The following is a 54891-nucleotide window of genomic DNA, read 5'->3' as shown; positions in this document are numbered from 1 at the left end:
GCCGTCGTTCCACTGCATGGCGACTTCGACGCCGATGTTGGTGCCCGGGATGCCACCGTAGGTTTCTGCCGGACGCTCGCCATTCGCGTGGAAGGCATTCGGGTGCAGCACCTTCTTGTTGGCATTGATGAAGTCGACAAAACCCTTGACACCACCGGCACCGGAAAAGTCGTCTTCCTTGTTGCTGCGCTCGTCCTTGAGACGAATGCGCACACCGTTGTTCAGGAAACTCAGTTCGCGCAGGCGCTTGGCAAGAATGTCGTAATGGAACTCATGGTTCTGCTGGAAGATGTCGAGGTCAGGCAGGAAGTGCACCTCGGTCCCGCGCTTCTCGGTGGCGTCGACCACCTTCATGGGCGAGACGTCCACACCACCCACTTGTTCGATGATGCGGTTTTGTACCGCGCCACGTGCAAATTCCAGCTGGTGGACCTTGCCTTCGCGACGCACGGTCAGGCGCAGCCATTTGGACAGCGCATTGACGCAGGACACACCCACGCCGTGCAGACCGCCCGAGACCTTGTAGCTGTTCTGGTTGAACTTGCCGCCGGCATGTAGCTCCGTCAGCGCGATCTCCGAGGCACTGCGCTTGGGCTCGTGCTTGTCGTCCATCTTGACGCCGGTCGGGATGCCACGCCCGTTGTCAACCACGCTGATCGAATTGTCCAGGTGGATGGTGACGACGATGTCATCGCAATGGCCAGCCAATGCCTCGTCGATGGAGTTGTCGACCACCTCGAACACCAGGTGGTGCAAGCCGGTACCGTCGGACGTATCACCGATGTACATGCCCGGGCGTTTGCGTACCGCCTCCAGGCCTTCCAGAATCTGGATCGACGATTCGCCATAACCTTCTGATGCACCGACTTGATGGGCATCGATACGGGGCTGGGCGCTGAAATTCTCTACAGCGCTAGGCTTGTTTTCTTCGGTCATGGCTTACTTCTCAACACTATTCAAACACTTGAATGAACAGACCCGCCATGAACCAGACGTTCATCGCGGGTCATGATCTTGCGCTTCCGTCAGATCCGCATGGGCATCACAACGTACTTGAAGCTATGGTTGTCGGGAATCGTGATCAGGGCGGAGCTGTTCGAGTCCGAGAGTTCAACCTTGACCATATCCTGTTCCATGTTCGTCAGAACATCGATCAGGTAGGTCACATTGAAGCCGATCTCGATGCTGTCGCCGCTGTAGTCGATGTCCAGCTCGTCCACCGCTTCTTCCTGCTCGGCATTGTTGGATGCCACACGCAGGGTGCCGGGGTCGATGTTCAGGCGTACACCCTTGAACTTGTCGCTGGTCAGGATGGCGGTGCGCTGCAGGCTCGCCAGCAGGGGCTGACGGCCCAGGACGATGGCGTTCTTGTGGTTCTTCGGAATCACACGGTTGTAATCCGGGAACTTGCCTTCGACGAGCTTGGTCACGAACTCCATGCCACCAAAGCTGAACTTGGCCTGGTTGCTGGCGAACTGCATCTCGATCGCACCCTCGGTATCACTCAACAGACGCTGCATTTCCAGCACCGTCTTGCGCGGCAGGATGACTTCCTGCTTGGGCACTTCCACATCCAGCGTCGCCGAAGCAAAGGCCAGGCGGTGACCATCGGTTGCCACCAGGCTCAGTTGCTTGCCTTCTGCCACGAAGAGGATGCCGTTGAGGTAGTAGCGGATGTCATGCACAGCCATCGAAAACGAGACCTGGCTCAGCAGCTCCTTGAGCGTCTTCTGCGGCACGCTGAAAACCGGACCGAAATTGGCGGCTTCCTGCACCAGCGGAAAATCCTCGGCGGGCAGGGTCTGCAAGGTGAACTTGCTCTTGCCCCCCTTGAGGATGAGCTTGTTCTGGCTCGATTCCAGCGACACGGTCTGGTCAGCCGGCATGGTGCGCAGGATGTCGATCAACTTGCGCGCACCCACCGTGGTCGTGAAATTGCCGGCATCTCCATCAAGCTCAGCCGTGGTCCGGATCTGGATTTCCAGATCGCTGGTCGTGAACTGCAAGGCGCTGCCGGTCTTGCGAATCATCACGTTGGCCAGGATAGGCAGGGTATGGCGACGTTCCACGATGCCCGAAACGGACTGGAAAACGGAGAGTACTTTGTCTTGTGTTGCCTTCAGGACGATCATGTCAACCTCTTCTTTGATTTCTTTAATTCAAATTAGTAGTAGTAGATAGAGCAGGCTGCCTTCTGTGGATAGCATCATTTTCCCTTTTTTTATCAACGACTTGCCTGTCGTCCAACCATGTGTGTAGTCGTCGAGTTTGATCCGGTGCGAGACTGCATAACTTGGCAGAACGGCTTTCCCCTGTGGATAACTCATGACTTGTGCCAGAACTATCCCCAGGGTTTCAGGTCGCTTTTTTGATGGGTGATGCCTCCTTCTATCCCTTGAGGGTCTGTTCAAGTACGTGCAATTGCTGGTTCAGTTCAGTCAGTTGCTGGCGTTCACCGGATATCTTGCGGACCGCATGCAGTACGGTGGTGTGATCGCGACCACCAAACAGCTCGCCGATCTCGGGCAGGCTCTTCTGTGTCAGTTCCTTGGCCAGGTACATGGCAATCTGGCGTGGGCGGGCAATGCTGGCCGGCCGTTTCTTGGAATACATGTCGGCGACCTTGATCTTGTAGTAGTCGGCCACCGTCTTCTGGATGTTTTCCACGGAAATCTGCCGGTTCTGGATGGACAGCAGGTCGCGCAGGGCCTCACGGGCCAGCTGGATGGAGATTTCCTTCTGGTTGAAGCGTGAATAGGCCAGGATCTTGCGCAGGGCACCTTCGAGTTCACGCACGTTGGAGCGCACGTTCTTGGCCACGAAGAAGGCCACTTCCTCGGGCATCTCGGTGCCTTCGCTCAGCGACTTGTTGATCAGGATCGCTACGCGCATTTCCAGTTCCGGCGGTTCAATGGCCACAGTCAGGCCGGAATCGAAGCGGGAGACCAGACGTTCGTGGATGTCCAGCAAGCCCTTGGGATAGGTGTCACTGGTCATCACGATATGGGATTTCTTGGCCAGCAAGGCCTCGAAGGCGTTGAAGAACTCCTCCTGTGTACGGTCCTTGTTGGCAAAGAACTGCACATCGTCGATCAGCAGCAGGTCGAGGGAGTGGTACTTGTCCTTGAACTCGTCAAAAGTCTTGCGCTGGTAGGCCTTAACCACATCGGAAACGAATTGTTCCGCATGGATGTACAGAACTTTGGCGTTGGGGCGCTCGGCCAGCAAGCGGTTACCCACAGCATGCATCAGGTGGGTCTTGCCCAGGCCGACACCACCGTAGATGAACAGGGGGTTGTAAAGCTGCCCCGGTGAACTGGCCACGTGCATGGCGGCAGCGCGGGCCATGCGGTTGGCCGTGCCTTCCACCAAGGTATCGAAAGTCAGGGCGGTGTTGAGACGGGTCCGATTCGCCGGGTTGATGCGCTCCAGTCCGGCGGCATAGGACTCTTCCGCAGGCAAGGCCTCGGCTTCGACAACCACTTCCTTCGCCCTGGTGTTGTTTTCCCTGGGGGTGAGTGCCAACTCAAGATGCATGGGCTGGCCATAGACCTTTTCCAGCAGCGCAGCGATCCGGCTACTGTATTGGGCACGGATCCAGTCCAGTTTGAAGCGATTGACGACAAAAAGGGTGACGCGGGAGAAATCTTCAGCGACCTGTGCCGTCAGGGGCTTGATCCAGGTGTTGAATTGCTGTTCGGGGAGTTCCTGGGCCAGTTGGTCGACGCAAGTCTGCCACAAGCTGTGCCCGGCTTCCTGGCCCAGGCTCACGGCCTGACTATTGAGTTGTCCCTCGCTCATGCGTGCTAATTATTGTGGATATATAGGCCGTATGGTGCGCTGGATTGTAAATTATCAAGAATTTATCCACAAGGGGCGAGGGGCCCGCCAGGCCCTCAAGTGCTGCACGCACTTGGAAAGCCAAGGCATTGCCAGCATTGGAAATTTTTGCGATAATCTATGGTTTTCCCGAAGCCTGTGATGTGTCCGGAAAGCGCCGCAAGGTGCAAACCAAGGCCACTGAAGTGCGAACGGGACATTTCATGGGCTGTGCCGCCAGCGATGGACGGTGCGGTTGCATGGCAGAAAAACTCCACGCTTATCACTAGGATTTCGAGATGAAACGTACTTACCAGCCCTCCAAGATCCGCCGTGCGCGTACCCATGGTTTCCTGGTCCGCATGAAGACCCGTGGTGGCCGTGCCGTGATCAACGCGCGTCGTGCCAAGGGCCGCAAGCGCCTGGCTGTCTAAGCCGGACCGCTCTGCCAGAGCCCTGTACCGGTTTTGCGCAGTGCACTTCAGCGCACCATGCAGGCGCGGCGGCTGAAGACCCGGGAACAGTTTCAGGCCGTACTGGCATGTGCACCCTTTGCCCGGACGGAACATTTTGTCATGCATCGCATGGTCCTGGAGGTCCCAGGCACGCAAGTCGTGCCCCAGACCTCTTTTGCCGTTGATAGCCTCTGGATCGGTGCCATGGTTCCAAAGCGCTGGGCACGTCGTGCCGTGACGCGCAACCTGATCAAGCGACAGGTCTACAGCATCGCAGCGCAGCACAAGGCGGCGCTGCCCGCGGCCGCCTATCTGGTGCGCCTGCGCAGCACCTACGACCGCACGCAGTTCATCAGCGCAAGGTCCGAAGCGCTGCAGGCCGCTGTCCGTGGCGAAATCGAACAACTGTTCAGCAAGGCCCAGCAGCCTGCAAAGGCTGCCGCATGATCCGCCATCTGCTCATCGGACTGGTCAAGGGTTACCGTTTCTTTCTGAGCCCTTGGCTGGGTTCGGCCTGCCGTTTCGAGCCGACGTGCTCGCTCTATGCGCTGGACGCCTTGCGCCAGCATGGTGCCATGGCAGGCAGCTACCTCACCGTGGGTCGATTGCTACGCTGCCATCCCTGGTGCGCCGGCGGGCACGATCCCGTACCTTCGCAAAAACCCCGCCTCTTCACCGGCCTGCTTTCCACCCCTTCTGAAAAGAACATTTCATGAACGATATTCGCCGCACCATCCTGTGGGTGATTTTTGGTTTTTCCCTGGTCCTGCTGTGGGACCAGTGGCAGATCCACAATGGCCGACCCGCAACCTTCTTCCCGTCGCCGACGGCGAAGACGGCGGCTGCCCCGGCAGCGGCGGCCTCAACGCCGGCAGCCGTTCCCGTGGCCGCGCCCGTGCTGCCCGTAGGCAATAGCAGTGACCGCATCGCCAAAACCGAAGCGCAGGCGCCCGTCGCGCGCGAACGCGTGGTGGTGAGCTCCGACGTGCTGACGCTGACCTTCGATACCGAAGGCGGTTCGCTGGTTCGTTCCGAGTTCCTGAAACATCGCGACCAGAAAAATCCCGAACGCCATGTCGTGCTGTTCGATGAAAGCAAGGATCGTGTGTACCTGTCCCAGTCCGGATTGATTGCCGGCGCTGCCGGCGGCAGTCTGCCGACGCACAAGACGCCCATGAAGCTGGTGTCCGGCGAACGGGAGCTCAAGGACGGTGTGGACGAACTGCTGCTGAAGTTCGAGTCGGCCGAAATCGGCGGCGTCAAGCTCGTCAAGACGTACACGCTCAAGCGCGGCAGTTATGCCCTGGACGTGAAGCACGAAGTACAGAACATGGGCACGACGCCGCTGACGCCCCAGCTCTATCTGCAGCTGGTGCGTGATGGCAACAAGCTGGCCGGCGAGTCGTCCTTCTATTCGACTTTCACTGGTCCGGCCATCTATACCGAGGCGAAGAAATACCAGAAGGTCGAGTTCAGCGATATCGAGAAGAACAAGGCCGAGTTCGAGAAGCAGTCCTCCAACGGCTACGTGGCCATGGTCCAGCACTATTTCGCCAGCGCCTGGCTGCTCGGCGACGGTGTGCCGCGGGAAATCTTCGCCCGCAAAGTCGACAGCAACCTGTATGCCGTTGGCATGATCGCCCCGCTGGAGACGATCGAACCGGCGACGAGCCGCACCGTGGAGGCGCGCCTGTTCGTCGGCCCGCAGGAAGAAAAGAGGCTCGAAGCCATCGCCCCCGGCCTGGAGCTGGTCAAGGACTACGGCTGGCTGACCATCCTGGCCAAGCCGCTGTATTGGCTGCTCGACAAGCTTGAGCATCTGATCGGCAACTGGGGCTGGTCCATCGTGGCCCTGGTGGTGTTGCTGAAGATTGCTTTCTACTGGCTCAATGCCAAGGCCTACGCCAGCATGGCCAAGATGAAGTCCATCACACCGCGCATCACCGAGCTGCGCGAGCGACTGAAGGACAAGCCGCAACAGATGCAGCAGGAGATGATGCGTGTCTACCGCGAGGAGAAGGTCAACCCCATGGGCGGCTGCCTGCCCATCATGATCCAGATTCCGGTGTTCATTGCCCTCTATTGGGTGCTGCTGTCCAGCGTCGAGATGCGCAACGCACCCTGGATCCTGTGGATCAAGGACCTTTCGGCCGAGGACCCCTATTACATTCTGCCCCTGCTCATGACGGCCACCACCATGCTGCAGACGGCGCTGAACCCGGCGCCGCCGGACCCCCTGCAGGCCAAGATGATGTGGTTCATGCCGCTGATCTTCAGCGTGATGTTCTTCTTCTTCCCGTCCGGCCTGGTGCTGTACTGGCTGACCAACAATATCCTCTCGATCGCGCAGCAGTGGGTGATCAACACTCGCATGGGCGTTCCGCCGCAGTTCAATTTGCCGAAATTCAAGTAAGCAGACGCACAGGGGCCGCGCAAGCGGCCCTTTCACTTTCAGGCCCCCACGCGACAAAATAGCGCACCATGCTGGCACGCCAACAGGAACCCATCGTCGCCATCGCCACGGCCCCCGGACGGGGTGCCGTGGGTATCGTGCGCGTGAGTGGTCGCAGGCTAGGGGACTTCGTCACGGCCTTGTGCGGCCGCGCGCTGCAGGCGCGTCATGCCACCTACCTGCCCCTGCGGGATGCGGCCGGCGAAGTACTGGACCACGGCCTGGCCATTCATTTCCCGGCGCCGCATTCCTACACCGGCGAAGACGTGCTGGAACTGCAGGTCCATGGTGGACAGGTGGTGCTGCAACTACTGCTGGCACGCTGCCTGCAGGTGAGCCTGCAGCTGGATGAGCGGACCGGCCAGGCCTGTCTGCCAGGTTTGCGTTTTGCGCAACCCGGTGAATTCACCGAACGCGCCTTCCTCAACGACAAGATCGACCTGACCCAGGCCGAGGCCATCGCCGACCTGATCGACGCGAGTACCGAGGCCGCCGCGCGCAGCGCCAGTCGCTCGCTCGATGGCGCCTTTTCACGTGAGATCGGGGTGCTGCGCGAAGCGCTGATCCAGCTGCGCATGCTGGTCGAAGCCACGCTCGATTTCCCGGAAGAAGAGATCGACTTCCTGGAAAAGGCCGATGCCCGGGGGCAGCTGGAGCGCCTGCAGGACCGGCTCGCCACCGTGCTTGAGCACGCCCGCCAGGGCAGCCTGCTGCGCGAAGGCATCAAGGTGGTGATTGCCGGCCAGCCTAATGCGGGCAAGAGCTCGCTGCTCAATGCACTGGCCGGGGCCGAACTGGCCATCGTGACGGCCATCCCCGGCACCACGCGCGACAAGGTGCAGCAGACCATCCAGATCGAAGGCGTGCCCCTGCACGTGATCGACACCGCAGGGCTGCGCGAGAGCAGCGACGAGGTGGAGCGCATCGGGATCGCCCGTGCCTGGGCCGAGATCGAAGCGGCCGATGCCGTGCTTTTCCTGCATGACCTCACGCGCCAGGCCTTGTCCGACTATCGCCAGGCGGATGAGGACATTGGCCGTACGTTGCAGCAGCGTCTGCCGACACGTGTGCCGGTGCTGGATGTCTGGAACAAGGCCGACGCCGCGGCAGCGCCGGCCCAAGGCCTGAGCCTTTCGGCCAAGACGGGTGCCGGCCTGGAGACCTTGCGTCGTCGCCTGCTCGAAACCGTGGGCTGGCAGTCGGCACCCGAGGGTGTCTACATTGCACGCGAACGCCATGTACATGCCTTGCGGCAGGTGCAGGCGCATCTTGAAACAGCTGCGGCACACCTGGCGGCGCAGGCCCACGCACTGGACTTGCTGGCCGAGGAATTGCGCCTGGCACAGAACGCGCTCAACGAGATCACGGGGGAGTTCACCTCAGATGACCTGCTGGGTGTCATCTTTTCCCGATTCTGTATCGGCAAGTGACGGGCCGGGAGATCTTGCGCGCCCGCTGCATTCCCGTTGTCAAGGCGGCGAAATGGGCGTAACGTGCAATCCAGCAGGCAGCATCGAGAGGCTGGCCCGGGAAACAATTTCTTACGCTGGGCGGTCAAGCACGCTGCGCCATTTAGGAAGAAAATGCAGGTTGCAGGCAGTTTGTCTGCCCCCTGTTGTGCAAGTAGCGCCATCGGAATGAAAAATGGGACGACTGGACAACTTCTTCTCGAAAAAATCCACGGCCAAGCCAGCACCTGAGCAGGATGCGGGCCCAACCAACCTGCCGCCGGACGACGAACAGGCCCTAGACCGCAAGACCCAGAGGCTGGAGCGCCGCGAGTTGCTCTATGCCGTGGTGCGCGAGTCCATGGCGCGTGTGGGCATGCTGTCCTCGAGCTACAAATACAAGGTGCTGTCCCTCGATTCACGTGGCAGCCAGTACCTGATCATGATGGACCTGCCCCAGGCGATGGCCCAGCACATCGGCCAGCTGGCGGAAATCGAGGAGATCGTCACCCAGAACGCCCGCTCGCGCCACAAGATCGATGTGACCGCGGTCTACTGGCGTATCAACGAGCTGTCCAAGACCTCGACAGCCGTCCTGCGTAAGCCGCGCCCGGAAATCGAGTTGGGCGCTATCGCGCCTGCGGCCAGTGAAGCGTCGCAAGCGCCGCTGGTGCCCGGAGATCGTAGGCGTCGCTTCGAACCCATCCGCCCCGACGAAGTCAATGCCTTCAAGCAGGCGCTGGCGACGGGCAACAAGCCCAAGCCTAGCGCTAGCGGTGCGCCCAGGCCCTTGCCAGCGGATTTTGCCCCGACCGAGTTTCCCCAGACCGAATTTGAGGAAACCCGCATGGATGAAGAAGCCGAGCGACTGCCATTGAGCCGCACCCAGTACGGCGATCTGATCTAGGGCACAGCTTGCGCCACCGGGGCCGCTTCAGGTCCCGGCGAAGTCAAGCAGCGTGAAGAGGTGCAAGCCGGCCTCGCGCAGTCGCGCCGATCCACCAAGCTCCGGCAGGTCGACGATGGCGGCTCCCTCCATCACCTGGGCGCCCAACTTTTCCAGCAGCTTCTTGCCGGCCATCATGGTGCCCCCGGTGGCGATCAGGTCATCGACCAGCAGCACCCGGTCGCCCGGCTTGACGGCATCGGTGTGCAGCTCCACCGTGGCACTGCCGTACTCCAGCTCGTAGGTTTCCTCCACGGTCGTGAAGGGCAGCTTGCCTTTCTTGCGGATCGGCACGAAACCCACCGCGAGCTCATAGGCGATCACCGAGCCCAGGATGAAGCCGCGCGCATCGAGCCCGGCCACCACGTCTGGGCGCATGCCAGGATCCATGTAACGGTGGACGAAAGCGTCAACCATGACGCGGAATACCTTGGGGTTCTGCAGCAGCGGCGTGATGTCGCGAAACTGCACACCTGGTGAGGGCCAGTTCGGCACGGTGCGGATATGGCGTCTCAGATATTCGTTGATGTAGTGGTCCTGCATGGTGGGTCCGATGCGTTGCGGGTCAGGCTGGCGGTGGTCATCCGCGCAGCAGTTTTTCTTCGGCCAGCGCCAGGGCTTCGGCCTGGCCGGAAAGCACCAGCGTATCTCCGTCCTCCAGCGCCAGACCGGCATCGGGTGAGAGGCTTTTGCCGTTGCGGCGGCGCAGGCTGAGTATGCGGGTGTCGGCCAGGCGCGGCAAGAGTGCACCGAGGGACTGGCCCAGGGCATGGGCGCCTGCGGGCAGGGTCAGGCTGTGCAGACGCTCCTGAGCGCCATCGTCGTCCGGGTTGTCGTCAGCTCCGTGGAAATACCCGCGCAGCAGGTTGTAACGGGCGTCGCGCTGGTCCTGCACCAGACGGATCACCCGGCGCATGGGCACGCCCACCAGGGCGAGGGCGTGGCTGGCCAGCATCAGCGAGCCCTCGATCGACTCCGGCACCACTTCCGTGGCTCCCGCGGCCCGCAGCCGGTCCAGCGCAAAGTCGTCCTGGGTGCGCACGATCACCGGGACGTGTGGGGCATGGGCACGCACATTGGCCAGCACCTTGAGGGCGCCCGGAACATCCAGGTAGGTGATGACGACCGCGCTGGCGCGGCCCAGGCCGGCGGCCATCAGGGCTTGCAGGCGGGCCGCGTCACCGTAGGCGACGCTGTTACCCGCCGCCGTCGCCTGTCGCACCCGATCAGGGTCCAGGTCCAGCGCCATATAGGGAATCTTCTCGCCTTCGAGCATGCGCGCCAGGTTCTGGCCGCAGCGCCCATAGCCGCAGATGATGACGTGGCCGCTGGTGCCGATGGCTTGGCGCGCGATGCTGGTCATCTGCAGCGACTGCTGCAGCCATTCGCTGGCGACCAGCCGCAAGACCAGCCGGTTGCTGTACATGATGATGAAGGGCGTGGCCAGCATGGACAGCACCATGGAGGCCAGGATGGGGTTGAGCGTGGTGGCCTCGATCAGGCCTTGTTCATGTGTCAGCGTGAGCAGCACGAAGCCGAACTCACCGGCTTGTGTCAGGTACAGACCGGTGCGCAGGGCCACGCCCATGGGGGCACCCAGGGCGCGCGTGAGGGCCGTGATCAGCACCAGCTTGAGCAGCAGGGAAGAGGCCATGAGCATCAGCACCAGCGGCCAGCGCTGCCAGACAATGCTCCAGTCCAGCATCATGCCGATGGTGATGAAGAACAGGCCGAGCAGCACATCGTGAAAGGGGCGGATGTCGGTCTCCACCTGGTGCTTGAATTCGGTCTCCGAAATCAGCATGCCGGCGACAAAAGCGCCCAATGCCAGGCTCAGGCCGGCGAGCTCGGTCAGCCAGGCCAGGCCCAAAGTGATCAACAGCAGATTGAGCATGAAAAGCTCGTTGCTCTTGTGGCGTGCCACCTGGGTGAGCCAGCGGCGCATCAGGCGCTGACCACCCAGCAGCAGCAGCGACAACAGCACCACGGCCTTGAGCAGGGCCAGGCCCAGCGAGCCCAGCAGTTCGTGCGCCGGGCTGCCCAGCGCCGGGATCAGCACCAGCAGTGGCACCACCGCGAGGTCCTGGAACAGCAGGATGCCCATGACGCGCTTGCCGTGTTCGGACTCCAGTTCCAGCCGGTCGGCCATGAGCTTGACCACGATGGCCGTGCTGCTCATGGCCATGACACCCGACAGCGCCAGCGCAGCTTGCCAGCTGATGGACCACTGATCCGGCAGCAACAGGGTCAGCCCATAGGCACCTGCCATGGTCAACAGCATGGTGAACAGCACCTGCAGCAAGCCCAGGCCGAAGACATGGCGGCGCATGGCGCGCAGGCGCGGCAGGTTGAATTCGAGCCCGATGGCGAACATCAGGAACACGACGCCGAATTCGGCAAGGTGGCGCACACCCGACGAGTTCTGCGCCAGCGCCAGCGCATTGGGCCCGATCAGCACACCCACGACCAGATAACCGAGCATGGGCGGGAGTTTGAGACTGCGAAAAACGACGACGCCCAGCACCGCTGCCAGCAGGTAGATCAAGGTCAATTCAAGCCCGGTCATACCCGGATACTAGCAAGACGACAGGCCCCGATAGAATCGATGCATGAGCGACAGCAAGCAGGAACCAGCGCCCCTGGATGCAGGCCGGGTCATCCGCCTTGCGCATGAGACCCTCGAGATCGAAGCCGCGGCCGTGTTGGGCCTGCGTCAGCACATTGGCGAGTCTTTCACCCAGGCCGTGGCCCTGATGTTGAAGGTGCCGGGACGGGTGGTCGTGATGGGCATGGGCAAGAGCGGGCACATCGGCCGCAAGATGGCTGCCACCCTGGCCTCCACCGGTACACCGGCCATGTTCGTCCATCCGGCCGAGGCCAGCCATGGCGACCTGGGCATGATCACGGCAGCCGATCTGCTGCTTGCGATTTCCAACAGCGGCGAGTCCGAAGAGCTGACCGCCATCCTGCCGGTACTCAAGCGCCAAGGCGTGCCCTTGATCGCCATGACCGGCAATCCCGCGTCCACCCTGGGCCTGCATGCCGATCTGGTGCTCGACACGGCCGTCGAGAAGGAAGCCTGCCCCTTGAACCTGGCGCCAACGGCCAGCACCACGGCCCAGCTCGCCCTGGGGGATGCCCTGGCGGTGGCCCTGCTGGATGCCCGCGGCTTCAAGGCCGAGGACTTTGCCCGCTCCCACCCCGGCGGCTCGCTGGGGCGCAAGCTGCTCACCCATGTGAGCGACGTGATGCGTCAGGGCGAGGCGGTTCCGAAGGTCAGCCCGGAAGCCGGATTCAGCGCCATCATGCGCGAGATGAGTGCCAAGGGGCTTGGAGCCACGGCCATCGTCGACGCGCAGGATCGCGTGCTCGGCATCTTCACCGACGGTGACTTGCGGCGCCTGCTGGAAAAAGGTATGGACATGCGTACGGGCACTGCGCAGCAGTTCATGCATCCCAACCCGGTCACCATCGGGCACGACGCATTGGCCGTGGAGGCTGCCGAGATGATGGAGCAACGGCGTATCACCAGCGTGCTGGTGGTGGACGGCGAAGGGCGGCTGTGCGGGGCATTGAACAGCAACGATCTGATGCGCTCGAAAGTCATATGAATCCCGTGCGCCCTGCACTGAGTTTTCCACCAGAACTGCTGCTGCGCGCACAGGGCATCCGGGTGGCATTTTTCGATGTCGATGGCGTCCTGACCGACGGCGGCCTCTACATCGGCGAGACGGGTGAAAGTCTCAAACGGTTCAACACCCTGGATGGCCACGGCCTCAAGCTCCTGCAGCGCGCCGGCATCACGCCGGCGGTGATCACCGGCCGTGACAGCGCAGCCCTGCGTGTGCGCCTGCAGGCGCTGGGCATCCGTCATGTGCACTACGGCACCGAGGACAAGCGGCCGGCGGCCGAGCTGACGCTGCAGGCCCTGGGCCTGGACTGGTCGCGGGCGGCAGCCATCGGCGACGACTGGCCGGACCTGCCCGTCATGCAGCGTTGTGCCTTCGCTTGTGCGCCGGCCAATGCGCATGCCGAGGCGTTGGCACGCGCCCACCATGTGACGAAGGCTGCGGGCGGCGCCGGCGCCGCCCGCGAGTTCTGCGATCTGTTGCTGGTGGCCAGCGGCCGTTACGTCGACCTGTTGCAGGAGTTCCTGCCGTGATCCGGGTCCTGCGTCTGGCTTGGGATCGCCTGTCGATCTACCTGCCGCTCATGCTCATGGGCCTGCTGGCGCTGGGGACCTACTGGTTGGTGCGCAGCACGCCCATGCTGGAGCCCGGGGCGGCGGAACAGCCGCAGCGCAGGGACCCGGATTACCTGATGGAGCGTTTCTCGATCAAGACCTTCGACAACGAAGGGCGCCTCAAGAGCGAGGTCTACGGTGAACAGGCCCGGCACTATCCGCACACCGACCTGCTGGAAATCGACCAGGTGCGTATCCGCAGTTTCAACAGCCGCGGTCACCTGACGGTGGCCACGGCCAAACGCGCACTGGCCAACAACGATGCCAGCGAGGTTCAGCTCATGGGAGATGCCCAGGTCGTGCGCGAAGCCACCGTGGACCGCAGCGGTGCCACGCTACCGCGCGTGAGCTTCAACGGCGAGTTCCTGCATGCTTTCCTGGAAGACGAACGCATCAAGTCGCACAAGCCGGTGGCACTGATGCGAGGCAACGACCGCATCACCGCCGAGAGCATGGACTACAGCAACTTCGACCAGGTCGTCGAACTGCGGGGTCGCGTGCGCGGCACGCTGCAGCCGCCGCAGGACCGCTGAGCTGCGCCGGGCGTATGCGCAAGCTGGTCTTCATCACGGGCGCGTCCAGTGGCATCGGCCAGGCCCTGGCCCTGTGCTGCTACCAGGCCGGTTATGACCTCGCCCTGGTGGCCCGCCGTGCGCACGAGATGCAGCAATGGGCCGACACGCACCAGCTCGTAGCGCAGCGTTATCGTCTGTACGTCGCCGATGTGGCGGACATCCAGAGCATCGTCGCCGCAGGACAGGCTTGCCTGACGCAGCAGGGCCTGCCCGACGTGGTGCTGGCCAATGCCGGCATCAGCATCGGCATGGACACGGCCGAACGCGAAGACCTCGCAGTCATGGCGCGTACCTTTGCGGTCAACAACACGGGCCTGGCGGCGACTTTCCATCCCTTCGTCGAGCCGATGCGCCAGCGTGGCACCGGGCGCCTGGTGGGCATCGCCAGCGTGGCCGGTATCCGCGGCCTGCCCGGTCATGGCGCTTACTGCGCCAGCAAGGCCGCCGTGATCAGCTATTGCGAGAGCTTGCGCGGTGAGTTGCGCAGCAGTGGTGTACGCGTGGTCACGCTGAGTCCTGGTTATATCGACACCCCGCTGACGCGCGAGAACCGCTACGCCATGCCTTTTCTGATGTCAGCGCCCGCCTTTGCTGAGCGCGCCTTGCGCGCGATCGAGGCCGGGGTGAGCTACCGCGTCATTCCCTGGCAGATGGGCCTGGCGGCGCGCTTGCTGCGCCTGTTACCCAATGCCCTGTTTGACCGCCTGCTGGCTGGTCGGCCGCGCAAGCATCGCGCGCCACCTCCGTGACGGGACCGGGCTGGTCCGCGGTGGCTGACAAACGCTGAAGCCGACCACCCAAAAACGGAAAAGGCCCCAGACGGGGCCTTTTGTTTGCAAAGCAGGCAGGCTCAATACCCGCGACGACCGCCGCCGCCACCGCCTCGTGGGTTGCCATAGGGGCTGCGGAAACCGCCCTCGCCACCGCCACCGCCTTCACCACCACCATACCCACCGCCGCCTTCGCGACGACCGCCGCCGCCGCCTCCGTAGCCACCACCACCGCCTCCGTAACCCCCTGTGCGCGGGGGGCGCGGCTCCATGGGACGGGCTTCGTTGACCACGATGCTGCGGCCGCCCAGGGGCTGGCCGTTCATGCCGTTGATGGCCGCTTGTGCTTCGGCATCGCTGCCCATTTCGACGAAGCCGAAACCCTTGGAACGGCCGGTGTCACGCTCCATCATGACCTTGGCGCTGGTGACGGCGCCGAACTGACTGAAGGCCTGTTCCAGGTCGTTGTCGCGGATGGAATAGGCAAGATTGCCCACGTAGAGTTTGTTGCCCATGCTGGGACTCCTGAGTCAAAGCTAAAACAAGCGATGGGGTCCCAGAAACGCAATCCATTCGTGTCGATGATGCGAATTCAGCAGATCACCGCAATCCTGTGACAGGCCTCCCAGCCGCCACTTTTTAATTATTGACACAGAAATCCGGTTCCGACAAGGTGCTCCAGCCTAGTAATAACCATGAAAAAAGGGCCCGAAGGCCCTTTTTGGTCCGTGTGGAACAGGATCAGTAGCTGCTACGGCCACCGCCGTAACCACCGCCACCACCCTCACGACGACCACCGCCGCCGCCGTAACCGCCGCCACCGCCGTAGCCGCCGCCGCCGCCGCCGTAACCACCTCCGCCACCACCACCGCTACGGGGCGGGCGGGCTTCCATCGGACGGGCTTCGTTGACCACCAGGGCGCGGCCGCCCTGTTGCTGGCCGTGCAGGGCGGCAATGGCGGCTTGTGCTTCAGCATCGCTGCCCATTTCGACGAAACCGAAACCCTTGGAACGACCAGTGTCGCGCTCCATCATGACCTTGGCGCTGCTGACGTTACCGAAAGCGGAAAAAGCGCGTTGCAGGTCTTCGTCACGGAAGGAATAAGGCAGGTTGCCTACGTAAAGTTTGTTGCCCATGAAGGGACTCCTCAAAAAGACTCAGGTAAGGCGATGGAGTCAGATAGCCGCGAGCAACAAAGCACTGAAGACTTGAAGAAGACGCAAAACCGACGAATCACCGCAATTTAGTACCACCGATTTACAGAAGTACGGGCTCATTATGCGTTATCCCGCTGAAATATCCAGCCATCGGATACCCGTAGGCCCAGTATCTGTAAGAAAGAGGGGCCTGGAAACGACAAAACCTGTCTTATCCGGAGCAAAATCATGTACAGGATTGCAAACCTCGCCCTGGTCGGGCTGTTGACACTGTCTGCCGTGCCCGGGGCCCAGGCGCAAACGCAGCCGCAGGCGGCCCGGGCCCTTGCGCCAGCCACAATGGCCCAGCCCAGGGTGATCGGCCAGACCTTCGAGGGCCGGCCTTTTGACCTGGCCGGGCTGCGGGGCAAGGTTGTCCTGGTGGTGTTCTGGTCCACCACCTGTGCCGTATGCCGCGACAAGATGGGCGAACTGCGCGCCAATTACGAAGGCTGGCGCGGCCAGCCCTTCGAGATGGTCCTGGTCAACCAGGACCGGCGCTTGCAGGACGTGCAGGCTTACGAGCAGATCCTTGCCCTGACGGTACCGCGCGCGCAACGTTTCCCACAACTCTGGAGCGGCCAGCCGGGGTATGTCGACAGTTTCGGCGCGCAAGCCATGTTGCCGGCCACCTACATCATCAACAAGAGCGGAACGGTGGAAAAAGCCTACGCGGGGCGCATTCCGCCCGAGGCCTGGGATGACATCGCTGATCTGCTGTAAGAAAAGCGGCCCGGTCCCCGACTCAATCTGTAGCCGGGCGATGGTCGCGCGGCCTTATTCACCAGGAGTATTTCCATGAACCAACGTGCCCTCGTTGCCGCCGCTGCGGCCACCCTCCTCTCCACCCTGTTCGTGGCCACACCGGCCATGGCCCAGAGCAAGGAAAAATGCTACGGCATCGCCAAGGCCGGGCAGAACGACTGCGCCAGCCTCGCGGGCACGCATTCCTGTGCCGGCCAGGCCAAGCTGGACAACGACAAGGGCTCCTGGAAGTACGTGACCAAGGGCACCTGCAAGCAGATGATGGGCATGACCGCCGACGAAGCCAAGATGGCCGCCGGCAAGAAGGGCTGATCCGGCCATGACGGTGCGCCAGCCCGTGTCTACGGCTCCCGGTCTGTGCGAAGCCGCCGGCGTGGGCATAGGCTGGCGGCATCCGCACTACGGCGACTTGCTGGAAACCCTGCCATCCCTGGCCTTTCTCGAGGTCCATTCGGAGAACTTCTTTGGTGCCGGTGGCGCTGCACTGGCCGTGCTGGAGCAGGGACGTGCCCATTACCCGATCAGCTTGCATGGGGTCGGGCTGGGGCTGGGTTCGGTGGCTGGCGTGGATCCGCAGCATCTGGAACAGCTGGCGTCGCTGGTGGCGCGCATCGACCCCTGCCTCGTCAGCGACCACGCCTGTTTTACGCACGGCGTGCTGCCGGGCCAGGCCACACCGGTCCACACCGGCGACCTGCTGCCCCTGCCATTCAGCCGCGCCGCGCTCGATGTGCTGTGTCGCAACGTGCAGGTCGTGCAGGACCGCCTGCGCCGGCCGCTGCTGGTGGAAAACCTTTCCGCCTATGTCCAGTGCCCGGGCAACGAGATGATCGAAGTCGAGTTCCTGCACGAACTGGCACGCCGCAGCGGTTGCCGTCTGCTGCTCGACATCAACAACCTGTATGTGAATGCGCGCAATGCCGCCTTGCGCGGCGAGTTGCCGGACCCGCAAGCCGCCGTGCGCCACACCCTGGACGTGCTGGACCCGACGCTGATCGGAGAGATCCACCTGGCCGGTCACACCGAGGCACGTGACGGCGGCGTGCATCTGGTCATCGACGATCACGGCCAGCGGGTCTGCGACGAAGTCTGGGCGCTGTATGCCTACGCCCGCGAACAGCTGGGGGACATCCCGACCTTGATAGAGTGGGATACCGGGCTGCCGCCGCTGGCCGTCCTGCTGGACGAGGCAGCGCGCGCGGCGGCAATGGTCGACCGGGTGGTGCAAACCGCATGAGTGTTCAGACCGTACTCGCAGACACGACGCTCGCGCGTTGGCAGCAGTCCCTGCTGGCCGCCCTGTGGGCGCCGACGCACGACGAAGCCCTGGACCAGCTGGCCACACCAGGCGCGGCGCACCGCCCCGTCATGTGGCGCGGCATCGCGGCCTATCGCAGCCATGCTGCTGCCCAGGCCGTGCGCTCGCTGGGCGCGGCTTATCCCGTGGTGGAGCAGTTGGTCGGGCCAGAAAATTTCGAGGCGCTATCGCGCCTGTTATGGCGTGAGCGACCGCCACAGCGCGGTGATCTGGCGCAATGGGGCGCGGCCCTGGCGGCACAGATCGAGGCGCTGCCCGAGCTGATAGCGGATCTGCCTTTTCTGGCCGACGTGGCGCGGGTTGAATGGGCCCTGCACAGCATGGGCACGCTGGGCGACGCGCAGGCAGAACCCGCCAGCTTCACGCTGCTGGCGCACGAGGATCCCGCAAACCTGTGGCTCGATCTGGCCCCCGGTACGGCCTGCTTCAGCAGTGTCTGGCCGGTGGTGACGCTGATCGAGGCGCCCGGCAGCGCGCCGCCCCGGCACGCCCACGGCGGCGAAGACGCGCGGGTCTGGCGCTGCGGCTGGCGGCCCAGGCTGTGCGAGGCGCAACCGGGCGAGTCGGCGTTCCTGCGGACCGTGCAAGAAGGAAAGAGTCTGGGCAAGGCGCTGGCCTGTGCGCCAGGCTTCGATTTTGGTACCTGGCTGGCGCCGGCTGTCCATGAGGGGCTGTTGTTGCGCGTCGTGCCGAACCGGGCGGGGCAGGCCTGAGCGCTGCTGAAAAAACACAAGGAGAGTCACACCATGTCAACAACCGACACCCATGGGCGGCCGCTGCCGCTGCGCCTGTGGGCCCGGCTGAGCCAGGGCTTGCAAGCCCTGCAGCCGGCCGCGGCCCTGCTGGCGCGCCTGTACGTGGCGCAAGTCTTCTTCCTGTCCGGTCTGACCAAGCTGCGCGACTGGGAGATCACGGTGGCCCTGTTCACCGACGAGTACCAGGTGCCCCTGCTGTCGCCCGCCCTGGCCGCCTGGCTGGGCACGGCAGGTGAGCTGCTGCTGCCGCTGATCCTCGTGCTCGGTCTGGGTGCCCGCTTCGCAGCCCTGGGCCTGAGTGTGGTGAATGCCGTGGCCGTCATCAGCCTGGCCGAGATCGCACCGGCCGCGCTGCAGCAGCACATTCTTTGGGCTGTGCTGCTGGCAGGGCTGGCCATCTACGGCCCCGGGCGCTGGACGCTGGAGCAGCGGGCCTGGCCCTGGTTATTGCAACGCATGGGCCGGGGGGCGGGGCTTACCAGTTGACGTCGCGGTCCGGTGTCGCGCCGATCTTGTGGATGCTCAGGTCGGCGCCGTCAAACTCCTCCTCCTGGCTCAGGCGCAGGCCCATGGCAAGCTTGAGCGCACCGTAGACCACGAAGCCACCCATCAGCGCCCACAGCACACCCAGGCCGGTGCCGATCAGCTGGGCCGTGAGGGTGACGCCACCCAGGCCGCCCAAGGCCTTGCTGCCGAAGATGCCGGCGGCGATGCCACCCCAGGTGCCGCACAGCCCATGCAGGGGCCACACGCCCAGCACGTCGTCGATCTTCCACTTGTTCTGAGTGAGCGTGAACATGGAAACGAAGATGGCGCCGGCCACGCCGCCCACCACCAGTGCGCCCAGCGGGTGCATCAGGTCGGAACCCGCGCAGACCGCCACCAGGCCGGCCAGGGGGCCGTTGTGTACGAAACCCGGGTCGTTTCTGCCCACCAGCAAGGCCGCCAGCGTGCCGCCGGCCATGGCCATGAGCGAGTTCACGGCGACCAGGCCCGAGATCTTGTCCAGGGTCTGGGCGCTCATGACGTTGAAGCCGAACCAGCCGACCACCAGTATCCAGGCGCCCAGGGCCAGGAAAGGAATGCTCGAAGGCGGGTGGGCCGAGATGCCGCCATCCTTGCGGTAGCGGTTGTAGCGTGCACCCAGCAGCAGCACGGCCGGCAGGGCGATCCAGCCGCCCACGGCATGCACCACGATGCTGCCCGCGAAGTCATGGAACTCCTCGCCCGTCGCGGCCTTGATCCAGGCCTGGATGCCGAAGTGCTGGTTCCAGGCGATGCCTTCGAAGAAGGGATAGACCAAGCCGACGATGATGGCCGTGGCGATGAGCTGGGGCCAGAACTTGGCACGTTCGGCAATGCCGCCCGAGATGATGGCCGGAATGGCGGCGGCAAAGGTCAAGAGGAAAAAGAACTTCACGAGTTCGTAGCCGTTCTTGGCGACCAGCTGGTCGGCCCCGACCAGGAAGCCCGTGCCGTAGGCTACGCCATAACCGACGAGGAAATAGACCACGGTGGAGACCGAGAAGTCCACCAGGATCTTGATCAGCGCATTGACCTGGTTCTTGCGCCTGACGGTGCCTAGTTCCAGGAAGGCAAAGCCGGCGTGCATGGCCAGGACCATGATGGCGCCGAGCAGGATGAACAGGGCATCAGCGCCCTGTTTTAGTGCGTCCATTTTGAGATCTCCGAATAAATGCTTCTGTCTGGTGCAAAAACCAGAATTTTTAAGAAATGCACCAATGACAAGCAAAATCCAGGCCAAACTGCGCCAAGCGGGTGCAGTGAACGCACCAAGCCGGGATGGCACGAGCCACAAACCGGGTCGGTAGAATCCGTCGATGGAAGCTTTTCTGATTTCGACCGGCCTGGTCGCGCTGGCCGAAATGGGCGACAAGACGCAGCTTCTGGCCCTCATCCTGGCGGTCCGCTTTCGCAAACCCTGGCCCATCGTGGCCGGCATCCTGGTCGCCACCGTGGTCAACCATGCCTTGGCGGGCGCCGTCGGGGCCTGGGTCACCACGGTGCTGGGCCCGGTCTGGCTACGCTGGATTCTGGGCCTGTCCTTCCTGGCCATGGCCGCCTGGATGCTGATCCCCGACAAGTTCGACGACGATGACGACGCGTCCCAGGCGCCGCGCTGGGGTGTGTTCGGCACCACCGTGATCGCTTTCTTCCTGGCCGAGATGGGCGACAAGACGCAGATCGCCACCGTGATGCTGGCCGCGCAATACCAGGCCTGGGCCTGGGTGGTCGCTGGCACCACGCTGGGCATGATGCTGGCCAACGCCCCGGTGGTCTGGCTGGGCGAGCGCATGACGCGCCGTATTCCGATCCGCCTGGTGCACCTGGTCTCGGCAGGGATCTTCGTGGTGCTGGGCCTGGCGGTGCTGTTCGGCTGGGGCGCTTAGGGCCTGTGCGCCCTAACCCGGCTTGCGCCGGTAGATCACGTGATAGGCCAGGCCCACCAGCACACTGCCGCCGACCAGATTGCCCGCGATCACCGGCAGCAGATTGCCCAGCATGCCATTCCAGGTGACCGGTGGTGTGGCGCCCAGCGGGCCGAAGTGTTGCAGGAGCATGGCCAGCGGCATCAGGTACATATTGGCGATGCTGTGCTCGAAGCCGGCCGCGACAAAGGCCATGATGGGTGGCACCACGGCCACCGCCTTGTCCACCACGCTGCGCCCGGCCATGGCCATCCACACGGCCATGCAGACCAGCACATTGCACAGCACGCCGCGAAAGAAGGCCTGCAGCGGCGACAGGTCCTGCTTGGCCAGCGCGATCTTCACGACCTGCTGGCCGATGGCACCGCCGTTCAGATCCGTGTGGCCGCTGGCAAACACCAGCACCGCCAGGCCGGCCGCGCCGATAAAGTTGGCTGCGCACACCAGCACCCAGTTGCGCAATACCTCGGCACTGCGGATGCGGCCATCGGCCCAGGCCATGGCCAGCAGGTTGTTCCCGGTGAAGAGCTCGGCGCCCGCCACGACGACCAGCAACAGGCCCAGCGAGAACACCAGGCCGCCTCCGATGGCTGTCGCGGCAAAACCGAGGGTGGCATCGGACTTCACCAGCACGAAAAGCATGGCTCCCAGGCCGATGAAGGCACCGGCCAGCACACCCAGCATCAGCAGGGGCAATGTGGCCAACCTGGCTTTGGTCACGCCGACCGATTCGATGCGCTGGGCGATTTCGCTCGGGGCGTAGGCGTCGGATCCGTACAGCTCGGACATGGGTTACTCCGGTATCGGGTGGTGAAGACTTGGACTTATACTAATCCTCAGCGCCGATTTGAACCCGATTGCGGGCGCCGGAACCCTGGAGTTCCGAAGTTCAGCTAAACAGGCAAGGTGTTTCCGCCATCTGAGACCCGGCCCAGCTGAACGCTATGCCGGGTTTTGTTATTTAAGCCACCGATGTTGATTGCCCAGCCCCAGTCGATGACCTTCGATGCCACCCTGCCCCTGCAGAGCGGCGCGAGCATCCGCGGCTACACCCTGGCCTACGAAACCTACGGCAGGCTCAACGCCGACAAGTCCAACGCCGTGCTGATTTGCCATGCGCTCAACGCCTCGCACCACGTGGCCGGCGTCTACGAAGGCCAGCCCAAGAGCGAGGGCTGGTGGGACAACATGATCGGTCCCGGCAAGCCGGTGGACACGGACCAATTCTTTGTCATCGGCGTCAACAACCTCGGCTCCTGTTTCGGCTCCACCGGCCCCATGCACGTCAACCCGGACACGGGCAAGGTCTATGGCGCCGACTTCCCGGTGGTGACGGTGGAAGACTGGGTCAACGCCCAGGCCCGCCTGCTCGATGTGATGGGCATCCAGACCCTGGCGGCTGTCATGGGCGGTAGCCTGGGCGGCATGCAGGCCTTGAGCTGGACACTGCAGTACCCCGGGCGTGTGCGCCATGCCGTCGTGGTGGCCAGCGCGCCCAACCTCAACGCCGAGAACATCGCCTTCAACGAAGTGGCGCGCCGCGCCATCGTGACCGACCCGGATTTCCATGGCGGCCATTTCTACGAACAAGGCGTGATCCCCAAGCGCGGCCTGCGCATCGCGCGCATGATCGGCCACATCACCTACCTGAGCGACGACGTCATGAACGAGAAGTTCGGGCGCGAACTGCGCAGTGCCGTGGCGGGCACTGTGCGCGAGGCTTACCAGTACAGCACGCAGGACATCGAATTCCAGATCGAGAGCTATCTGCGTTACCAGGGCGACAAGTTCAGCGAGTACTTCGACGCCAACACCTACCTGCTGATCACGCGAGCGCTGGACTACTTCGATCCGGCACGACGGCACGACGGTGACCTGACCCGTGCGCTGGCGGCGGCGCGTTGCAAGTTCCTGCTGGTGAGTTTCAGCACCGACTGGCGTTTCTCGCCCAAACGCAGCCGCGAGATCGTCAAGGCCCTGCTCGACAACCGGCGCGAACTCAGCTACGCCGAGATCGACGCCCCGCACGGGCACGACGCCTTCTTGCTGGACGACGCGCGCTACATGAAGCTGGTGCGTTCCTATTTCCAGGGCATCGAAAGGGAGCTCATGTCATGAGCGATCGACTGACCCTGGAAACCATCGCCAGCCTGGTGCCGCAGGGTGCCCGCGTGCTGGACCTGGGCTGCGGCGACGGCGCCCTGCTGGCCCATCTGCAGGCCACGCGCGGCTGCAGCGGCTACGGCATCGAAATCGCCGACGACAACGTGCTGGCCTGTGTGCAGCGCGGCGTCAACGTCATCCAGCTCAACCTGGATGAAGGTCTGGCCCTGTTCGAAGACCAGAGCTTCGACGTGGTGTTGCAGATCGACACCTTGCAGCATCTGCGCAATGCCGAGACCGTGTTGCGCGAGACCGCGCGCGTAGGCCGCATGGGCATCGTGGCCTTCCCCAATTTCGCGCACTGGCCGAATCGTCTCAGCGTGCTGGGCGGACGCATGCCGGTGACGCGCCGCCTGCCCTACCAGTGGTACGACACGCCCAATATCCGCGTCGGCACGCATGCCGACCTGGAAGTGCTGGCCCAACGCAACGGTTTGCAGATCCTGGACAGCTTCGGCCTGCACAACGGTCGCCTGCTACGCTTCTTGCCCAATCTGCTGGCCAGCACGGCCGTGCTGAAGTTTTCGCGTTGAACCCCGCTGGGAACCGACCATGACCACCCCCCCGGCGCTGAGCGCCAAGGACCACGCGGCCAAGGCCCGTGCCCTGCTTTCACAAGCCACGGAGGTGTTTGACGCCGCGGCTGTGCAGGCGGCGCTGGTCCGGATGGCTGGCCAGATCAATGCCCGTTTTGAGCAGGAAGGTGCCCCCGCTTTCCCCTTGGTGCTGGGTGTGATGGGCGGCGCCGTGGTGTTTGCGGGCCAGCTCCTGACCCGCCTGAGTTTCCCCCTGGAGTTCGACTACATCCACGTCACCCGCTATGGCGCCAAGGACCATGGCGGACGCATCGAGTGGAAGGTGGAGCCGCGCGCCGATGTGCGCGGGCGCACGGTGATCGTGCTCGACGACATCCTGGACGAGGGCGAAACCCTGGCCCATGTGCAGGAACGCCTGCTGGCGATGGGGGCGACCGAGGTGCTGCTGGCGGTGTTTGCCGACAAGGCCATCGGCAAACCCAAACCGGCCCGGCCGGACTATGTGGGACTCGTGGTGCCGAACAAGTTCCTGGTGGGTTACGGCATGGACGCCTACGGCTATTGGCGGAATCTACCCGGCATCTGGGCGCTCGATATCTAGCCGTCCTGCCCGCGGGGTTTGTACCTCAGCCGCCCACCGCGCTGCCGTAGCCCATGGTCCGCGGCAGCCAGAGCACGATCTCGGGGAACAGGGTCATGGCCACCAGCAGCCCGAGCAACATCACCAGGAAGAGCCAGCCTTCGCGCATCATCTCGCCGATCGGGATGCCGGTCAGGGCCTTGGTGACGAAGAGCAGCATGCCAAAGGGCGGATGGATCAGACCGATCATCATGTTGAGCACCACCAGCACGCCGAAGTGGACCAGGTCCACGCCCAGCATTTTGGCCGCGGGCAGCAGCATGGGCACGAAGACCAGCAGCAGGACGGAGACGTCGAGGAAACAGCCCAGCACCAGGAACAGCGCGTTCACCATGAACAGGAATTGCAGACGGCTCAGCTGCAGGCCGTCGACCCAGGCGGCCATGGCCTGGGGCACCCCTTCGGCCGTGAACGCATAGTTCAGCATGAAGGAGCCGGCCAGGATGATGGTGATCACGGCGCTCGAACGCGTGGACTCCAGCACCACGCCCCAGAACGAGCGCCAGCTCAGCGCGCGGAGGACCACCGCCGCCAGGACCAGCGCATGCAGGGCCGCGACGGCTGCGGCCTCGGTGGGCGTGAAGGCCCCGGAGTAGATGCCACCGAGCAGGACGATGGGCATGGACAGCGGCAAGGCCCCGCGAAACAGGATGCCCGGCCACTCCTTGAGCGGCACCGGGGCCTCGCGCGGCATATTGCGTTGGCGGGCGATGTAGTGCACCACACCCATCATGAGTAGCGTCATGCAGACCCCGGGCACGACGCCACCCAGAAACAGCGCGCCGACCGAGGCGCCCGACACCAGGGCATAGATCACCATGGGGATGGAGGGCGGGATGATGGGTCCCAGGGTGGCGCTGGCCACCACCACGGCCCCGGCAAAACCACGGCTGTACTCGGGTTTCCTGAGCATCTGCTTGATCGTGACCAGGCCGGGACCGGCGGCGTCGGCGATGGCGCTGCCGCTCATGCCCGAAAAAATCACGCTGACGAGGATGTCCACCTGCGCCAGGCCGCCGCGCATGCGGCCGACCAGGATGCGACAGAAGTCGAAGATGCGTTCGCTGACCGTGCCCGCGTTCATGATGTTGGCGGCAAAGACGAAGAGCGGTACCGCCAGCAGCACATAGCTGTTGTACAGGCCGTTGCTGACCTGCTCGGCTACCAGGCCCAGGTCCTGGCCCTTGACCAGCAGGTAGGCCACCCCGGCCATCAGCATGGAGAAGCCGATGGGCATGCGCAGCAGCATGCCGGCCAGCACTACGCCCACCAGGGTCCACAGAGCCAGGCTCATGATCTGTGCTCCAGGTCCTCGAGATCCTGACCCCGGCAGGACTGCCAGAGGCCATGGAGGCTGCGCCACACCAGGGCCAGCAGCAGCAGCACGAAGGGCAGGAAAACCCATTCAAAGGACAGGCCCAGCACGGGCGTATCTTCACGCCCCATGAAATGCACATAGTCCCAGCTGGCCGGGATGGCCACTGCCGCCAGGCCGCCGATCATCAGATGACCAGCGAAACGCATCGCGCGGCGCAGGCGCCGGCTGGCACGGTTCCACAGCAGGTCGAACACCACGTGCTCGCGCTCGCGCACCATGAAGGCCGAGGCCCAAAGGATGACCCACAGGTACAACACCACTGCCAGCTCGTCGGTCCAGGGTAGTGGCCGGTTGAAGCCGAAGCGGGCTGTGATCTGCACGAGGAATACCACGAACAGCCCCAGGAACATCAAACCGCCCAGCGTCTGGGCGGCTTTGCGCAGCAGGCCCATGGATCAGCGGGTGGCGTTGATGCGGTCGAGCAGGCCGGCCGGCCAGACCTTGGCGTAGTCGGAGCGGGCGTAGGTCTCCTGGACCGATTTGCGGAAGGCCTCGACATCAGGCGTGCTGATCTGCAAGCCCTGCTGCCGGAAGAAGTCCACCAGCTGGCCTTCTTCCTTGATCCGGTTCTCGTTGTTGAACTTCGCTGCTGCCTGCGCAGCGGCCGTCACGTTCTGCTTCTGCAACGGCGTCAGGGCGTTCCAGCTTTTGTTGGAGATGGTGATGAAGAGACTGTCGACCAGGTGTTGGGTCAGCACCAGCTGTTTGGTCACCTCGTAGAACTTGGCGGCGCGTGCCGTGGGCAGCGGGTTGTCCTGGCCGTCGATGGTGCCGGTCTTCAGGCCCAGGTAGACCTCACCGAAGGCCAGCGGCGTGGCGGTGGCGCCCAGCGCGTCGCCCAGGAACAGCCACTCCTTGGTACCGGGCATGCGCAGCTTCACGCCCTTGAGATCGGCCGGTGTGCGCACAGGGCGCACCTCGCGCAGATTGAGCTGGCGCGTGCCGAGGTAGACCGTGGAGAGCACGGTCACGTCCATCTTGTCGGAGACGGCCTTGAACAGCTCGTTGCCGATGGGGCCGTTGAAGACCTTCTGCTGATGCTGGGGATCGCGGATCACATAGCCCGCGGTGAAGATCGAGAAGGCCGGCACCAGCTTGGCGAAGTCAAAGGCCGAGATCGAGGCCAGCTCCAGGTTGCCGCGCGCCATGGCGGCCGGCTCGGTGCCCTGCTTGAACAGCGAGGCGTTGAGGTTGATCTGCACGTCGAACTGCTGGGGCGCGGATTTCTCCAGCGCGTCCTTGAACACGGCCCACATTTTTGCGTGCCAGTCGTCGGGCACGGCCGGGCTGGAAATCCGCAGGGGAATCTTGGCCTGGGCCAGGGCCGGCTGGGCCAGGCCGCAAAAAGCCGTGGCGCAGGCGAGCAGCAGGCCACGGCGCAGGTGCGAGGCTGTAGTCAAGGGAGTCTCCTGATAGTCGGTCGGATGTCGAGAGTGTAAGCAGGCCGGGCGCGACAGAGGGCCGGGGATGAATATACTGGCAGCGGCCCAGCATTTCGAAAAGGATGCGCATGAACACCCGTGCCCCACTCACCGTGCTCGATACCGCCCAGGCGCTGGACGAGATCAGCCGCGCCTGGGACGGCGACATCGTGCGTCAGCTCAGCGACTACATCGCCATTCCGGCCAAGTCGCCCATGTTCGACCCCTTATGGGCCCAGCACGGTTTTATCGACACCGTGGTGCGCAACGCCGCTGCCTGGGTCGAGGCGCAGAAGGTCGAAGGCCTGAAGCTGGAAGTCATCCGCCTGGAAGGCCGTACGCCCGTGCTGTTCTTTGAGGTACCGGCCAGCCGCGGCGAGCGCGAGGCCCCGGTGTCGTCACAGACGGTGCTCATGTATGGCCATCTGGACAAACAACCCGAGTTCAGCGGCTGGCGCAACGATCTGGGGCCCTGGACACCCCAATACCTAGACGGCAAGCTCTACGGCCGAGGCGGCGCCGACGACGGTTACGCTGTCTACGCCAGCATTGCGGCCATCGCTGCACTGAAGAGCCAGAAGCTCGCGCATCCGCGCATCGTCGGCCTGATCGAGACCTGCGAGGAAAGTGGCTCCTATGACCTCTTGCCTTATGTGGACGCCCTGCGCACACGCCTGGGTGACGTGGGCCTGGTCGTCTGCCTGGACTCCGGCGCCGGCAACTACGAGCAGCTCTGGCTGACCACCAGCCTGCGCGGCATGGCCAGCGGCGTGCTCAAGGTGGAAATCCTGACCGAAGGCGTGCACTCGGGCGACGCCAGCGGTGTCGTGCCCTCAAGCTTTCGCATCCTGCGCCAGGTGCTGGACCGGCTGGAGGACAGCAAGACCGGCCGCCTGCTCCCCGCAAGTTTCCATTGCGAAGTGCCCCTGGAGCGCATGGACCAGGCCCGTGCCACGGCCGCCATCCTGGGCGAGGAACTCTACAAACGTTTCCCCTGGGTGCATTACGACTGCGAGGGCGACAGCCGCGTGGCCCTGCCCATGACCACCGATCCCTTGCAGGCCCTGCTCAACCGCACCTGGGTGCCGACGCTCAGCGTGACCGGCGCCGAAGGCCTGCCGGACCTGCAGAACGCCGGCAATGTGCTGCGCCCCCACACCGCCTTCAAGCTCTCGCTGCGCCTGCCGCCCCTGGTGGAGGCGGCTTCGGCGGTGCAGGAGCTCAAGGCCCTGCTGGAAGACAATGCGCCCTACCAGGCGCGTGTGACCTTCGAGGGCCTGAGCTCGGCCACCGGCTGGAACGCGCCGGCGACGGCGCCCTGGTTCGCGCGGGCGCTGGACGAGGCTTCGCGCAACTTCTACGGCGCACCCTGCGGTTACATCGGCCAGGGTGGCACCATCCCGCTCATGAACATGCTGTCGCGCGGTTTTCCGAAGGCCCAGATGATGGTCTGCGGCGTGCTCGGCCCGAAAAGCAACGCCCACGGCCCCAACGAATTCCTCCACGTGCCCTATGCCCGCAAGCTGACGGCGGCAGTGGCGCAGGTCATTTCCCAAATGGCCTGAGGACGACCCATGCCGGAATCCACCCTGACCACCTTTGTCGCAGTGGATGGCGACAACCTCGCCATCCAGGACTGGCCCCTCGACCCCTCCGCACCGCTACGCGGCGTGGTGCTGCTCGTGCATGGCCTGGGCGAGCATGCCGGGCGTTACGACGAACTGGCACAGCGGCTCAACAGCTGGGGTTTCGCCGTGCGTGGTTATGACCAGTACGGCCATGGCGAGTCCGGGGGCGTGCGCGGGGGCCTGCCCTCGGACAAGCGCCTGGTGGAAGACCTGGCGGACGTGCTGAGCAGTACGCGCAAGCGCATGGATGCGGGCACGCCGCTGATACTGCTGGGGCATAGCATGGGCGGCTTGGTCGCGGCCCGCCTGGTGGCCCTGGGCCTGGCACAAGTCGATGGCCTGGTGCTGTCCTCGCCGGCTTTTGACCCCGGGCTCAACGCTTTCCAGCGGCTCCTGCTGGCCGTGCTGCCGGCCATTGCGCCGAATCTGCGCGTCCGCAATGGCCTTGATCCGAAATGGATCTCGCATGATCCGGAGGTGGTGCAGGCCTATCAGCATGACAAGCTGATCCACGACCGCATTTCCGGGCGTCTGGCGCGTTTCATCGCCGATGGCGGCGCGGCGACGCTGAGAGCAGCACCGCAATGGCAGGTGCCCACGCTGCTGCTTTATGCGGGAACGGACAAGCTGGTCAGCCCGCGCGGCAGCGCGGCCTTTGCCCAGGCCGCGCCGGCCCGCGTGGTGACGGCCCACTGCTTTGAGGGCCTGTACCACGAGATCTTCAATGAGCTGGAGCGCGAGCCGGTCTATGCCCGCTTGCAGCAGTGGCTGGACCGCTGGTTCTGAAGTCGCTCAGGCCGGTGGGGCCGCCTGGCGGCGCAGCGCCAGCCACAGCAGTGCCAGGCCGGTCAACGCGACCGGCACCAGCGAACCGATGTTGAGCCACTGCCAGCCCTGCGTGGTGACCAGTGCGCCGGAGGCAAACGAGGTCAGGGCCATGACGGCGAACACGCAGAAGTTGATGGCGGCCTGGGCGCGGTCCTTTTCCTGGGGGCGGTAAGCCTGCAGCGCCAGCGTGGTGCTGCCCGTGAACAGGAAGTTCCAGCCCACACCGAGCAGGAACAGCGCGATCAGGAACTGGTGCAGGTCCACGCCTGTGAGCGCGATCCCGATGCAAAGGAAGTTGAGCAGCACGCCCACGCCCATGATGGCCAATGTGCCGAAGCGCTTGATCAGATGGCCGGTGAAAAACCCCGGGGCGAACATGCCGATCACGTGCCATTCCAGCACCAGGGCCATGTCGTCGAAGGGATAACCGCAGACCTGCATGGCCAGCGGGGTGGCCGCCATGAGCAGGTTCATCACGCCATAGCCCAGCGCCGCACCGACGATGGCCACCAAAAACAGAGGCTGGCGTACGATCTCCCAGATCGGCCGGCCGCTGGACGCGCCAGGCGCCGCGCGCGGCATGGCCGGAAACCGCACCAAGGTCATGAGGCCCATGCCGAGTACGGCGACGAACGCCAGCGCCAGATAGGCCCCGGCAAAAGGCGTGGCCAGCAGGCCCTTGGTGTGCTTGGCCAGGTTCGGGCCGACGATGGCACCGATCAGGCCGCCGGCCAGCACAAGCGATACCGCTTTTTCACGGTAGTCAGGGGCCGCCAGCTCGGCGGCGGCAAAGCGGTAGAGCTGGCCGTTGGCGCTGTAATAACCGGCCACCACGGTGGCCGCGACCAGCAGCCAGAAGTTGTGGGTCCAGGCGGCATAGGCGCACAGCAAGGCCGACAGCAACGCCACCCCCAGGCCGATCTGGAAGGAGACCTGGCGGCCGTAGCGCGCCTGGGAGCGCGCCACCAGACCCGTGCTCAGGGCGCCACCGACCACATAACCCATGACCGGCAGCGTGGCCATCCAGCCCAGCGGGGCCAGGCTCAGCCCGACCAGGCCATTGATGGCGATGAAGACGACGTTGTTGGTGAGGAACAGGCCTTGGCAGATGGCCAGCAGCAGCAGAGGGCGATTCATGTGCCCAGTGTAAGGGCGGCGAGGGCTGCCAGCGGGGCGGTTTCGGCGCGCAGCGTGCGGGCCCCCAGGCTGACCGGCACAAAACCCTGGCTGCGTGCGGCCTGTTCTTCGGGCGCACTGAGGCCACCCTCAGGGCCGGAGAGGAAAAGGACCGGCCCGTTGTCCAGCGTGGCCATATGCCTTGCCAGCGGCCGGCTGTCGGGCTGCAGGGACAGCAGCAGGCGGTGGCCAGCAGGCGCTGCCGGCAGCCAGGCCGGCAACGCCTGGATGGCATGCACGGCTGGCACGCGGTTGCGGCCGCTCTGCTCGCAGGCGGCAATCGCTACGGCTTGCCAGTGGGCGCGTTTCTTGTCGGCGCGCTCACCAGCCAGGCGCAGCACGCTGCGTTCGGCCAGCAGCGGCTGCAGGCTGGTCACCCCCAGCTCGGTGGCCTTCTCGACCAGCCAGTCCATGCGTTCGTTGGCGGGCATGCCCAGGGCCAGGTGCACTTCGCGCGTGGCTTCCCGCTCGATCGTGGCGTGCGAGACGATCTCCACCAGCACGTCGCTGCGGCCCATGCGGGTGACGCGGGCCTCGCTTTCGCCGCCTTCGCCATTGAACAGGGTGAGGGTCTGGCCCGGTTGCAGGCGCAGGACCTGCACATGGCGTGCGGCGTTGTCGGGCAGCTCCAGCGTGGCGCCGACAGGCAGCGGCGTGGGACAGTGAAATCGGGGCATGAGAACCGCCTTCAGACGCGGCCGAAGGCGTAACCGCCGGCGTCGCTGATGCCTTCGACCTCATCCACCAGGCGCAGCAGGGGCTTGAGTTCGATGTAGCGCGAGCAGGTGGCGCGGATATAGGCGATGAAACGCGGTGCGTCGGCCAGGTACTGCGGCTTGCCGTCGCGCAGGGTCAGGCGCGCAAAGATGCCGGCCACCTTGAGATGGCGCTGCAGGCCCATCCATTCGACCCCGCGGTAGAACTCGCCGAAATCGTCGCCCACGGGCAGACCGGCAGCGCGCGCCTTTTGCCAGTAACGGATGGTCACGTCGAGCACGAAGTCCTCTTCCCAGCTCAGGAAGGCGTCGCGCATGAGGCTGGCGATGTCGTAGGTGACGGGACCATGCACGGCGTCCTGGAAGTCCAGCACCCCGAGTCGCGGTTCGGCCGCATCGCCGGGGATCATCAGGTTGCGCGGCATGAAGTCGCGGTGTACATAGACACTCGGCCAGGCCAGGTTGCGCTCGATGATCAGGCTGAACATCCGGTCCAGCGTCTCGCGTAGCTTGCCCTCGACCGCCACGCCGCGATGGCGGCCCAGGTACCACTCGGGGAAAAGCTCGAGTTCGCGCCGCAGCAGTGCCGCATCGTAGGGAGGCAGCACGTCGGGCCGCGAGGCTTTTTGCCAGTCGATCAGCGCATCGACAGCGCGCAGGTACAGGGGCAGGTTGGCGGCGGCATGGTCCTTGTCGAGCACCTGCATCATGGTCTGGTGGCCCAGATCGGGCAGCAGCATGAACCCCTGCGGCTCGTCCCAGGCCAGGATCTGCGGTACGTTCAGGCCGGCCTGCGCCATGAGACTGGCAACCTGCACGAAGGGGCGGCAGTTCTCCTTGTCCGGCGGGGCATCCATGATGATGCGGCTGCCCTGTGCACTGTCGATGCGCAGATAGCGCCGGAAACTGGCGTCGGCCGAGGCCGGGCGCAGGCTGGAGACCTGGAGGCGCTGCGGGCCGACCAGTCCGGACAGCCAGCGATCGAACGCTGCGGCGCGTTCGGGGCTGGACCAGGAGACGGCGGGTGTGGCGCTGCCTGTGGCAGCGGTGGGAATAGGTAGGCTCATGGATAATCCATTCTACAAACCCTGCTTCATCCGGGCCCTTCCGTTTTGTCCATCCATTTGCGTCCCGTGTTGAAACCACTGGCACTGCTGGCCTGTGTGCTGTGGCAGGGCAGCTGGGCGCACGCCCAGCAGCTGCCTGCCGCTCAGGACTCATTGCGCTTGCGCATGAGTCCGCGACTTGAGGACCGCATCGGGCAGGCGCAGCGCAATGCTGCGCCTACCTTCCTGTCCAGTCAGCGCCTTTCGACGCAAACCGACAGCGAAATGTCACTGGAGGGCCAGGTCGTGCTGCGCCGGAGCGATCTGGTGATCCGCGCGGACCACCTCGACTATGACCAGGCCCGCGACCTGGCGCGGGCGCGGGGCCATGTCCGTATCAACCAGGCCGGGAATACCTTTGAGGGCCCGGCGCTGGAGCTCAAGGTGGACGCGTTCGAGGGCTATTTCGAGCGGCCGACCTATCAGCTGCTGGCCAACGATGCCCACGGTGAGGCTGAACGCATCGATTTTCTCGATGACAAGCGCGCCGTGGTGCGAAATGCCACCTTCACGACCTGCCAGCGTCAGCCCGGGCCGGACTGGATGCCCGACTGGATCTTGCGCGCTGCCACGCTGCGCTTCGACAGCGAGGAAGAGACCGCACAGGCGGAAGACGCCACGCTGACGTTCCAGGACGTGCGCCTGGTCGGCGTGTCTTCCGTGAGTTTCCCCCTGACCGACAAGCGCAAGTCGGGCGTACTGGCGCCCACCTTCGGCGTGGACAGCATCAGCGGCACCGAAGTGACCATACCTTATTACTGGAACATCGCGCCCAACCGGGATGCGACGTTCTATCCGACGGTCATGAGCAAGCGGGGCATCAATTACGGCGGCGAGTTTCGTTATCTGGAGCAGGCGTACCAGGGCCGGCTGCGGGCTGACTACATGCCCGGCGATTTGCTGCGTGAGCGCGATCGCTGGGGCGGCTCCTACCAACATACTGGAGTGATCGACACCGGCACCAGCGTGGGTGGCCTGGGTCTTAACCTGAACCTCAACCGGGTCAGTGACGACGATTACTGGCGGGATTTTCCGCGCGCAACAACGTCCCTGACTTCGCGCCTGTTGGCCAATGACGCCTCGCTGAACTGGAATAAAAGTTTCTACTCGGCCTCGCTGCGTACGCTCAGGTGGCAGACCCTGCAGGACCCGCTGGCACCGATCACGCCGCCGTATGACCGCCTGCCGCAGATCGTGGCACGCTATCTGCAACCCGACGCCGGGGGGTTCGATGTCGGCCTGGAGGCCGACTACACCGACTTCCAGGCCGACCGCCGGCTGACCGGCCAGCCCAACACGCAGCGCAGCGTGATGCGCGGCCAGTTGAGTTATCCCGTCCTGGGAGCCGCCGGTTTCTTCGTGCCCAAGGCCCAGCTTCATTCGGCCACCTATAACTTCGACGCTCCGCTGGCGAATGGCCAGTGGCAGGCGACACGCACTGTGCCGACCTACAGCCTGGACGGTGGCCTGGTCTTCGAGCGTGATGCCAGCTACCAGGACCGGCGCTTTCGCCAGACCCTGGAGCCGCGCCTGTTCTATGTCAACACGCCCTATGTTGAACAAAACCACCTGCCCAACTACGACTCGGGCGCGACCGACTTCAACTTCGCGAGTATCTATGCGGAAAACGCCTTTGTCGGCAACGACCGCATTGCCGACAACGATCTGCTGACGGCCGGTCTGTCCAGCCGGCTGCTCGACGCAGACAACGGCGCCGAGATCGCGCGCGTGGGCATTGCGCAGCGCTTCCGTATGGCCGACCAGCGGGTGACCCTGCCTGGCGGCACCCCGGCGGCCAAGGGCATCAGCGATATCCTGCTGGGCGCCGGCTTGCTGGTCGACCCCCGCTGGTACCTGGACAGCACGGTGCAGTACAACCCGACGACTGAAAAATCGGTCCGCTCCACGGTCTCGGCCCGCTACAACCCGGGGCATTACCGCGTGCTCAACCTGGCCTACCGCTTCCAGCGCGACCTCAGCGAACTGGTGGACATCGGCTGGCAATGGCCGATCAACGACCTGTGGGGGGACCGCGGGCAGGACCTGGGTGCAGGCCGTGGCCAAGGCGCAGGCCGCTGGTACAGCGTCGGACGCCTGAACTACAGTCTGCAGGACAGCAAGCTGGTCGATTCGATCATCGGATTTGAGTACGATGCGGGATGCTGGCTGGGGCGTGTTGTGCTGGAGCGCCTGCAGACGGGCCTGGTTTCGAGCAACCAGCGCCTCATGTTCCAGCTCGAATTCGTCGGTTTCTCGCGGCTGGGCATCGACCCCCTGCAGACGCTCAAGAACAATATCCCGCGCTACCAGTACCTGCGTGAGCAGGTCACCGCGCCCAGCCGATTCAGCAATTACGATTGATCCCATGACGCGCTTCCGATCTCCGGTCCTGATCCTGGTGGCCATGACCTGCCTGCCTGCCTGGTCCCAGGGCCTGCGCCCCCCGGGTGCTCCGGCCACTTCATCCGTCCTCGTGCCTCCGGCGGCAACGGTGCAGGTGCCAGGCACACGCGCCGCCGACTTCATCGTCGCCGTGGTGAATGCCGAACCCATCACCAATCTGCAAGTCAGCGCCGAGGTCGAACGGATTCGGCGGCAACTGACGGCACAACGTCAGCCACTGCCAGAGACAAGAGAGTTGGCGAGCCGGGTGCTGGATCAGCTGATCAGCGAGCGGATCCAGCTGCAACTGGCGCGCGAACAGGGCATCAGGATTGACGAGCCGTCCATCGACCAGGCCGAGCAGTCCGTGGCCAGCCAGAACCAGATGACCGTCGAGCAGCTTCGGCGCCAGCTGGAACGCGAGGGCACGGATCCCCGGCGCCTGCGCGAACAACTGCGCGACCAGCTCCTGCTGACCCGTCTGCGCGAGCGGGAAGTCGACCCGCGGGTGCGCGTCAGCGATACCGAGGTCGAGCAATACCTGACCGAACAACAGGAACGCGCCAACGATCCCGCCAGCCAGCAGATCAGCATGGCCCATCTGCTGGTGGCCATCCCCGAGGGTGCTGGCGAGCAGCAGCTGGTCGAACTGGAGGCCAAGGCGCAACGAGCTTTGCAGCGCGCCCGTGCTGGCGAGGATTTTGCGACGCTGGCTCGGGAATTCTCCGATGCGGCCGACCGCAGCAATGGTGGCCAACTGGGCTTGCGCACGGGCGACCGCTACCCGCCGCTGTTTCTGGAAGCCACGCGCATGCTGGCGCCCGGCGACGTGACCGGGCCGGTGCGCTCGGGGGCAGGTTTCCACATCATCAAGCTACTGGAGCGTCGCGTGCCTGGCCTGCCGCCGACCACCGTGACGCAAAGCCGCGCACGCCACATCCTGCTGGTGCCCAGCACCCAGCTCGGCGAGGCCCAGGCCCGCGACAAACTCAACGACTTCCGACGACGCATCGTGGCTGGCGAAACCGATTTCGCGACGCTGGCGCGCCAGAATTCGCAGGACGGCAGCGCCGCCCAGGGCGGCGACCTGGGCTGGGCCAGCCCCGGCATGTTCGTTCCCGAGTTCGAGCGTGTCATGGACCAGCTGGCACCGGGCCAGATCAGCCAGCCCCTGATCTCGCGCTTCGGCGTGCACCTGATCCAGCTGATGGAGCGCCGCAATGCCGCCTTGAGTGCACGCGAGCAGCGTGAAATGGTGCGCAATATGTTGCGCGAGAAGAAATACGGCGAGGTTTACGAGAACTGGGCGCGAGACGTGCGTGCGCGTGCCTACGTGGAGTTGCGCGAAGCGCCGCAATGAAATGTTGACCCCCACGCTTGTCACTTTGTGTACTGCGCTGCCCCCCGAGGGGGCCCTCGCGCCTTGGGGCGGCCCGGCGGCGCTCGATGTCTCATGGCGATGAGGCACATCCCGCGCAAACGTTTCGGCCAGCACTTCCTGGCGGACGACGGCATCATCGACGGCATCGTGCGGGCCATCGATCCCCGCGCCGGGCAGGTGATGGTCGAGATCGGCCCGGGCCTGGCGGCCTTGACCCAGCCGCTGGTGGAGCGACTGGGCCGGCTGATTGTCATCGAACTGGACCGTGACCTGGCGGCGCGCTTGCGTACCCACGCCCAACTCGACGTTGTCGAGTCCGACGTTCTGAAGGTGGATTTCACGCTGCTGGCCCAGGCGCAGAAGGCGCCCAAGCTGCGCGTGGTGGGCAATTTGCCCTACAACATCTCCACACCCATCCTCTTTCATCTGCTCGAGCATGTGGCCGTGGTCGAAGACCAGCATTTCATGCTGCAAAAGGAAGTTATCGACCGTATGGTGGCAGCGCCATCGACATCTGACTATGGCCGTCTCAGCGTCATGCTGCAGTGGCGTTACGCCATGGAAAACGTGCTGTTCGTGCCGCCCGAGAGCTTCGACCCGCCGCCGCGCGTGGACAGCGCCGTGGTCCGCATGGTGCCGCACGCCCTGCCCGCGTCACTGGATGTGAAGCGGCTCGGCGAGATCGTGCAGGTCGCCTTCAGCCAGCGGCGCAAGCTGCTGCGCCACACCCTGGGGCGCTGGCTGGAGGAAAAAGGGCTGTCCGGCGACTTCGATCTGCAACGCCGTGCCGAGGAGGTGCCTGTCGCGGAGTATGTGGCGTTGGCGCAGCGCAGTTGAGCTGGTCGCGCAAAGAAAAAGGCCCGTCGCAGACGGGCCTTTTTTACTGGGGTGAGCCGGATCAGGCGGCAGCGAGCCAATAACCTGCGTTGAAGGGGCTGCTCATGCGCAGCGCCAGCGGCGACACGTCGAGCAGCTTGTCGGTCGGCATCTTCTCGCCGCCTTCTTCGTTCAACTCGATCCCCGCCGGGGCGGCTTCGCTTGCGACGCCTTCCACCTTAGCCTCGTTCGCCCGTTCTGCTTGGCTGGTTTGTGCAGAACGGGCTACAGAAAAGAATAGAAGCACCGGAATGGAACCTTGCGGTCATTCCAGTAGTCCGCGGCGTCCCGGAAGATGTCGAGCAGCTGCTCGCGCGCTTCCTTGTCGAACTTGGCATTGGCCGGGATGTGCTCGAGCACGGCAATGAAGCCCGGCTGAGGCCCCGACTTGTGCAGCGGGTCCGTCAGGCAGTCATACAAGGCATCGAAGTTCTTGCCCACATTGGCCGGCAGCATGAACTGCTGCGCGATCAGGTCCAGAACATCCTGCTTGGATTGGGCCTGGGCCAGGTTGGCATACAGGAAGTGATGCCCCAGGCCCTGGGCAGCCTCCTGCAGATCCGATACCCGGAAGGCACGGATCGACTGAACGATATTGGTTCTTACAGTACGAAGTGGTGTATCCATCCCCGCGTCACTTTCTTGGCTAAAACACGATTCGATTCAGGGCACGATCTTGCGAAAACTCGCATAGTGATCGGCCGTGTAGTAACAGACTTCCGGCGCCGTCGTCGGGCCGCCACACACAATCCGGCGTGTGCCCCGATTGCGTGCACCAGGTGTGGGCACGGTGTATTCACGGTAGTAGCCGCGCTTCTGGGCCGGGAGCAAACGCTCGCGGTTACCAAATACCGTGCCATCCTTCTCGTACGCAAACGGGCCGCCCTGGAAAATCTGGCGATAGGTTTGCGTCCCCTGGCTTGGCAGTTCCGCCACCGACATCGTCATGGGCGCGTCCGCAGGTGCCGGGCCTCGGGCCCTAACGCCAGTGGACACACAGGCTAGCGCTAGCAAAAAGCCAGTAAGTACCAACTTGATGCCGGAGCTAGCTGCCATGAGTCGAGTTTGTTATTGCTCTCCGGGTAAACCCGGAAGATTCAAGCCCGAGAGTGTCGCCGATCTGGTCCAAAAAAGCAAGGGCTTGCCTAATTCTTAGGCAAGCCCTTGCTTTTTGATGGGATAGGATGTGAGCGTCTACTATCCCATATTGTCCACGGACTAGCGGATATTGGCATCCGCCACGGTAAGGGCGGTCATATTGACGATCCGGCGCACCGTCGTGCTGGCGGTCAGGATGTTGACCGGCTTGGCTTCGCCCAGCAGTACCGGGCCAATGGCGATGTTGCCGCCAGCGGCCGTCTTCAGCAGGTTGTAAGCGATGTTGGCGGCGTCGAGGTTGGGCATGACCAGCAGGTTGGCCGAGCCGCTCAAGGTGCTGCTGGGCATCAGCACGGCGCGGGCGGCGGCGTCCAGCGCCACATCGCCATGCATCTCGCCGTCGACTTCCAGCCAGGGTGCCTGCTGGCGCAGCAGTTCCAGGGTCTGGCGCATCTTGAGGGCGCTAGGCTGGCTGCTGCTGCCGAAGTTGGAATGGCTCAGCAGGGCGGCCTTGGGTTGCAGGCCGAAACGCTTCATTTCTTCGGCGGCCATGATGGTGATCTCGGCCAGCTGCTCGGCGGTCGGGTCGTAGTTCACATGGGTGTCGACGACGAAGAGCTGGCGGTCCGGCAACAGCAGACCGTTCATGCAGGCATAGGTGTTCACACCCGGGCGCTTGCCGATGACCTGGTCGATGTACTGCAGGTGCATGGCGTTGGTGCCCCAGGTGCCGCAGATCAGGCCGTCCACGTAACCCTTGTGCAGCATCATGGCGCCGATCAGGGTCAGGCGCCGGCGCATCTCGATCTTGGCGATCGGCGCCGTCACGCCCTTGCGTTCGGTCATGCGGTGGTAGGTCTGCCAGAAATCGCGATAACGCTCGTCGTGTTCGACGTTGACCACGTCATAGTCCTGGCCCTCTTTCAGGCGCAGACCGAATTTCTCGACACGCTGGGCGATGATGGCCGGGCGGCCGATCAGGGTCGGGCGGGCGATGCCCTCGTCGACCACGATCTGGGCGGCACGCAAGATGCGTTCTTCTTCACCCTCGGCGTAGGCCACGCGCTTCTTGGCGGCCTTCTTGGCAGCCATGAAGATGGGCTTCATGGTGGTGCCCGAGGCGTAGACGAAAGCCTGCAGGCGCTCGCGATAGGCCTCCATGTCGGTGATGGGGTTGCGCGCCACGCCGCTGTCCATGGCCGCCTGGGCCACGGCCGGCGCGATCATGATCATCAGGCGCGGGTCGAAGGGCTTGGGGATCAGATAGTCCGGGCCGAAGGACAGCTGCTCGCCAGCGTAGGCCGCGGCCACCACCTCGCTCTGCTCGGCCTGGGCCAGCTCAGCCATGGCGCGCACGGCGGCAATTTCCATCTCGTCCGTGATGGTGGAGGCACGAGCATCCAGTGCCCCGCGGAAGATGTAGGGGAAACACAGGACGTTGTTGATCTGGTTCGGGTAGTCCGTGCGACCCGTGGCCATGATGACGTCGTCGCGCGCAGCCTTGGCTTCTGCGGGATCGATTTCCGGATTCGGATTGGCCAGTGCAAAGATGATGGGCTTGGCCGCCATCTTCTTGACCATGTCGGCCTTGAGCACGCCGCCGGCGGACAGGCCCAGGAAGATGTCGGCGCCAGCGATGACGTCAGCCAGCTTGCGGGCGTCGGTCTTCTGCGCGAACTGGCGCTTGTCGTCGTCCATCAGTTCGGTACGGCCTTCGTAGACCACACCGGCCAGGTCGGTGACCCAGATGTTCTTGCGCGGCATGCCCATCTTGAGCAGCAGGCCCAGGCAGGCCAGCGCGGCAGCACCGGCGCCCGAGGTGACGAGCTTGACCTCTTTGATGTCCTTGCCGGCGACTTTCATGCCGTTGAGCAGGCCCGCTGCCACCGTGATGGCGGTGCCGTGCTGGTCGTCGTGGAAGACCGGGATCTTCATCCGCTCGCGCAGTTTGCGCTCGACGTAGAAACAGTCCGGCGCCTTGATGTCTTCCAGGTTGATGCCGCCAAAGGTGGGTTCCAGCGCGGCGATGATGTCGACCAGCTTGTCGAGGTCGGTCTTTTCGTCGATCTCGATGTCGAAGACGTCGATACCGGCGAACTTCTTGAAGAGGACGCCTTTGCCTTCCATCACCGGCTTGGAGGCCAGCGGGCCGATGTCGCCCAGGCCCAGCACGGCTGTGCCATTGGTGATCACGCCCACCAGATTCCCGCGACTCGTGTACTTGTAGGCCGCGGCCGGATCCTTGACGATTTCCTCGCACGGCGCAGCGACCCCGGGGGTGTAGGCCAAGGCCAGGTCGTGCTGGTTTACGAGCTGCTTGGTGGCGGCGATGGAAATCTTGCCGGGGGTGGGGAACTCGTGGTATTCGAGGGCGGCGCGACGCAGTTGTTCGCGTTTGTCGTTGGACGACGGTGTGCTGGACATCAATCAACTCCTGCTGCAGGCCTGATTTGTGATGGGGCCGAGCAGCGCGGTCATTCGCGTTGCCCGTCCCAACGGTCTGCTTCTGTGGGGAAACGGATTGTAGACCTCGGAGGCCACGGTTTCGCTCACGGCTGTAGAGCAAAGGGCCTCGGTTTCTACTTACACCCGAGAACGGCGGGCCCCGGTCCTTATTGGTAAAGGGTGGATTTCGCGGTGATCGTGGGGCCCATGGCGCTCGGGCGAGTCCTGCGCTCCCAGGCTTTCTCGTGCAGGAAGAAGGCCACGGCCTGGACCGTGGGCTCCAGCAGGCTCAGCGTGAATGCGATGAACAGATCGCCAGTCACCGCATAGGTCACGGCGGCAGCCACCGTGATGTGCACCAGGTAATAACTCGCAGTCTTCTCGAGCGTGCGTAGATTGGTGCGGGCGAAATTGGCCATGACAGCATCTCCGAAAACAAATGGATCAGATGTGATGGTAGTTTTTATCTATCCGCCAGCCCAATTGCTTTTGCCAAAGATCGACATAGGCCTGCCTACTTCTCGAGCCAGTCGAGCAGGCCCTTCATTCGCTCTTCCGCACCCGTATCGAAGGCCGCGATACCGATGCGCTGCAGGATCTCGGTGCCTCCAGGCTTGTCCGGCAAAGAGGCGAGCGCCATCTGGATCGCCTTGATCTGCTCGGTCTTGAACTTGGCATGCGCCACCAGCGGGAAATAGGGTTGGGCCACGCTGCGGTGCAAGACGCGAAAGCCGTCCTTGTCCAGCTGTTTCGCCGGACCCGAGTAGGAGGCGATGGCGCCAACGTCTGCAAACTGGTTATCCAGATAGAAGGTGACGGCGGCCTGCTCGCGGACGTACTGTACGTTCTCCTTGCTCAGAACGATGCCTTGATCACGCAAGGCGGCACGACAGAAGCGCGACATATACGACACCTGTTCCGGCATGACGAAGCGCTTGCCGCGGGCATCCGCCAGGGTCTTGAGCGGTGAGCTCTTGGGCACGACGATGAGGCATTGCCCGTCGGGCTGTGCGCTGGCCAGATAGTGGTAACCGTTGTCCCGCATGCCGCGGGCTGGGTAGTCGCTAGGGCGGGCCATGACGAAGTCGAAGTTACCGTCCTTCATGCCGTTTTCCAGCGTCGCGAATTCGCGTGCGAACACAACACTCACTTTGGTTCGCAGAACGCCGCCGATCACATTCGCCACGTCCTGGTACTTGGCAATGACGCGGCCATGGTCCAGTCCACCGGAGGTGCCTTCACTGACCGCCAGCACCAACTGGGACTGTGCGTGGCAGGGCTGAAGAAAAGTCAGCAGGAAGGCCGCGCTCAGGCCCCCCAGCAAGGAGAAATAGCGCATATTCAATTCCCAACGTTCTGACCCGACGGATAGCAATCTATTTCACATAACTATATACAAAAGTAATCTCCAACAAACATATGGTGCGCTGAAGGACCCAGTGGGGAACGAACCTATGCAAATGCGTGCAAAAGGCACTTCTGCCAATGACCCCGTGCAACGAGCTGGCGCACGGTGGTTATCCGCAGGGCGCGTTGCGTGGCCGCTTCAGATCCGCATCAGCGCTTCGATTTCGTCGGCGTGGACAGGTACGTCGCGTGAGATGAGTTCACAGCCATCGGCTGTCACAAAGGCATCGTCTTCGATGCGGATGCCGATGTTCCAGTACTCGCGCGGCACGTCCTCGGCCGGGCGAACGTAGAGCCCAGGCTCGATGGTCAGGCACATGCCAGGCCGCAGGATGCGGCTGGGCCGGTCCTTGATGATTTCGCCTGAGAGCGGGTCTTTGCGTTCGCTGGTCTGGCCCAGTTCGCTGGCCTCCACATAACTGCCGCAGTCATGCACATCCATGCCCAGCCAATGGCCGGTGCGGTGCATGTAGTAGCGGAAGTAGGCGCGGCTGGCAATCACATCGTCTACCGTGCCGACCTTGTGGCGGTCCAGCAGGCCCAGGTCCAGCAGGCCTTGGGACAGTACACGCACCGTAGCCTCGTGCGGCTCCACAAAACGCGCTCCAGCATGCGTGGCCTCGACGGCGGCGTCCTGTGCGGCGAGAACCAGCTCGTAGAGCGCGCGCTGTGGCCCCGTGAACTTGCCATTGGCCGGGAAGGTGCGCGTGATGTCGCTGGCATAGCCGTCGAGCTCGCAGCCGGCATCGATGAGCACCAGTTCACCGTCGCGGATGGGCGCGTTGTCGGCGCGGTAGTGCAGCACGCAGGCGTTGGCGCCAGCGGCCACGATGGAGCCGTAGGCGGGATATTGCGAGCCGTGGCGGCGAAATTCGTGCAGCAGTTCGGCATCCAGGTGGTATTCCCTTACGTCCTGGCCCGCGCGCAACATGCGCGCCGACAACTGCATGGCGCGCACATGGGCGCCGGCGCTGATCTGGGCGGCACGCCGCATCAAGGCCTGCTCGTGAGCATCCTTTACCAGCCGCATCTCGTCGAGCGGGGCGCACAGATCGCGTTGTGCCTCGGGGCATAAGGCGCCATAGCGCACGCGCGAGCGCACGGCTTTGAGCCAGCCATCGATGCGACCTTCCAGGCCGAGGTGCGTGGCGAAGGGGTACCAGACGGTGGCCTTGTTCTCCAGCAGCCTGGGCAGGCGCTGTTCCAGCTCGGTCACCGGATAGGCTGTGTCCACACCCAATGCGGTCGGTGCCGCTTCGGGGCCCAGGCGCAGGCCATCCCAGATCTCGCGCTCCAGGTCCTTGGGGTTGCAGAACAGCGTGGTGTGGCCTTCGCTGGTGATGACGAGCCAGGCATTCGGTTCGCCAAAGCCGCTCAGGTAGTGGAAATAGCTGTCGAAACGAAACAGGAACTCACTGTCTCGGTTGCGCAGGTGTTCGGGTGCCGTGGGAATGACAGCGACGGCATCGGGGCCGAGCTGGGCGGCCAGACGGGCGCGGCGCTGTGCGTAAAGGAGGGTGCTCATGACGGGGCGGTTTCGTTGAGTTGCGCCAGACGCTCGGGTGTGCCGACATCGGTCCACGGCCCGGTGTAGAGCTCGGCGCTGATGCGTTGATTGTCCATCGCTTCGCGCAGCATGGGGGCCAGGGGGGCTTTCACGCCCTGCGGGTTGCCGGGTGCAATGTCGCACCAGGGCCGGGCGAAGAATTCCCGCCGGTACAGGCCAATAGTGCTGTAGGTGTACTTCACCGTCGCCTGGTTCAGGGCCAACTGCCTGCCGGAGGCCAGCGGATCGCTGGCCAGGCCGAAATCACCTTGCGGATGGTGCGAGGGGTTGGGCACCAGCCAGAGGTGAGCCAGTTTGTCGCTGCGCGCGAAGCGCTGTACGGCTTGCAAGGAGAACGGGAAGCCGGGGGCGTACACATCGCCAGCCAAAACCCAGAAGATGTCGCCCAGCAGGGGCAGCGCGCGCACGATGCCGCCGGCGGTTTCCAGCGCACCACCGAAATCGAGCCCCTCCCAGGAGTACTCGATTGCCAGAGGCCGGTTCTTGCTGCTGTGCGGCCGCGGTCCGAAATGGGCTGGGATCTGTTCGCCCAACCACGCGGTGTTGATCACGATATCAGTGAAACCGGCATCAGCCAGGGCATCGACATGCCACTGCAGCAGTGGCTTGCCCTGCACTGACAGCAGTGGCTTGGGTGTGGCGTCGGTCAGCGGGCGCATGCGTTCACCCCGCCCCGCCGCCAGCACCATGGTCTTGATGGAAATCGGAACTTGCACATCGCCACTGTAGACCATGGGAAGGCGCAAGGCCTGTTGCCAAGGGGCCCGAAGCGGTCACCGGTAAAATACCGGGTTTCCCCTGACCCCTTCCGGAGCGGCTTCCCCATGGCAAATACCCGACAGATGGCCAACGCGATACGCGCGCTGGCAATGGACGCAGTGCAACAAGCCAATTCCGGACACCCGGGTGCGCCCATGGGCATGGCCGACATGGCCGTGGCACTGTGGGGTGAGCACCTCAAGCACAACCCGACCAACCCGCAGTGGGCCGACCGTGACCGTTTCGTGCTGTCCAACGGCCATGCCTCCATGCTGTTGTACGCCTTGCTGCATCTGACGGGCTACGACCTGCCGCTAAAGGAGCTGAAGAACTTCCGCCAGCTCGGCAGCAAGACCGCGGGCCACCCTGAAACCGGTCACACCCCCGGCGTGGAAACCACGACCGGCCCCCTGGGCCAGGGCGTGACCAACGCCGTGGGCATGGCGCTGGCGGAGAAGCTGCTGGCCAGGGAATTCAACCGGGACGGGCATAGCATCGTTGACCATCACACCTACGTCTTCCTGGGCGACGGCTGCATGATGGAAGGCATCAGCCACGAGGCCGCGGCCCTGGCCGGTGCCTGGAAGCTGAACAAGCTGATCGCCCTGTATGACGACAACGGTATTTCCATCGATGGCCAGGTCACTCCCTGGTACGGCGACAATACCGCCCTGCGCTTCGTGGCCTATGGCTGGAACGTGATCGGCCCGATCAACGGGCATGACGTCGCTGCCGTCTCCGAAGCCATCGCACGTGCCAAGCAGTCCGACAACCAGCCTACGCTGATCATCTGCAAGACGGCCATCGGCCATGGTTCTCCCAACCGCGCCAACACCGCCAAGGCCCATGGCGAGCCGCTGGGTGCCGAGGAGATCGAGCTCACGCGCGAAGCCCTGGGCTGGGCCCACGAACCCTTCGTCATTCCGCAGGACGTGGCCGATGACTGGAACGCCACCGCGCGCGGCCTGGCGGCCCAGGATGCATGGGAACGCAGGTTCGGGGCCTACAAGGCCACGCACCCGGCCCTGGCCGCCGAGTTCGAGCGCCGCATGAAGGGCGAGCTGCCCAAGAACTTTGCCCAGGTGGCCGTGGATGCTGCCGTGGCGGCGCACACCAAGGCCGAGACCGTGGCCAGCCGCAAGGCCAGCCAGATCGCGCTGGAAGCCTTCACGGCCGCGCTACCCGAACTGCTGGGCGGCTCGGCCGACCTGACCGGCTCCAACCTCACCAACACCAGCTCCACGCCGAATCTGCGCTTCGACGCGGACGGCAACGGCAACGGCGGGCGCCACATCAACTACGGCGTGCGCGAGTTCGGCATGGCCGCCATCATGAACGGCATCGGCCTGCACGGGGGCTACATCCCTTACGGCGGCACCTTCCTGACTTTCAGCGATTACTCGCGCAACGCCATCCGCATGGCCGCGCTGATGAAACAGCGTGTGGTGCATGTGTTCACGCACGACTCCATCGGTCTGGGCGAAGACGGCCCCACCCATCAGTCCGTCGAGCACGCGGCCAGCCTGCGCCTGATTCCCAACCTGGACGTCTGGCGCCCCGCCGACACGGCTGAGACCACCGTGGCCTGGGCCGTGGCCCTGCAAAACAGGAGCAAACCCACGGCGCTGCTGCTGAGCCGCCAGAACCTGCCCTACGCACCCAAAAAGGATCTGGGCGACATCAGCCGCGGCGCCTATGTGCTGTCCGAACCGGCCGACCTGGGCCTGAAGCAGAAGGCCCGCGCCGTGATCATCGCCACCGGCTCCGAAGTGCAGCTGGCGCTCAAGGCGCAGGAGCTGCTGGCCGCGAAGAAGATCGCGGTGCGCGTGGTCTCTATGCCCAGCACGACGACCTTCGACCAGCAGAAGCCGGCTTACAAGCAGGCTGTGCTGCCCGCCGGGCTGCCGCGCGTGGCGGTGGAAATGGGTGTGACCGAGGGTTGGTGGAAGTACGGCTGCGCGGCCGTGGTGGGCCTCGACACCTATGGCGAGTCAGCTCCGGCCCCGGTGCTGTTCAAGCACTTCGGCTTCACACCCGAGAATGTTGCCGACACGGTACAAGCCGTCTTGGCGAAATAAATTGTTTTGTTAACTTTCAGAAAGAGCGAATCATGACGATCAAGGTAGGCATCAACGGCTTCGGCCGCATCGGACGCAACGTGCTGCGGTCGGCCGTGGCGAACTTCAAGGACATCGAGATCGTTGCCATCAACGACCTGCTGGAGCCGGACTACCTGGCCTACATGCTCAAGTACGACAGCGTGCACGGCCGCTTCAAGGGCGACGTCAGCGTTGAAGGCGGTGTCCTGATCGTCAACGGCAAGAAGATCCGCCTCACGCAGGAGCGCGACCCCGCCAACCTCAAGTGGGCTGAAGTAGGTGCTGACATCGTCATCGAATCCACCGGCCTCTTCCTGGACAAGGCCGGTGGCGAGAAGCACCTGGCTGCCGGTGCCAGGAAGGTCATCATCTCCGCGCCCTCCAAGGACGACACCCCCATGTTCGTCTTTGGCGTCAACGACAAGACCTACGCCGGCCAGGCCATCATCAGCAACGCCAGCTGCACCACCAACTGCCTGGCCCCCGTGGCCAAGGTCCTCAACGACAAATGGGGCATCAAGCGCGGCCTCATGACCACCGTGCACGCCGCCACCGCCACGCAGAAGACCGTGGACGGCCCCAGCAACAAAGACTGGCGCGGCGGGCGCGGCATCCTGGAAAACATCATCCCCAGCTCCACCGGTGCGGCCAAGGCCGTGGGCGTGGTCATCCCCGAGCTCAACAAGAAGCTCACCGGCATGAGCTTCCGGGTGCCCACCAGCGACGTCTCCGTGGTCGACCTGACCGTCGAGCTGAACAGGGAAGCCGACTACAAGGAGATCTGCGCCGAGATGAAGGCCCAGAGCCAGGGCGCCCTCAAGGGCGTGCTGGGGTACACGGAGGACAAGGTGGTGGCCACCGACTTCCGCGGCGAGACCTGCACTTCGGTCTTTGATGCCGATGCCGGCATCGCCCTGGACAAGACCTTCATCAAGGTCGTGGCCTGGTACGACAACGAGTGGGGCTACTCCAACAAGTGCCTGGAGATGGCGCGCGTGGTGTCCAAGTAAGCACCACCCCTGTCGCCTGCTCGCAGGTGGCCTGGAGAGATCGGCCCATGCCGCAAGGCATGGGCCGTTTTGTTGGGCGCTTCATCGCCGTGCTTGCCAAGGTTTGGATACCACGGGGGGTTGACGGCACGCGGCTTCTACCTATGATCCAGCCAACATGGGTACCTGTGGATGGCTCATGGATCAGGAGGGATGGATCAATGAGGCTTGCGCAGACTCTGATGGTGACCCTGGCGCTGCTGGTGGGTTCGGGCAGTCGGGCCGAGACCGGGGTGGGCGAGAAGGAAATCCTGGTCGGCCAGTTCGCCGCCATGAGCGGCCCGGCCGCCCAATTGGGGCAGCGCCTGAATGTCGGCATCCAGGCCTATTTCAAATCGGTCAACGAGCAAGGCGGCGTCAACGGCAGAACCCTGCGCCTGCTCACACGAGACGATGGCTACGAGCCCGACAAGGCCGTGGCGGCGGTCAAGGGCCTGATCGAGCAGGACCAGGTCTTTGCGCTCGTCGGCTCGGTCGGCACGCCGACGGGCCTGGCTGCGATGCCGGTGTTCACGGCCGCCAAGGTGCCCATGGTTGGCATGTTCACGGGCGCCCAGGGCCTGCGCGAGCCTTTCAACCGCTATGTCTTCCATGTCCGGGCCAGCTACTTCGACGAGACCGAGCGCATCGTCCAGCATCTGACCACGCTGGGCGTGAAGAAGATCGCCGTTTTTTACCAGAACGATGCCTACGGCAAGGCGGGCCTGGAGGGCATGATGCGGGCGCTGACCAAGCGTCAACTCAAGCCGGCCGCCACGGCCACGGTGGAGCGCAATACGGTGGATGTGTCGGCGGCGCTGACGGCCATCTTGCCTGAGCAGCCTGAAGCCGTGGTGCAGATCGGTGCTTACAAGGCGTGTGCCGAGTTCATCAAGCAGGCTCGCGCCAAAGGCTATGGTGGCCAGTTCTTCAACGTCAGCTTCGTCGGCTCCAAGGCCTTGGCGGACGAATTGGGGTCGGCCGGCATGGGCGTGGTGATCTCGCAGGTGGTGCCTTTTCCCTATATTCCCTCTGCACCGGTCGTGCGCGAGTACCAGCAGCGCATGAAGGAGGCTGGGCAGACCGAGCTGGACTTCTCCAGCATGGAGGGTTTCCTGATCGGCAAGGTCTTTGTGGAAGGTGTGCGCCGGGCGGGAAAGAACCTCACCCGTGACACCTTCATCTCCGCCCTGGAGTCCATGAAGGACGTGAACTTCGGCGGCTTCGAGATCAATTACTCGCCGCGCGACCACTCGGGCTCGAAGTACACCGACCTGACCATCATCGGTACCGGCGGCCGTTTCGTTCACTGACACACCGGGCTCGTGCGCCGGCGAGCCGGCACACGAGCCTGAATCCGCGCCTCAACTCAGGTGCTTGCCCACGATGCCGGCCAGTTCGAACATGGTGACCTGGGCTTTGCCGAACACCGGCTTGAGCTTGGCGTCGGCGTTGATGGCGCGTTTGTTCTTGTCGTCCTGCAGGCCCTGGGCCTTGATGTAGTCCCACAGCTTCTTGATCACCGCGGTGCGCGCCACCGGTTCAGCTCCGATCACGGCGGCCAACTCAGCGCTGGGGGTCAAACCAGCGGCCGGTTTGCGCGCGGTCTTGGCGGCCGTGGTTTTTGCGGCGGCTTTTTTGGCTGGCGCCTTCTTGGCCGCTACCTTTTTGGCTGGCGCCTTCTTGGCCGCCGGGCCCGTTGTCTTGGCGGCTGCACCCGCTGTGGACTTGGCAGCAGTCTTGCGCGGCGGGAACTTGGACGGTGCGAATTCGAAGGCGACTTTGTTGGCCTCCGCACTCCAGGCCAGGAAGGCCTTGAAGGGGCGGCGCGTGCGCATCGAGACAAACTTGTCCAGCAGGTCGGTCTTGCCCGTGCTCAGCAGCTTGGCCATCTGTTCGCGCTCGATGGGCTGCTGCAGGATGATCTGGCCGCTCTTGAAGTCGCAGCTTGGGGTGGGTTGGGCCAGGGTCGGGACCGTTCTCTCGCAGACGTAGTTCTTGCCGTGCTCGAACACCGCGCCACCGCACTTGGGGCAGGCGCCCAAGGATTCCTTGGCCGAGAAGTCCACCAGTTCGCCGGTCTCCTCCGCCTTGTCATCGCCAAAGTCGAATTCGAGCTTGTAGTTCTTCGTTTCCTCGTCGAACTTGATCACCATTTCGGCCGTGAAGGGCCAGCCGGCCTTGGAGCGGAAACCGTCCAGCGGGCCAATGCGCTTGTCGCGCAGGAATTGCTCCACCTCCGCGACTTCGAAAGTGCGGCCGGCCGGTGTCTTGCCAAAGGAAAAGCCGCAGCCCTCGCCCTCCCCCTTCTTGCCGGTGCAGGTGTAGCGACGGTAGTTTTCCTTGACGACGCCGCCGCAGTTGGGGCAGGGGGTGGTGAGCGTGGCGTAGTCGCCGGGCACGGTGTCGCGGTCGTACTCCTTGGCCTTTTTGACGATGTGCTCGGTCATGGCGGCGATCTCGCGCATGAACTCTTCGCGCGAAAGGCGGCCGTGCTCCATCTCGGACAGCTTGTATTCCCACTCGCCGGTCAGCTCGGGCTTGGAGAGCTCCTCCACGCCCAGGCCGCGCAACAGCGTCATGAGCTGGGAGGCCTTGGCGGTGGGAATCAGCTCGCGGCCTTCGCGCAGCATGTACTTTTCGTTGAGCAGGCCTTCGATGATGGCCGCACGCGTGGCCGGTGTGCCCAGGCCCTTCTCGTGCATGGCTTCGCGCAGCTCGTCGTCCTCGATCAGCTTGCCGGCGCCTTCCATGGCCGAGAGCAGCGTGGCTTCCGAATAACGTGCCGGGGGCCGGGTCTTCAGCCCCTTGGGCTCGACGCTGTTGATCTTGACTTTCTCGCCGGCCTGGACCGGCACCAGGGTCTTGCTGCTGCCCTCGCCCGGCGCCAGCTCGTCTTCGGCCTCCTTGCCATAGATGGCCAGCCAGCCCGGCTTGACCAGCACCTTGCCTTCGCTCTTGAAGTTGTGGCCGGCGGCCGTGGTGATGCGGGTGGTGACCTGGTACTCGGCACTGGGGAAAAAGATCGCCATGAAACGACGTGCCACCAGGTCGTACAACTTTTGCTCTGCATCGGAGAGGCCACTGGGCGCCTGCAGCGTGGGGATGATGGCAAAGTGGTCGCTGACCTTGGCGTTGTCGAAGATGCGCTTGTTGGGCTTGACGTAGCCGCCCTTGAGCGCCGTGGCCGCGTGGGGTGCCAGGTGTTTCATGCCGGAGTCGGCCAGCATGCCGAAGGTCTCCTTGGCCACGGCCAGATAGTCCTCTGGCAGATGGCGTGAGTCGGTCCGCGGGTAGGTCAGGGCCTTGTGGCGCTCGTAGAGGCTCTGCGCAATCGACAGGGTGGTCTTGGCCGAGAAGCCGAACTTGCCATTGGCCTCGCGTTGCAGGCTGGTCAGGTCGAACAGCATGGGCGAGGCCTGGGTGCTGGGCTTGCTCTCCTCGCTCACCGTGGCGGTCTGGCCGCGCACGGCGTCGGCAATGGCCGTGGCCTCCTGCTCGTTCCAGACGCGGTCGGCGCGCTTCTCGGCGTCGTCCTCGGTCTTTTTCCACTTCGGGTCAAACCACTTGCCTGCGTAGTCGCCGGCCTGGGCGCCAAAGCTGGCGTGCACTTCCCAGTAGTTGCGGCTGATGAACTTGCGGATCTGCTCTTCACGCTCGACCACCACGGCCAGGGTAGGCGTCTGTACCCGGCCCACGGTGGTCAGGAAAAAGCCGCCGTCGCGCGAGTTGAAGGCGGTCATGGCGCGCGTGCCGTTGATGCCGACCAGCCAGTCGGCCTCGGAACGGCTGCGCGCGGCGTCGGCCAGGGGCAGCATCTGCTTGTCGCTGCGCAGCTTGTCGAAGCCGTCGCGGATGGCCTGGGGCGTCATGCTCTGCAGCCACAGGCGGGAAACCGGCTTGCCCAGCGGCTTGGCCCCGCCGGCGTACTGCTCGATCAGGCGGAAGATCAGCTCGCCCTCGCGGCCCGCGTCACAGGCGTTGATGAGCTGGCCCACGTCCTTGCGCTTGGCCAGCTTGACCACGGCGTTCAGGCGCGTCTTGGTCTTGTCGACCGGCTTGAGGTCGAAATGGGGCGGGATCACCGGCAGATGGGCAAAGCTCCACTTGCCGCGTTTGACGTCGTACTGCTCGGGCGCCTGGATTTCCACCAGGTGGCCGACGGCGCTCGTGACGACGTAGTTCTCACTCTCGAAATGCTCGTCGTGCTTTTCGAACTTGCCCGCCGTGGGGGTGAGGGCGCGCACGATGTCCTGGGCGACCGAAGGCTTCTCGGCGATGACCAGGGTTTTGCCGACAACGGCGTTTTTGGCGGAAGCTGTACTTTTCATCTGACTACAATCCAGTTTCTCGCGTGCGCGTACGCGCACGCATACACGGGCGCGCCCGCGCGCGCCCATACGAGTTCACCTTACCAAATTTTTCAGCAGTGTCCAAGAATTCCGTTTCCGAGCCCGGCCGCCGTATCCAGACCCGACGCTCCGGCGTCCATGGCAAGGGGGTCTTCGCCGTCCAGGACATCCCCAAGGGCGAAACCCTCATCGAGTACGTGGGCGAGATCATCAACTGGAAGGAGGCACTGCGCCGCCACCCCCACGACCCCAAGGACCCCAACCACACCTTCTATTTTCATGTCGATGAAGACCATGTGATCGACGCCAAGGTGGGCGGCAATTCCTCGCGCTGGATCAACCATTCCTGCGAGCCCAATTGCGAGGCTGACGAGGAAGAGGGCCGGGTCTTCATCAAGTCGCTGCGCAAGATCAAGGCCGGTGAAGAGCTCAACTACGACTACGGCCTCATCATCGACGAGCCCTACACCAAGAAGCTCAAGTCGGAATACCCCTGCTGGTGCGGCAGCAAGCTCTGTCGCGGCACCCTGCTGGCGCCGAAGGACGACGAGCCCAAGAAATCCAAGAAGTCCAAAAAGAAGAACAAGTCCAAGAGCGACAAGCGCTGAAGGACCTTGCCATGTTGCGCTGGCCGGCCGAAGCGATCTGGGAAGCGGTGGCATCCACTTTGCCTGGTTTCACGGTCGAGGTGCTGCCGCAGGTGGATTCCACCAACACCGAGCTGATGCGCCGTGCGCGTACGGGCCGGCTGGAGCCGGTGCTGCTGGTGGCCGAAGCCCAGACCGCCGGCCGCGGCCGCCTGGGGCGGACGTGGCGCAGCGGGGCGCAGCCAGGGGAGGTGCTGACCTTCTCCCTGGGCCTGCCCCTGCAAATGGCCGACTGGTCCGGCCTGTCGCTGGCCGTGGGCCTGAGCGTGGCGCACAGCCTGCACCCGGACCTGCGACTCAAGTGGCCCAACGATGTCTGGCTGGCCGACCGCAAGCTGGCCGGCATCCTGATCGAGACCACCCAGATCGGCGCTGCGCGCTACGTGGTGATCGGCGTGGGGATCAACATCACCCCGCGGGACGCGAGCGGGCTGGCCACGGCGCCGGCCTGGCTGCAGGAACTCGACCCGGGGCTGACGGCACCGCTGGCGCTGCAGCGCGTGGCCGCCCCCCTGGTCAGGGACGTACAGCGTTTCGAGGCCCAGGGCTGGGGACCTTTCCAGCCCGCCTATGCAGCGCGGGATGCGCTGGCCGGCCGCGAGGTGACCTTGAGCGACGGCACAGGCGGCCAGGCCCGCGGCGTAGATGGCAGCGGCGCGCTGCTCGTGCATACTGCTGCCGGGCTGAAGAAAATCTCCAGCGCTGAAGTCAGTGTCCGGCCCTTGAACTGAAGACCCTCTCTCACCATGCTGCGCCTCCTCGTCCTGCTGCTGGTCCTGTTGAATGCGGGCTATTACGCCTGGTCGCAAGGCATGCTGCGCAGCTACGGCTGGGCGCCGGCTGAACAGAGCGAGCCGCAACGCCTGACACAGCAGATCCGTCCCGAGGCGATCCGCATCCTGCCGGCCGATGAGGGGCGCCGCGCCGAGCAGGTCGCGCTGACGCCACCCAAACCCCCCGAGTGCCTGCAGGCCGGCCTGTTTGACGAGGCCCAGACCGAGACCGTGCGCAAGGCACTGGAAGCCACGCTGCCTGCCGGTGCCTGGTCGCTGGAGCTGCTGGTGGAGCCGCCGCGCTGGATCGTCTACATGGGCAAGTTTCCCAACGCCGCAGCGCTGGACAAAAAGCGCCTGGAGCTGGAGAAGATGAAGCTCAAGCTGCAGTCCCTGGACAACCCGGAACTGCAGCTGGGCCTCTCGCTGGGGCGGTTCGAGACCCAGGCCCAGGCCCAGGCCGAATTGGCGGCGCTGCAAAAACGCGGCGTGCGGACAGCGCGCGTGGTGCAGGAGCGGCTCGAAATCCGGCAGAGCCAGTTGCGCATCCCGGCCGCCGACGAGGCCCTGCGACCCAAGCTGGAAGAAATCAAGCCGGCATTAGGCGACAAGACGCTGCGCAGCTGCCGTTGATCCGGCGGCCTTGCGGCCTGCACACGCTGGCCTTCACTCCGACGTGAGATCGAAGCGCACCGTGAAGCGAGCCCCCGGCGGCGTCTGGCTGGGGCGGGTGTCTTCCACACTGATGCGGGCGTGGTGCTGTTGCGCGATTTCCTGTGCGATGGGCAGGCCCAGGCCCGAGCCGTCCACGTCATTGCCCAGGGCCCGGTAAAAGGGCTGGAACACCAGCTCACGCTCGGCCGGCGTTATGCCCGGCCCCGAATCCTCCACTTGCAGCACGATGATCTTGCCGAAAGGGTCGGCCAGCACGCGTGCGGTGATGACCCCCGGTTTGTCGATGCTGGACGGTGTGTAGTTGATGGCGTTGTCCAGCAGGTTGCGTACCAGCTCCTTGAGCAGCGTGGGATTGCCTTCGAGCATGACGCCGGGCATGGCCGGCTGGGCACCTTCGTAGCCCAGGTCGATGTGCTTTTCCATGGCGCGCGGCACGCAGTCCTGCACGACTTCCATGGTGAGCCGGGCCAGATCGCAGGGCTGGCGGCTCATGGCCGTGGTGCCGGCCTCGGCACGTGCCAGCGCCAGCAACTGGTTGACGGTGTGGGTGGCGCGGATGCTCGCGCGGCCAATCAGCCGCAGCGACTGCTTGAGTTCTTCGGTGCTGGTGCCTTCAC

Annotated in this window: 55 protein-coding genes (2 of these 55 cut by a window edge); 30 read left to right on the top strand and 25 right to left on the bottom strand. The window is 64.2% G+C overall.

Annotation, left to right across the window (positions count from 1 at the left end; translation table 11 throughout):
* The 3 genes from gyrB to dnaA form a co-directional block, all read right to left on the bottom strand.
* Window positions 1-936: the 5' portion of a DNA topoisomerase (ATP-hydrolyzing) subunit B gene (gyrB, locus tag AC1RRP_RS11555; protein WP_493036281.1), read on the bottom strand. 1647 nt of this gene lie to the left of the window's left edge; only the first 936 of its 2583 coding nucleotides appear in the window; the start codon lies at window positions 934-936; the stop codon falls past the left edge of the window.
* A gap of 89 nt (window positions 937-1025) precedes the next feature.
* Entirely contained in the window at window positions 1026-2132 is a 1107-nt protein-coding gene (gene dnaN / locus AC1RRP_RS11550) for a DNA polymerase III subunit beta (RefSeq protein WP_057674309.1), read from the bottom strand.
* A gap of 256 nt (window positions 2133-2388) precedes the next feature.
* Complete coding sequence (dnaA, locus tag AC1RRP_RS11545) at window positions 2389-3801, bottom strand: chromosomal replication initiator protein DnaA (RefSeq protein ID WP_493036279.1); 1413 nt, start codon at window positions 3799-3801, stop codon at window positions 2389-2391.
* 317 nt (window positions 3802-4118) lie between these two features.
* Between dnaA and rpmH the strand changes: the two genes are divergently transcribed.
* From rpmH to AC1RRP_RS11515, 6 genes are all read left to right on the top strand, one after another.
* On the top strand, window positions 4119-4253 hold the full coding sequence (gene rpmH, locus AC1RRP_RS11540) for a 50S ribosomal protein L34 (RefSeq protein ID WP_006299042.1): 135 nt from the start codon (window positions 4119-4121) through the stop codon (window positions 4251-4253).
* A 57-nt stretch (window positions 4254-4310) separates the two neighbouring features.
* Window positions 4311-4721, top strand: a complete 411-nt coding sequence (rnpA, locus tag AC1RRP_RS11535; RefSeq protein ID WP_493036275.1) for a ribonuclease P protein component — start codon at window positions 4311-4313, stop codon at window positions 4719-4721.
* Window positions 4718-4990 (top strand): membrane protein insertion efficiency factor YidD, encoded by a 273-nt coding sequence (gene yidD / locus AC1RRP_RS11530; protein ID WP_493036273.1) that lies wholly within the window; start codon window positions 4718-4720, stop codon window positions 4988-4990. The genes rnpA and yidD overlap by 4 nt, the downstream gene beginning before the upstream one ends.
* Entirely contained in the window at window positions 4987-6687 is a 1701-nt protein-coding gene (yidC, locus tag AC1RRP_RS11525; protein WP_493036271.1) for a membrane protein insertase YidC, read from the top strand. The genes yidD and yidC overlap by 4 nt, the downstream gene beginning before the upstream one ends.
* Window positions 6688-6755: 68 nt before the next feature.
* On the top strand, window positions 6756-8156 hold the full coding sequence (gene mnmE / locus AC1RRP_RS11520) for a tRNA uridine-5-carboxymethylaminomethyl(34) synthesis GTPase MnmE (protein WP_493036269.1): 1401 nt from the start codon (window positions 6756-6758) through the stop codon (window positions 8154-8156).
* Window positions 8157-8370: 214 nt separating this feature from the next.
* Window positions 8371-9081, top strand: a complete 711-nt coding sequence (locus AC1RRP_RS11515; protein ID WP_493036267.1) for a hypothetical protein — start codon at window positions 8371-8373, stop codon at window positions 9079-9081.
* 27 nt (window positions 9082-9108) lie between these two features.
* On the opposite strand, the gene AC1RRP_RS11510 is transcribed toward AC1RRP_RS11515, so the two are convergent.
* Window positions 9109-9663 carry an adenine phosphoribosyltransferase gene (locus AC1RRP_RS11510; protein WP_493036265.1) on the bottom strand — a complete coding sequence of 185 codons (555 nt, stop codon included), beginning with the start codon at window positions 9661-9663 and terminating at the stop codon, window positions 9109-9111.
* Between the two features lie 37 nt (window positions 9664-9700).
* Window positions 9701-11686: a monovalent cation:proton antiporter family protein gene (locus AC1RRP_RS11505; RefSeq protein ID WP_493036263.1), complete on the bottom strand. Its 1986-nt coding sequence runs from the start codon at window positions 11684-11686 to the stop codon at window positions 9701-9703.
* Between the two features lie 43 nt (window positions 11687-11729).
* Here AC1RRP_RS11505 and AC1RRP_RS11500 point away from each other — a divergent pair, with 43 nt between their 5' ends.
* The 4 genes from AC1RRP_RS11500 to AC1RRP_RS11485 are packed head-to-tail and all read left to right on the top strand — an operon-like array spanning window position 11730 to window position 14687.
* Window positions 11730-12731, top strand: coding sequence for a KpsF/GutQ family sugar-phosphate isomerase (locus AC1RRP_RS11500; RefSeq protein WP_493036261.1), 1002 nt, complete (start codon window positions 11730-11732; stop codon window positions 12729-12731).
* Window positions 12728-13282, top strand: coding sequence for a KdsC family phosphatase (locus tag AC1RRP_RS11495; protein WP_493036259.1), 555 nt, complete (start codon window positions 12728-12730; stop codon window positions 13280-13282). Before AC1RRP_RS11500 ends, AC1RRP_RS11495 begins: the two co-directional genes overlap by 4 nt.
* Window positions 13279-13896: an LPS export ABC transporter periplasmic protein LptC gene (gene lptC, locus AC1RRP_RS11490; protein ID WP_493036257.1), complete on the top strand. Its 618-nt coding sequence runs from the start codon at window positions 13279-13281 to the stop codon at window positions 13894-13896. Before AC1RRP_RS11495 ends, lptC begins: the two co-directional genes overlap by 4 nt.
* 14 nt (window positions 13897-13910) lie before the next feature.
* A complete protein-coding gene (locus tag AC1RRP_RS11485; protein WP_493036255.1) occupies window positions 13911-14687 on the top strand; it encodes an SDR family oxidoreductase in 777 nt (258 codons plus the stop codon).
* A 101-nt stretch (window positions 14688-14788) separates the two neighbouring features.
* Here AC1RRP_RS11485 and rbp (AC1RRP_RS11480) read toward each other — a convergent pair whose 3' ends face one another.
* A complete protein-coding gene (gene rbp / locus AC1RRP_RS11480) occupies window positions 14789-15223 on the bottom strand; it encodes an RNA-binding regulator (protein ID WP_493036253.1) in 435 nt (144 codons plus the stop codon).
* A gap of 226 nt (window positions 15224-15449) precedes the next feature.
* The gene (rbp, locus tag AC1RRP_RS11475; RefSeq protein WP_493036251.1) at window positions 15450-15845 is read right to left on the bottom strand and encodes an RNA-binding regulator; all 396 of its coding nucleotides are present in this window, start codon (window positions 15843-15845) and stop codon (window positions 15450-15452) included.
* Between the two features lie 249 nt (window positions 15846-16094).
* Between rbp (AC1RRP_RS11475) and AC1RRP_RS11470 the strand changes: the two genes are divergently transcribed.
* The 5 genes from AC1RRP_RS11470 to AC1RRP_RS11450 all read left to right on the top strand — a co-directional run bounded on the left by AC1RRP_RS11470 (window position 16095) and on the right by AC1RRP_RS11450 (window position 19229).
* Window positions 16095-16628: a peroxiredoxin family protein gene (locus tag AC1RRP_RS11470; protein ID WP_493036249.1), complete on the top strand. Its 534-nt coding sequence runs from the start codon at window positions 16095-16097 to the stop codon at window positions 16626-16628.
* Between the two features lie 75 nt (window positions 16629-16703).
* The gene (locus AC1RRP_RS11465; RefSeq protein WP_493036247.1) at window positions 16704-16982 is read left to right on the top strand and encodes a BufA1 family periplasmic bufferin-type metallophore; all 279 of its coding nucleotides are present in this window, start codon (window positions 16704-16706) and stop codon (window positions 16980-16982) included.
* Window positions 16983-17007: 25 nt separating this feature from the next.
* Window positions 17008-17907 (top strand): MNIO family bufferin maturase, encoded by a 900-nt coding sequence (bufB, locus tag AC1RRP_RS11460; RefSeq protein ID WP_493036245.1) that lies wholly within the window; start codon window positions 17008-17010, stop codon window positions 17905-17907.
* Complete coding sequence (locus AC1RRP_RS11455; protein WP_493036243.1) at window positions 17904-18701, top strand: HvfC/BufC family peptide modification chaperone; 798 nt, start codon at window positions 17904-17906, stop codon at window positions 18699-18701. Before bufB ends, AC1RRP_RS11455 begins: the two co-directional genes overlap by 4 nt.
* Before the next feature lie 33 nt (window positions 18702-18734).
* Complete coding sequence (locus AC1RRP_RS11450) at window positions 18735-19229, top strand: DoxX family protein (RefSeq protein WP_493036241.1); 495 nt, start codon at window positions 18735-18737, stop codon at window positions 19227-19229.
* On the opposite strand, the gene AC1RRP_RS11445 is transcribed toward AC1RRP_RS11450, so the two are convergent.
* Window positions 19219-20421: an ammonium transporter gene (locus AC1RRP_RS11445; protein ID WP_493036239.1), complete on the bottom strand. Its 1203-nt coding sequence runs from the start codon at window positions 20419-20421 to the stop codon at window positions 19219-19221. The two genes, AC1RRP_RS11450 and AC1RRP_RS11445, sit on opposite strands and share 11 nt — an antisense overlap.
* A gap of 163 nt (window positions 20422-20584) precedes the next feature.
* On the opposite strand from AC1RRP_RS11445, the gene AC1RRP_RS11440 reads away from it, so the two are divergent.
* Complete coding sequence (locus AC1RRP_RS11440) at window positions 20585-21154, top strand: TMEM165/GDT1 family protein (protein WP_493036237.1); 570 nt, start codon at window positions 20585-20587, stop codon at window positions 21152-21154.
* 12 nt (window positions 21155-21166) lie between these two features.
* On the opposite strand, the gene AC1RRP_RS11435 is transcribed toward AC1RRP_RS11440, so the two are convergent.
* Window positions 21167-21982, bottom strand: coding sequence for a formate/nitrite transporter family protein (locus tag AC1RRP_RS11435; RefSeq protein ID WP_493036235.1), 816 nt, complete (start codon window positions 21980-21982; stop codon window positions 21167-21169).
* Between the two features lie 183 nt (window positions 21983-22165).
* Here AC1RRP_RS11435 and metX point away from each other — a divergent pair, with 183 nt between their 5' ends.
* From metX to AC1RRP_RS11420, 3 genes are read left to right on the top strand one after another with little or no spacing between them, the layout of a single operon-like run.
* On the top strand, window positions 22166-23311 hold the full coding sequence (gene metX / locus AC1RRP_RS11430) for a homoserine O-succinyltransferase MetX (RefSeq protein ID WP_493036233.1): 1146 nt from the start codon (window positions 22166-22168) through the stop codon (window positions 23309-23311).
* A complete protein-coding gene (gene metW, locus AC1RRP_RS11425) occupies window positions 23308-23889 on the top strand; it encodes a methionine biosynthesis protein MetW (protein WP_493036231.1) in 582 nt (193 codons plus the stop codon). Before metX ends, metW begins: the two co-directional genes overlap by 4 nt.
* A gap of 19 nt (window positions 23890-23908) precedes the next feature.
* Entirely contained in the window at window positions 23909-24493 is a 585-nt protein-coding gene (locus AC1RRP_RS11420) for a hypoxanthine-guanine phosphoribosyltransferase (RefSeq protein WP_493036229.1), read from the top strand.
* Between the two features lie 25 nt (window positions 24494-24518).
* Here AC1RRP_RS11420 and AC1RRP_RS11415 read toward each other — a convergent pair whose 3' ends face one another.
* Genes AC1RRP_RS11415 through AC1RRP_RS11405 form a run of 3 tightly spaced genes read right to left on the bottom strand, consistent with a single transcriptional unit; the run spans window position 24519 to window position 27310 of the window.
* Entirely contained in the window at window positions 24519-25826 is a 1308-nt protein-coding gene (locus AC1RRP_RS11415; RefSeq protein WP_493036227.1) for a TRAP transporter large permease, read from the bottom strand.
* Window positions 25823-26302: a TRAP transporter small permease gene (locus AC1RRP_RS11410; protein WP_493036225.1), complete on the bottom strand. Its 480-nt coding sequence runs from the start codon at window positions 26300-26302 to the stop codon at window positions 25823-25825. The genes AC1RRP_RS11415 and AC1RRP_RS11410 overlap by 4 nt, the downstream gene beginning before the upstream one ends.
* Window positions 26303-26305: 3 nt before the next feature.
* Entirely contained in the window at window positions 26306-27310 is a 1005-nt protein-coding gene (locus AC1RRP_RS11405; protein ID WP_493036223.1) for a sialic acid TRAP transporter substrate-binding protein SiaP, read from the bottom strand.
* Window positions 27311-27420: 110 nt separating this feature from the next.
* Between AC1RRP_RS11405 and AC1RRP_RS11400 the strand changes: the two genes are divergently transcribed.
* Together AC1RRP_RS11400 and AC1RRP_RS11395 are read left to right on the top strand one after the other, a co-directional pair.
* Window positions 27421-28896 (top strand): M20 family metallopeptidase, encoded by a 1476-nt coding sequence (locus AC1RRP_RS11400; RefSeq protein WP_493036221.1) that lies wholly within the window; start codon window positions 27421-27423, stop codon window positions 28894-28896.
* Window positions 28897-28905: 9 nt separating this feature from the next.
* Entirely contained in the window at window positions 28906-29745 is an 840-nt protein-coding gene (locus AC1RRP_RS11395; protein ID WP_493036219.1) for an alpha/beta hydrolase, read from the top strand.
* Window positions 29746-29751: 6 nt separating this feature from the next.
* Here the strand turns inward: AC1RRP_RS11395 and AC1RRP_RS11390 are convergent, their stop codons facing one another.
* Genes AC1RRP_RS11390 through AC1RRP_RS11380 form a run of 3 tightly spaced genes read right to left on the bottom strand, consistent with a single transcriptional unit; the run spans window position 29752 to window position 32746 of the window.
* The gene (locus tag AC1RRP_RS11390) at window positions 29752-30924 is read right to left on the bottom strand and encodes an MFS transporter (protein ID WP_493036217.1); all 1173 of its coding nucleotides are present in this window, start codon (window positions 30922-30924) and stop codon (window positions 29752-29754) included.
* The gene (locus AC1RRP_RS11385; RefSeq protein WP_493036215.1) at window positions 30921-31640 is read right to left on the bottom strand and encodes a 16S rRNA (uracil(1498)-N(3))-methyltransferase; all 720 of its coding nucleotides are present in this window, start codon (window positions 31638-31640) and stop codon (window positions 30921-30923) included. The genes AC1RRP_RS11390 and AC1RRP_RS11385 overlap by 4 nt, the downstream gene beginning before the upstream one ends.
* Before the next feature lie 11 nt (window positions 31641-31651).
* Window positions 31652-32746 carry an aminoglycoside phosphotransferase family protein gene (locus AC1RRP_RS11380; protein ID WP_493036213.1) on the bottom strand — a complete coding sequence of 365 codons (1095 nt, stop codon included), beginning with the start codon at window positions 32744-32746 and terminating at the stop codon, window positions 31652-31654.
* Between the two features lie 66 nt (window positions 32747-32812).
* On the opposite strand from AC1RRP_RS11380, the gene AC1RRP_RS11375 reads away from it, so the two are divergent.
* The 3 genes from AC1RRP_RS11375 to rsmA all read left to right on the top strand — a co-directional run bounded on the left by AC1RRP_RS11375 (window position 32813) and on the right by rsmA (window position 37385).
* Complete coding sequence (locus AC1RRP_RS11375) at window positions 32813-35146, top strand: LPS-assembly protein LptD (RefSeq protein ID WP_493036211.1); 2334 nt, start codon at window positions 32813-32815, stop codon at window positions 35144-35146.
* Between the two features lie 4 nt (window positions 35147-35150).
* Window positions 35151-36527, top strand: coding sequence for a peptidylprolyl isomerase (locus AC1RRP_RS11370; protein WP_493036209.1), 1377 nt, complete (start codon window positions 35151-35153; stop codon window positions 36525-36527).
* 99 nt (window positions 36528-36626) lie between these two features.
* On the top strand, window positions 36627-37385 hold the full coding sequence (rsmA, locus tag AC1RRP_RS11365) for a 16S rRNA (adenine(1518)-N(6)/adenine(1519)-N(6))-dimethyltransferase RsmA (RefSeq protein ID WP_493036625.1): 759 nt from the start codon (window positions 36627-36629) through the stop codon (window positions 37383-37385).
* A gap of 61 nt (window positions 37386-37446) precedes the next feature.
* Here rsmA and AC1RRP_RS11360 read toward each other — a convergent pair whose 3' ends face one another.
* The 8 genes from AC1RRP_RS11360 to AC1RRP_RS11325 form a co-directional block, all read right to left on the bottom strand.
* Window positions 37447-37602 carry a hypothetical protein gene (locus AC1RRP_RS11360; RefSeq protein WP_493036207.1) on the bottom strand — a complete coding sequence of 52 codons (156 nt, stop codon included), beginning with the start codon at window positions 37600-37602 and terminating at the stop codon, window positions 37447-37449.
* Between the two features lie 47 nt (window positions 37603-37649).
* Window positions 37650-38051, bottom strand: coding sequence for a barstar family protein (locus AC1RRP_RS11355; RefSeq protein WP_493036205.1), 402 nt, complete (start codon window positions 38049-38051; stop codon window positions 37650-37652).
* A 36-nt stretch (window positions 38052-38087) separates the two neighbouring features.
* Window positions 38088-38480: a guanyl-specific ribonuclease gene (locus tag AC1RRP_RS11350; RefSeq protein ID WP_493036203.1), complete on the bottom strand. Its 393-nt coding sequence runs from the start codon at window positions 38478-38480 to the stop codon at window positions 38088-38090.
* A 162-nt stretch (window positions 38481-38642) separates the two neighbouring features.
* Entirely contained in the window at window positions 38643-40946 is a 2304-nt protein-coding gene (locus AC1RRP_RS11345; RefSeq protein WP_493036201.1) for an NADP-dependent malic enzyme, read from the bottom strand.
* Window positions 40947-41134: 188 nt separating this feature from the next.
* Window positions 41135-41386: a DUF2061 domain-containing protein gene (locus AC1RRP_RS11340; protein ID WP_493036199.1), complete on the bottom strand. Its 252-nt coding sequence runs from the start codon at window positions 41384-41386 to the stop codon at window positions 41135-41137.
* A gap of 95 nt (window positions 41387-41481) precedes the next feature.
* Window positions 41482-42306: a phosphate/phosphite/phosphonate ABC transporter substrate-binding protein gene (locus AC1RRP_RS11335; protein WP_493036197.1), complete on the bottom strand. Its 825-nt coding sequence runs from the start codon at window positions 42304-42306 to the stop codon at window positions 41482-41484.
* Between the two features lie 207 nt (window positions 42307-42513).
* Window positions 42514-43899 carry an aminopeptidase P N-terminal domain-containing protein gene (locus AC1RRP_RS11330; RefSeq protein WP_493036195.1) on the bottom strand — a complete coding sequence of 462 codons (1386 nt, stop codon included), beginning with the start codon at window positions 43897-43899 and terminating at the stop codon, window positions 42514-42516.
* Window positions 43896-44630 carry a nucleotidyltransferase family protein gene (locus AC1RRP_RS11325; protein WP_493036623.1) on the bottom strand — a complete coding sequence of 245 codons (735 nt, stop codon included), beginning with the start codon at window positions 44628-44630 and terminating at the stop codon, window positions 43896-43898. Before AC1RRP_RS11325 ends, AC1RRP_RS11330 begins: the two co-directional genes overlap by 4 nt.
* Window positions 44631-44765: 135 nt before the next feature.
* Here AC1RRP_RS11325 and tkt point away from each other — a divergent pair, with 135 nt between their 5' ends.
* The 3 genes from tkt (at window position 44766) to AC1RRP_RS11310 (ending at window position 49140) form a co-directional block, all read left to right on the top strand.
* The gene (tkt, locus tag AC1RRP_RS11320) at window positions 44766-46778 is read left to right on the top strand and encodes a transketolase (protein ID WP_493036193.1); all 2013 of its coding nucleotides are present in this window, start codon (window positions 44766-44768) and stop codon (window positions 46776-46778) included.
* A 32-nt stretch (window positions 46779-46810) separates the two neighbouring features.
* Window positions 46811-47809: a type I glyceraldehyde-3-phosphate dehydrogenase gene (gene gap, locus AC1RRP_RS11315; RefSeq protein WP_493036191.1), complete on the top strand. Its 999-nt coding sequence runs from the start codon at window positions 46811-46813 to the stop codon at window positions 47807-47809.
* Between the two features lie 221 nt (window positions 47810-48030).
* Window positions 48031-49140 carry an ABC transporter substrate-binding protein gene (locus tag AC1RRP_RS11310; protein ID WP_493036189.1) on the top strand — a complete coding sequence of 370 codons (1110 nt, stop codon included), beginning with the start codon at window positions 48031-48033 and terminating at the stop codon, window positions 49138-49140.
* Window positions 49141-49191: 51 nt separating this feature from the next.
* Here AC1RRP_RS11310 and AC1RRP_RS11305 read toward each other — a convergent pair whose 3' ends face one another.
* Entirely contained in the window at window positions 49192-52158 is a 2967-nt protein-coding gene (locus AC1RRP_RS11305) for a DNA topoisomerase III (RefSeq protein ID WP_493036187.1), read from the bottom strand.
* A gap of 98 nt (window positions 52159-52256) precedes the next feature.
* Between AC1RRP_RS11305 and AC1RRP_RS11300 the strand changes: the two genes are divergently transcribed.
* From AC1RRP_RS11300 to AC1RRP_RS11290, 3 genes are read left to right on the top strand one after another with little or no spacing between them, the layout of a single operon-like run.
* Window positions 52257-52787, top strand: coding sequence for an SET domain-containing protein (locus AC1RRP_RS11300; protein ID WP_493036185.1), 531 nt, complete (start codon window positions 52257-52259; stop codon window positions 52785-52787).
* 11 nt (window positions 52788-52798) lie between these two features.
* Window positions 52799-53557 (top strand): biotin--[acetyl-CoA-carboxylase] ligase, encoded by a 759-nt coding sequence (locus AC1RRP_RS11295; RefSeq protein ID WP_493036183.1) that lies wholly within the window; start codon window positions 52799-52801, stop codon window positions 53555-53557.
* Window positions 53558-53572: 15 nt separating this feature from the next.
* Window positions 53573-54232: an SPOR domain-containing protein gene (locus tag AC1RRP_RS11290; protein ID WP_493036181.1), complete on the top strand. Its 660-nt coding sequence runs from the start codon at window positions 53573-53575 to the stop codon at window positions 54230-54232.
* 33 nt (window positions 54233-54265) lie between these two features.
* Here AC1RRP_RS11290 and AC1RRP_RS11285 read toward each other — a convergent pair whose 3' ends face one another.
* A protein-coding gene (locus AC1RRP_RS11285) for a sensor histidine kinase (protein ID WP_493036179.1) crosses the window boundary here: on the bottom strand, window positions 54266-54891 show its end. The gene runs 814 nt beyond the window's last position; 626 of the gene's 1440 nt are visible here — the last part of the coding sequence; its start codon lies off the right edge, out of view; the stop codon is at window positions 54266-54268.

The sequence above is a fragment of the Hylemonella sp. GW821-FHT12C09 genome, assembly GCF_058807395.1.
The sequence above is the reverse complement of the archived record's forward strand: the minus strand, read 5'-3'. Positions and strand labels throughout refer to the sequence as shown.

What these genes read in the sequence shown, in the direction of transcription:
- dnaN (WP_057674309.1), bottom strand. Translation starts at nt 2,132, where the DNA reads ATGATCGTCCTGAAGGCAACACAAGACAAAGTACTCTCCGTTTTCCAG.
- dnaA (WP_493036279.1), bottom strand. Translation starts at nt 3,801, where the DNA reads ATGAGCGAGGGACAACTCAATAGTCAGGCCGTGAGCCTGGGCCAGGAA.
- rpmH (WP_006299042.1), top strand. Translation starts at nt 4,119, where the DNA reads ATGAAACGTACTTACCAGCCCTCCAAGATCCGCCGTGCGCGTACCCAT.
- rnpA (WP_493036275.1), top strand. Translation starts at nt 4,311, where the DNA reads ATGCAGGCGCGGCGGCTGAAGACCCGGGAACAGTTTCAGGCCGTACTG.
- yidD (WP_493036273.1), top strand. Translation starts at nt 4,718, where the DNA reads ATGATCCGCCATCTGCTCATCGGACTGGTCAAGGGTTACCGTTTCTTT.
- yidC (WP_493036271.1), top strand. Translation starts at nt 4,987, where the DNA reads ATGAACGATATTCGCCGCACCATCCTGTGGGTGATTTTTGGTTTTTCC.
- mnmE (WP_493036269.1), top strand. Translation starts at nt 6,756, where the DNA reads ATGCTGGCACGCCAACAGGAACCCATCGTCGCCATCGCCACGGCCCCC.
- AC1RRP_RS11515 (WP_493036267.1), top strand. Translation starts at nt 8,371, where the DNA reads ATGGGACGACTGGACAACTTCTTCTCGAAAAAATCCACGGCCAAGCCA.
- AC1RRP_RS11510 (WP_493036265.1), bottom strand. Translation starts at nt 9,663, where the DNA reads ATGCAGGACCACTACATCAACGAATATCTGAGACGCCATATCCGCACC.
- AC1RRP_RS11505 (WP_493036263.1), bottom strand. Translation starts at nt 11,686, where the DNA reads ATGACCGGGCTTGAATTGACCTTGATCTACCTGCTGGCAGCGGTGCTG.
- AC1RRP_RS11500 (WP_493036261.1), top strand. Translation starts at nt 11,730, where the DNA reads ATGAGCGACAGCAAGCAGGAACCAGCGCCCCTGGATGCAGGCCGGGTC.
- AC1RRP_RS11495 (WP_493036259.1), top strand. Translation starts at nt 12,728, where the DNA reads ATGAATCCCGTGCGCCCTGCACTGAGTTTTCCACCAGAACTGCTGCTG.
- AC1RRP_RS11485 (WP_493036255.1), top strand. Translation starts at nt 13,911, where the DNA reads ATGCGCAAGCTGGTCTTCATCACGGGCGCGTCCAGTGGCATCGGCCAG.
- rbp (WP_493036253.1), bottom strand. Translation starts at nt 15,223, where the DNA reads ATGGGCAACAAACTCTACGTGGGCAATCTTGCCTATTCCATCCGCGAC.
- rbp (WP_493036251.1), bottom strand. Translation starts at nt 15,845, where the DNA reads ATGGGCAACAAACTTTACGTAGGCAACCTGCCTTATTCCTTCCGTGAC.
- AC1RRP_RS11470 (WP_493036249.1), top strand. Translation starts at nt 16,095, where the DNA reads ATGTACAGGATTGCAAACCTCGCCCTGGTCGGGCTGTTGACACTGTCT.
- AC1RRP_RS11465 (WP_493036247.1), top strand. Translation starts at nt 16,704, where the DNA reads ATGAACCAACGTGCCCTCGTTGCCGCCGCTGCGGCCACCCTCCTCTCC.
- AC1RRP_RS11455 (WP_493036243.1), top strand. Translation starts at nt 17,904, where the DNA reads ATGAGTGTTCAGACCGTACTCGCAGACACGACGCTCGCGCGTTGGCAG.
- AC1RRP_RS11450 (WP_493036241.1), top strand. Translation starts at nt 18,735, where the DNA reads ATGTCAACAACCGACACCCATGGGCGGCCGCTGCCGCTGCGCCTGTGG.
- AC1RRP_RS11445 (WP_493036239.1), bottom strand. Translation starts at nt 20,421, where the DNA reads ATGGACGCACTAAAACAGGGCGCTGATGCCCTGTTCATCCTGCTCGGC.
- AC1RRP_RS11440 (WP_493036237.1), top strand. Translation starts at nt 20,585, where the DNA reads ATGGAAGCTTTTCTGATTTCGACCGGCCTGGTCGCGCTGGCCGAAATG.
- AC1RRP_RS11435 (WP_493036235.1), bottom strand. Translation starts at nt 21,982, where the DNA reads ATGTCCGAGCTGTACGGATCCGACGCCTACGCCCCGAGCGAAATCGCC.
- metX (WP_493036233.1), top strand. Translation starts at nt 22,166, where the DNA reads ATGTTGATTGCCCAGCCCCAGTCGATGACCTTCGATGCCACCCTGCCC.
- metW (WP_493036231.1), top strand. Translation starts at nt 23,308, where the DNA reads ATGAGCGATCGACTGACCCTGGAAACCATCGCCAGCCTGGTGCCGCAG.
- AC1RRP_RS11420 (WP_493036229.1), top strand. Translation starts at nt 23,909, where the DNA reads ATGACCACCCCCCCGGCGCTGAGCGCCAAGGACCACGCGGCCAAGGCC.
- AC1RRP_RS11415 (WP_493036227.1), bottom strand. Translation starts at nt 25,826, where the DNA reads ATGAGCCTGGCTCTGTGGACCCTGGTGGGCGTAGTGCTGGCCGGCATG.
- AC1RRP_RS11410 (WP_493036225.1), bottom strand. Translation starts at nt 26,302, where the DNA reads ATGGGCCTGCTGCGCAAAGCCGCCCAGACGCTGGGCGGTTTGATGTTC.
- AC1RRP_RS11400 (WP_493036221.1), top strand. Translation starts at nt 27,421, where the DNA reads ATGAACACCCGTGCCCCACTCACCGTGCTCGATACCGCCCAGGCGCTG.
- AC1RRP_RS11395 (WP_493036219.1), top strand. Translation starts at nt 28,906, where the DNA reads ATGCCGGAATCCACCCTGACCACCTTTGTCGCAGTGGATGGCGACAAC.
- AC1RRP_RS11390 (WP_493036217.1), bottom strand. Translation starts at nt 30,924, where the DNA reads ATGAATCGCCCTCTGCTGCTGCTGGCCATCTGCCAAGGCCTGTTCCTC.
- AC1RRP_RS11385 (WP_493036215.1), bottom strand. Translation starts at nt 31,640, where the DNA reads ATGCCCCGATTTCACTGTCCCACGCCGCTGCCTGTCGGCGCCACGCTG.
- AC1RRP_RS11380 (WP_493036213.1), bottom strand. Translation starts at nt 32,746, where the DNA reads ATGAGCCTACCTATTCCCACCGCTGCCACAGGCAGCGCCACACCCGCC.
- AC1RRP_RS11370 (WP_493036209.1), top strand. Translation starts at nt 35,151, where the DNA reads ATGACGCGCTTCCGATCTCCGGTCCTGATCCTGGTGGCCATGACCTGC.
- rsmA (WP_493036625.1), top strand. Translation starts at nt 36,627, where the DNA reads ATGAGGCACATCCCGCGCAAACGTTTCGGCCAGCACTTCCTGGCGGAC.
- AC1RRP_RS11355 (WP_493036205.1), bottom strand. Translation starts at nt 38,051, where the DNA reads ATGGATACACCACTTCGTACTGTAAGAACCAATATCGTTCAGTCGATC.
- AC1RRP_RS11350 (WP_493036203.1), bottom strand. Translation starts at nt 38,480, where the DNA reads ATGGCAGCTAGCTCCGGCATCAAGTTGGTACTTACTGGCTTTTTGCTA.
- AC1RRP_RS11345 (WP_493036201.1), bottom strand. Translation starts at nt 40,946, where the DNA reads ATGTCCAGCACACCGTCGTCCAACGACAAACGCGAACAACTGCGTCGC.
- AC1RRP_RS11340 (WP_493036199.1), bottom strand. Translation starts at nt 41,386, where the DNA reads ATGGCCAATTTCGCCCGCACCAATCTACGCACGCTCGAGAAGACTGCG.
- AC1RRP_RS11335 (WP_493036197.1), bottom strand. Translation starts at nt 42,306, where the DNA reads ATGCGCTATTTCTCCTTGCTGGGGGGCCTGAGCGCGGCCTTCCTGCTG.
- AC1RRP_RS11330 (WP_493036195.1), bottom strand. Translation starts at nt 43,899, where the DNA reads ATGAGCACCCTCCTTTACGCACAGCGCCGCGCCCGTCTGGCCGCCCAG.
- AC1RRP_RS11325 (WP_493036623.1), bottom strand. Translation starts at nt 44,630, where the DNA reads ATGGTGCTGGCGGCGGGGCGGGGTGAACGCATGCGCCCGCTGACCGAC.
- tkt (WP_493036193.1), top strand. Translation starts at nt 44,766, where the DNA reads ATGGCAAATACCCGACAGATGGCCAACGCGATACGCGCGCTGGCAATG.
- gap (WP_493036191.1), top strand. Translation starts at nt 46,811, where the DNA reads ATGACGATCAAGGTAGGCATCAACGGCTTCGGCCGCATCGGACGCAAC.
- AC1RRP_RS11310 (WP_493036189.1), top strand. Translation starts at nt 48,031, where the DNA reads ATGGTGACCCTGGCGCTGCTGGTGGGTTCGGGCAGTCGGGCCGAGACC.
- AC1RRP_RS11305 (WP_493036187.1), bottom strand. Translation starts at nt 52,158, where the DNA reads ATGAAAAGTACAGCTTCCGCCAAAAACGCCGTTGTCGGCAAAACCCTG.
- AC1RRP_RS11295 (WP_493036183.1), top strand. Translation starts at nt 52,799, where the DNA reads ATGTTGCGCTGGCCGGCCGAAGCGATCTGGGAAGCGGTGGCATCCACT.
- AC1RRP_RS11290 (WP_493036181.1), top strand. Translation starts at nt 53,573, where the DNA reads ATGCTGCGCCTCCTCGTCCTGCTGCTGGTCCTGTTGAATGCGGGCTAT.